Source organism: Cyanobium sp. NIVA-CYA 375 (genome assembly GCF_056108345.1).
Genome location: NZ_JBSYHW010000010.1, coordinates 1 through 55,023, shown reverse-complemented (window position 1 = coordinate 55,023; position 55,023 = coordinate 1). Strand labels below are relative to the sequence as shown.

Genomic DNA, 55,023 nt, shown 5'->3' with positions numbered 1-55,023 from the left:
AAAGCATTCACTTCGGCACTGCCCATCTCCCGCGGATGGCGAAGGGAATCGGCCATGGCCAGTGGTTGGGGCATTTGTTCATCAGGATTCCCAACCCGGCAACGGCCTAAACCAGGTCACCAAATCCCCGGTCCCCACACCGCGGTGGTTGACAGCCACCCAGCATCCGCCCAGCATCCGCAGCAATGCCCTGCCGATGACAACCTCCTCCCCGATCGAGCGCCGCCAGCGCGGAGCGCTGAGGCTCGCAGCCCTGCTACTGGCCGGCATCGGCGCCCTCGCCTGGCTGGGCCGCAGCGCTGATCCGGCCGCCAAGCCACTCCCCAGCGGGCCCCTCACCCTCGGAGCCGCCATCGCCTTCACCGGCAACGCCAATCTCTACGGCCAAGACCAACGCATGGGTCTGGCTGTGGCCGAACGCTGGGCCCAACAAAGCGCCCCAGGCGGCCGTCCCGTGCGCCTGCAAATGGAAGACGGCGCCTCCGATGAACCCAGCGCCATCGCCGCCTTCAACCTGCTGATCCGCCAGGGCGTAATCGCCCTGATCGGTCCCACCCTCTCCCAGCAGGCCTTTGCCGCCGATCCAATCGCCCAGCGCCAGGGGGTGCCGGTGGTGGCGCCTTCAAACACCGCCAAGGGCATTCCCGAGATCGGCCACTTCATCAGCCGCGTGTCAGCCCAGAGCTCGGTGATCGCGCCGCTCTCGATCGATGAGGCCCTACGCCGCGATCCAGCTATCAAGCGCGTGGCCGTGTTCTACGCCCAAGACGACGCCTACAGCACCGCCGAGGTGGCCATCTTCCAGAAGGTTCTCGCCGCCCGCGGCCTCACGCCCATAACGGTGCAGCGCACCCAGCTGGCCGACAACGACTTCCAGACGCCGATCACATCCGCCCTGCAGCTCAAGCCCCGACTGGTGGTGCTTTCGGTGCAGGCGGTGGCCGGCGGCAACCTGATTCGCCAGCTACGCGAGCTCGGCTACCAGGGCCAGATCGTGGTGGGCAACGGCCTCAACACACCAAACATCTACCCGATCTGCCAACGCTGGTGCGACGGCATCCTGATCGCCCAGGCCTACAGCCCCGATCTCAACACACCGATCAACCGCCGCTTCCTGCAACTCTTCCAACAAGCCCACGGCGACCGCCCGCCGCCGCAAATCACCGCCCAGGCCTTCACCGCCTACCAGGTGCTGTTTGAAGCCATCCAGCGTCTGCAGAGCATGGGTGGCCTCACGGGCGTCACCCTCGCCCAGGCCCGGGCCAACTTGATGACCGAACTGCTCAGCGGCACCTACGCCACACCACTCGGCCCAATCGCTTTCAGCCCCGAGGGCGAGGTGCTGCAGGATCGCTTCTATGTAGCCGAGGTGCGCATGGACCCCGGCGGCCGTGACGGCCGTTTTGCCCTGGTGCGTGAGCTGCAACTGCAGGAGCGCAAGCCGTGATCGAAGCCCTGCTGCAAGTGGTGCTCAACGGCGCCGCCAGCGGCGGCGTCTATGCCCTGGTGGCCCTGGGTTACACGCTTGTTTTCTCGGTGCTCGGCGTGATCAACTTCGCCCAGGGCGCCCTGTTTTCCGTTGGGGGCTACCTCACCTACCTATTAATGGGCGGCAAAATCGGCGGAAACGGCGCCTTGCCGGGCTGGGGCCTACCGGCCGGGCTGCCCTTCGCTCTGGCGCTACTGCTGGCGGCCGCTGGCTCGGGCCTGATCGGCCTGCTGGTGGAGCGGCTGGCCTTCGCGCCGCTACGGCGCCGCAACGCCGAGCCCCTACTGGCCCTGATCACCAGCCTCGGCGCCGGCGTGGTGCTGGTCAACCTGCTGCAACTGCTGATGGGGGCCGAGGGCTACGCCTTCCCCCCGAGCACAAATGCCCTGGCGGGGCTGCCCGCTGTGCTGGTGATCGGCGGCGCCCGCATCCGCACGATCCAGCTGCTGCTGCTAGTGATCTCCGCCGCCGCCGTGCTGGCCCTCAGCCTCTGGCTGGAGCGCAGCAAGGGCGGCCGGGCCCTGCGGGCCGTGGCGGAAGACGCCACCACCGCCCAGCTACTCGGCATCCACAGCGAGGCGATGGTGAGGCTGGCCTTTTTCCTCAGCGGTGCCCTAGCGGGTCTGGGCGGCGGGCTGATTGGCGTCAGCGTCAGCCTGCCAGGCCCCTACTTCGGCATCGGCTACGGCCTCAAGGGCCTGGCGGTGCTGGTGCTCGGCGGCCTGGGCAGCGTGCCAGGCGCGATCGCCGGTGGGCTGCTGATGGGTCTGGCAGAAGCGCTGGTGCCCAGCGCAGCCTCCGGTTGGCGCGATGCCCTGGCCTTCGCGATCCTGTTTGCCGTACTGCTGCTGCGTCCCAGTGGCCTGCTCGGCCGGCGCACGGTCGAAAAGGTATGAGTAGGTCCGCCCTGTGATCGACAACGGCCTGCTGGTGCAGATGCTGCTGGGCGCCCTGCTCGGCCTCTCGGTCTACCTGCCGTTGGCGGCGGGGCAGCTGTCGCTGGCCACGCCGGCCTTCTACGCCGTAGGTGGCACCCTCGCCGCCCTGCTCTCCACCCGCTGGAGCGCCCTGGGGGCCACCGCCACCGGCGGATTTCCGCTGCCCTCGCTGCTGCTGGAGCTGGTGCTGGGGGGCTTGCTGGCCGGGCTGCTGGCCCTGCTGGTAGGGCGCCTGGTGCTGCGGCTGCAGGGGATTTACCTGGCCATCGCCACCATCGCCCTGGTGGAGATCGTGCGGGTGGCAATCCTGAATCTGCCCTTCACCGGTGGGGCGGTGGGGATCTTTGCCATCCCCCAGCCCTTTGCCAGCGCCGCCGGCTACCTGCTGCCGGCCCTGGCGCTGCTGGCGCTGGCGGGCTGGCTCTGCCAGCGGCTGGAGGGGATGCCCCTCGGCCGCGCCATGGCCGCCATTCGCGACGACGAACTGGCCGCGAGCTGCATGGGCATCGACACCACCCGGGTGAAGCTCACCGCCTTCGTGCTCAGCGCCGTGCTGGCCGGCAGCACCGGCGCCCTGGCCGCCCACTTCCTCAACACCTGGAACGCCCGCCAGGGCTCCTTCGACGCCAGCATCACCACCTTGGCCTTTGTGATCCTGGGGGGCTCGCGCACCTGGCTGGGGCCTGTCGTGGGTGGCATGCTGCTCACGGTCCTGCCGGAACTGCTGCGCCCCGTGGGCGATGTGCGCCTGGTGCTGTTCGGTCTGGTGATCCTGCTGGGGCCGGTGCTGGCCCCCCAGGGTTTGATCACCCCGGGCCTGCTGGAGCGACTGGGGGGCAGGGGCAAGGAGGCAAAGCCATGAGCGCGCCCCTGCTGGAGGTGCGTGAGCTGAGCCGCCGCTTCGGCGGCCTGCTAGCCCTCGATCGAGTCAGCTTCGCCGTGCAACCTGGCGAGATCTTCGGCCTGATCGGCCCCAACGGCGCCGGCAAAACCACCCTGTTCAACCTGATCTCCGGCGTCACGCCCCCTACCGGTGGCGCGGTGCTCTGGCGCGGGGCCGCCATTACCGGCCAGGCACCCCATCGGCTCAACCGCCTCGGCCTGGCCCGCACCTTCCAGAACCTGCGCCTGTTCGATGGCCTCTCCGTGCTCGACAACCTGCTGGTGGCGCTGCAGCGCCACCCCCGCAGCAGCGCCCTCGCGGGTTTGCTGGGCACCGCGGGCCACCAACGGGCCGAGCGCCAGCGGCTGGACACCGCCTGGCAACTGCTTGAGGAGCTGGCTCTGGCAGCCATGGCCGAGCGCCCAGCCGGCACCCTGGCCTACGGCGATCGTCGCCGGCTGGAGATGGCCCGCGCCCTGGCTACGCGCCCGCAGCTGCTGCTACTGGATGAACCGGCCGCCGGCCTCAACCCAGCCGAGAAAGACCAGCTCTGCGAGCTGATCGGCGAGTTGCGCCAGCGCCACCAGCTCAGCGTGCTGATCATTGAGCACCATGTGCCCCTGCTGATGCGCCTATGCGACCGCCTGGCGGTGCTGGATTTCGGTGTACGCATCGCCCTCGGCACGCCCGACGCCGTGCGCCGCGACCCGAAGGTGATCGAGGCATATCTCGGCACCGGGAGTGGCACCTCATGAGCACGCCGCTGCTGCAACTACAGGGGTTGAGCGTGCGCTACGGCAGCGTGCAGGCCCTAAGTGGCATCGATCTCACCGTGCACCAGGGCGATCTTGTGGCCCTGCTGGGCTCCAACGGCGCCGGTAAGAGCACCACCCTGCGGGCCATCTCGGCCCTGGTGCCGGCAAGTGCCGGGCAGATCCTCTGGCGCGGCGGCTCTCTGGCGGCGGTACCCGCCCATCGCCTGCTGAAGCTGGGCATTGGCCACTGCCCCGAGGGCCGGCGGGTGCTCGGCCGTCAAAGTGTGGCCGACAACCTGCTCCTGGGTGCCTACCACCGCCGCGACACCGGTGGTATCGCCGCCGACCTGGAGCGCTTCTATGGGCTGTTCCCGCGGCTGGCCGAGCGCCGCCAGCAGCTGGCCGGGGCCCTCTCCGGCGGCGAGCAGCAGATGCTGGCGATCGCCCGGGCGCTGATGGGCCGGCCCGAGCTGCTGATGCTGGATGAGCCCAGCCTGGGGCTGGCCCCCAAGCTGGTAAGCGAGGTGATGCGGGCCCTGGCCCAGCTGCACGGCGAAGGCCTCACCCTGCTGCTGGTGGAGCAGAACGCCCAGGCCGCCCTGGAGATCGCCAACCGCGGCTACGTGCTCGAAGCCGGCCAGCTCACCCTGGAGGGGCCAGCCCAGGAGCTGCTAGCCAACCCCAGCCTCAGGGCTGCCTACCTGGGCGAGGCGTAGGGCTCAGTCGTTCTCGCTGGCACCGAAGCAGTGCATCAGCGCATCGCCCCAGCTGTTGATGCCGGCGAGCTCATGGTCCTTGGCGCTGCCCAAGGCCTTGGCATGCTCGCGCAGCAGCACTGTCTTATCGATGGCATGTCCATGAGCAGCCGCCATGGCCACGATGTCGTCTACCCCGGCAGCGGCATGCAGCTTGTCGCGGAGGGCGGCATCACCAGCAACGCGGGCCACAAAGGCCTGGATAGACGCAACAGACATGACTGACTCAGTAACCAGAGCCACTACTAGCAGGCCAAACCATGGCGGGCTCGATACGTTGAGGCGAGTGTCAAGGCACCAATGGCCCGCGAACGCTTCTTCCTTGAGCTCGATCCACCAGATAGCAGTCTCAAAGGCCTGCCCCACGTGGTGGTGGTTGGCGGGGGCTTCGCCGGACTCAAGGCCTGCCATGCCCTGATTGGCAAGCCGGTGCGCGTAACCCTGATCGATAAACGCAACTTCAGCCTGTTCCAACCCCTGCTTTATCAGGTAGCGACAGGGCTGGTTGCGGAGGGGGATGTGGCCTCACCCCTGCGTCAGCTAGTGGGCCAGGCACCCAATGTGCAGGTGCTGCTGGGTGAAGTAGAGGAGATCGACACCCAGGCGAAGCAGATCGTCTTCAACGAGCGCCAGCTGGCCTACGACCACCTGGTCCTGGCGGCCGGCTCCGGTAGCAGTTACTTCGGCCACGACGAATGGCGCGAAGCGGCGCCACCGATGAAGATTCTCGAGCACGCCGATGAGATCCGTCGCCGCGTGCTACTGGCCCTGGAAGAAGCAGAACAGACCCCCGATCCGGCTCGGCGGGCCTTTTTGCAATCGGTCGTCGTCGTGGGGGGCGGCCCCTCCGGCTGCGAACTCTCCGGCTCCCTGATGGAGCTGATGGCCCATGCCCTCGGCCGCGACTTCAAGCAGCTCGATCCACAGCAATGCAAGGTGACCCTGGTGGACCCGGGCGATCGGGTGCTGCGAGCCATGGACCCCAGCCTCTCGGCCGCCGCCGGCAGCTATCTGCAGTCCGCAGGGGTAGAGCTATTACTAGGTGGACGGGTTCAGACCATTGAAGCGGAGAAAGTGGTTGTTAACACCAGCGAAGGTGCCCGCACCCTGGAGGCCGCCACCATCTGCTGGACCGCTGGAGTGAAGGCCTCCCATCTGGGCCAGGTGCTGGCCGCTGCCAGCGGTTGTGCCGTCGACAGGGGCGGCCGGGTTGTGGTGGAGCCCGACTTCTCGATTCCAGGCCATCCGGAGATCCGCGTCATCGGCGACCTCTGCTCCTACAGCCACACCAGCGATGGCAAGCCCCTGGCCGGCATGGCCGGGCCCGCCGTGCAGATGGGTGGCTGGGTGGCGGCCGACATCGTGGCCAAGATCCAGGGGCAGGCCCACAAGGCTTTTACGTTCACCGATTTCGGCACCATGGCGGTGCTGGGCCCGCTCCATGCAGTCGCCGACCTGCGCGGCCTCAAGCTGAGTGGCCTACCGGGCTGGATCCTCTGGGGCCTGGCCCACCTGATGTTCATGCCCGCCAACGAAAATCGACTCACCCTGCTCACCAAATGGTTGTGGGCGATCGCAACCCGTCAGCGGGCCTCAATGCTGATCACCGGTCGTCCGAATCAACACCTGAATGTGGAGGTGGGCCTGGAGCGGCCGATGAACGCCCCTTGACCTGCTGCTCTGCCTGGAGGGTGTAACGACTGATCAGCAAGCCCATCACGATGGCCAGATACAGCGGCCCAGAGATGCTCAGGGCCACGCTCGCCATTTGGGAAGGAGGCAGGGCGGGGATTATGTCGCCGTAGCCCACGGTGGTGAGACTGACGAAGGCGAAGTAGTGGATACGGGTGAAATCGAGGTCCCAAATCCGTTGTGACTCTGAATCCGCTCCCAAACCAGCTAGCAGCAGTTCCCGACCTCCATCGGCCTGGTTGATGAAGCTGCCGGGAGCCAAGGTTTCCAGGGCTCCGAACAGCAAACCGCCGATGATTCCCAGCAGTAGATACCCAGCAACCGCACCGCCGAGCACGGCCATGCGGATCTGGGTTTCCTGAGCCAGGCAGATCAGGAGTCGCTTCAGGCTCCAGAAAATAAAGGCCGTTGTGGCCAGGAGAACGGCAAACCCCATAAAGGCGAAATCGTGGGGACTGGACATCCAGAGCAGCTGGCACAGCAGGGTCAACAAGCCAAGCCGGCGGTAGACGCTGTCAAACCAGCGGTGTCGGCTCTGATGGGCAGCAATTGGCCCGCCAAGCTCAACCGACAGCAAAATCATCAAAGCGACCGTGCCGAGGGCCCCGATTCGATGGAGCGGGAAGGGCACAGCCATGGAGGCAACCACCGCGATCGCAACCAAAAAGAGGTGCCGATAGAAGCGGTGTCGATAAAAAAGCAGATGTCGATTGATCATGTGCGCCAACGAAAACGGCCAAGAATCAGGGCGATCAAAATGGCCACATAGAGCTGGCCCACCACAGTGATCACCGTGGTCACCACCTGGCCGCCCACATGGCTGGTTTTGAGCACCGAGGTGCCGATGGTGGTGAGCATGGTGAAGGAGGCGGCCATCAGCGCAGGCGCCACCGACACATTGGGCAGCGCCGCCGTGGATCCCACCGCAGGTAGGGCCGTCAGGTCGAAGGCGGCGGGATCAAGCACCCAGAGGGCGGTGAGCAGCAACCCACCTGCCATGCCAACCAGCAGGGTAGCCCGAAGCGGCACCCATCACCACCGAAACGGTGACAAAGGGCTCCCGGGTGAGGGTCTTCACCTTGCGGAGCACACCAAGCGACAGAAACACCAGCCAGACGATCACATGGGGAATGGTGAGCGCCCGCCCCACCGCTGGCCAGAGGCTGAGTGCCATGTGCCAGATCAATTCAAGGGCGATCGCCAGCCCGCCCAGAGCAAAGATCAGCGGGCGGGTTTTGCGGAGGGGGGAATAGCGGCTGACGAACACCATCAGCACCAACGCCAGCAGGATCAGCAGAACCGACAACAGCCAGATCTGGGCCTGGGCCACGGGCAAAAGCAGCAGCAGGGCCACTTCAGTGGCCAAGGTCAGCCAATATCCGCGGTGGCGCCCGCGCAAACGAATGATCTCAGTAGGGGTGATGCGCATGCCGGCCCTCGCAGCCCCAAGGGGCCTAAAGCCCTGGGCTGCTCTGCATGATGCCGCCGTCGGCAAAAATAGTTGTGGCTGTGATGTAGCTAGCGGCATCGCTGGCCAGGAAGCCCACCACCCTGGCGATCTCTTCTGGTTGGGCCATGCGTCCCAGGGGGATGGCGGCGTTCAACTTGGCCAGCAACTCCGGGTTGTTCATGGTGGAGTCGTTGATCGGTGTGGCCACGGCGCCTGGGCCCACATTCACCATCGTGATGCCATGGGAGGCCAGCTCCAGCCCGGCGGTGCGAGTGAGCATGCGCACCCCTCCCTTGGCGCAGCAGTAGGGAGTGTTCTCCGGCATCGGCCAGTCTTCGTGGACCGAAGAGATATTGATGATCCGGCCACCGCCACCCTGGGCGATCATCTGCTTGGCGGCATACTGACAGGCAAAGAAAACACCCCGCAGATTTACATCCAATACTTTGTCAAAATCATCAGGAGTGGTGTTCAGAATCGAGGTGCGAGTCTCAACGCCGGCATTATTCACCATCACATCGAGGCGGCCGTATTTAGCCACAGCCTCCTGCACCAGCCGCTGCAGATCATCGAGATTTGAAACATCGGCATGAACGCCATAACTGCTGCCGCCATAGCTACCGATCTCCCGCTCCAACTCCTCGGTAGCCTCGGGATGGGAGCGGTAATCGATCACCACCTTAGCTCCAAGTTCAGCCAAGTTTTCAACAATCGCCTTACCTATACCACTGTTACCACCAGTAACAATTGCCACCTTGCCCTGCAGAAAGCTGGACAGGGATTTTCCGGCAAGGGGATTGGTGCTGGGCGCTGAAACGGATGGGAAACTTGTGGTCATGGGGGGGGCGAAGAAAGCCAACTGGGAGCAGGGTAAGCAGATGGGACCAATCTCGCTGCGATCTGCAACACCCCGTGCCGGCTGGTATTGGCTGGGCTGGGGGATGACAAGAGCGCCAACATCATTAGGTTGAGGAAAATTTCAACCATTGACCATGCCCCAGCTGGTGAGACGGGCGATTCACAGCGATCGATTCCCCACCCCCGTGGCCTCCTACAGCCAGGGCTTTCAGGCTGGGAACATGTTGTTCATTACCGGTCAGCTGCCGGTGGATCCGGTCACCAGCGAAAAAGTGGGCAATGGCGACATCACCCTGGAGGCCAGGCAGGTGATGGAAAACATGATGGCTGTGCTGGAAGAGGCGGGGTTCAGCGCCAAAGATGTGGTGAGCGCCGTGGTCTATCTCACCGACATCAACAGCCTCGATACCGTCGATGCCGTGTGGCAGGAATACTTCACCGATCCCCAGGCCTACCCGTCGCGGGCGGTGGTGGAAGTCTCCGCCCTGGTGCTTGGCATCCAGCTGGAGATCTCCGCCATCGCCATTAAAGATTGAGCCACCACAGTGGGAGCAAACGCCATGACTGACACCAATAGCCCCGCCGCCCTCTCCTACTGGCACCTCTGGACCGACGACGGGGGAGTCAGCCGCCAGACGCTCTGCACCATGGCCCCCTGGACCCTGGGAGTGCTGGGTCCAAACGACTCCCCCCAGTGGAATCTGGACCTAATCAAGGATGGAAATTCCTTCCTTACCCAACTGCCGGTGGGTTGGACAGCGGACTGGCACGAAAACCACATTCCTAAATGGATCTACGTGCTGCGAGGCAGCTGGTCGGTGGACAGCATGGATGGGCAGAAGCTGGTGTTTGGCCCTGGGGAGTTCAGCTTTGGCGGCGACCAGCAGTGCATCGCAACTGCGTCAGGAGCCAAGGGTCATCTCTCGGCCCAGGTGGGCGATGAACCCTGCCTGCAGCTGATCATCCAGCGCAACGACGACCTCTGGCGCGGCGTGCGGCCGGGGTTCTTCTCGTGAACCAGCCCTCCGAGTGCACGGTCAGCTTCGACCGTCGCTTTGACGAGCTCATCCTGTTCAACGCCGAACTGGAGCTGCTGGCCGAGGGGTTCCGCTGGGTTGAAGGACCGGTGTGGTTCGGCGACCACAACTGCTTGCTATTCAGCGACATCCCCAACAACCGCACGATGCGCTGGAGTCCCCAGCACGGAGTGAGCGTTTTCCGTGAACCCTCCGACTACGCCAATGGCCAAACCCGCGATCGCCAGGGTCGCCTGATCACCTGCCATCACGCCAGCCGCTGCCTCACCCGCCTGGAGCCCGACGGCACGCAGACAACGCTGGCCACTAGTGCCCATGGCAAGCGTCTCAATGCGCCCAACGACGTGGTGGTCAAAAGCGATGGCTCGATCTGGTTCAGCGATCCCCTCTACGGGCTGCTTAACGACTACGAGGGCGGCCGGCAGCTGTCAGAGCAGCCCCCCGCCCTATATCGGCTCGACCCTGACAGCGGCGAAGTGAGCGCAATGGCCAGCGACTTTGACGGCCCCAACGGCCTAGCTTTTTCGCCAGATGAGCGCAAGCTCTACGTGGCGGAATCCGGGGCCCCGGGGGTAGCGGAGCCACGCCAATACATCCGCGTTTTTGACGTGGCCGCTGACGGCCGCAGCATCTCCGGTGGGGAGATTTTTCATAAGATCAACCCCGGCTGGGCAGATGGTTTCCGCGTCGACGAGGCCGGCAATCTCTGGTGCGGTGCCGCCGATGGCGTGCACTGCATCGCTGCCGATGGCACCTTGCTGGGCAAGGTTTTAGTGCCGCAGCGAGTTTCAAACCTCTGCTTCGGCGATCGGCACCACAGCCGCCTATTTCTCTGTGCCTCCAAGGCGATCTACGCCCTGTTCACCAACACCCGCGGCGCCCAGGCGCCCTGACACCTGCTCCTGCCATGGCCCGCGAACAACTCGAAGCCTTCCTGAAAACTGTCAAAGGCGACCCTGCCCTGCTGGAGCGCTTCAGCGGTTGCCCCAACCTCAACGCCATCGCTGAGCTGGGGGCGACCATGGGCTACGCCTTCAGCGGCGTGGAGCTGGTCCAGCACCAGGCCGAAGCAACCCTGAAACTCTCGGACGCCGACCTGGAGGCAGCCGCCGCCGGGGTCGAACTTCAGGGGCATCTCTGGCTGGCCAAAATCGTCTGGGATTGAATCAGCCGAGCTCATGCGCCAACAACCCCTACTCGAGCTCGCCGACTGCCGGTCCATCGTTGCGGCCACTCACCAGGCAGCCGATCAGCTGCAGGCAAGCGTATCGATCGCCGTTGTCGACAGCGGCGGGCATCTGCTGCTGATGGAGCGCCGCGACGGTGCCAGTCCGGCCAGTGCCGAGGCTGCCATCGCCAAGGCCCGCATGGCCTCCCTCAATGGCAAACCCACCGCTGCCATGGAAGCGAGCATCAATAGCGATCGCCCTGCCCTGTTGCAGCTCGCCGGCCTGCTAGGCCAACCGGCAGCCGCCATGGCCGGTGGCTTACCGCTCCTGCAAGACGGGATCTGCATAGGAGCGATTGGCATCTCGGGCATGACGCCGGAGCTCGACAGCGCCATCGCCGCCGCAGGCGTCGCCGGCCTCTCCTGAGCGCCATGCCTCCCCCCAGCCCCCACATCAGCAGCATCGGCTTCACCACAGCCAATGCAGAAGCCACTGCCATTTTCTTCGAGCAAACCCTGGGCTTCAGCCACGGGGAGAGCCTGCTGGTGGAAGCAGGCCCCTACGCCGAATTGGTGGGCCTGGCCGGCTCCCGGCTGAAGCTGGTGCGGCTGCACCTGGGCGACGAAACCCTGGAGCTCACCGAGGCGCTGAGCCTGGGCGAGGGCCTGCGGCCTGGGCGTCCGATCCCGGCCAATTCCCGCAGCTGCGACCTCTGGTTTCAACACATCTGCATTGTGGTGAATGATCTGCAAGCCGCCAGCGCCAAGGCCCGCCAAGCCATCGCCCACGGCTCCCTGGTGGGGGTGTCCACCGCCCCCCAAACCCTGCCGGAGTGGAACACCGCCGCCGCCGGCATCCAGGCCTTCAAGTTTCGCGACCCGGAGGGCCACAACCTGGAGCTGCTCCAGTTCCCCGCAGGCAAGGGCGAAACCCGCTGGCACCGAACCGCACTGACCAGTGCCCCCTTCCTGGGTATCGACCACAGCGCTATCTCTGTGGCCGATACCCCGCGCAGCTGCCGCTTTTACGACGGGCTGCTGGGGTTGAAGCTGGGGGGCGATGGGGTCAACAGCGGCCCCACCCAGGATGGGCTCGACGGCCTCCAAGACACCCGGGTGCGCATCACCGGCCACCGCTGCCCCACGGGCGCCGGCGTGGAATGCCTCAACTACCAGCCCCCCAACGGCGGCCGGCCCAGGCCCGACGATCAGGGCGCCCAAGACCTGGCCCACTGGCAGATCCGTCTGCGGGTAGCCGACCTGGATCACATCGCCGCAACGGCGCAGGCCTGCGGCGGCCAGGTGCTCCATGGCGGCGTGATCGAGCTGGGCGAGCAGGCCTCCCTGGTGGGCAGCGAGCGGGCCCTGCAACTGGCAGACCCTGACGGCCACCAACTGCAACTGCTGCAGGGATAGGCGGACCTGGGTACGTTGAGCTGAGTTTTACTGCCCAGGCCAGATGGAGATCACCGTTGTGGAGCTGCTGGTGCCAGCGGCCCCCTCCACCCTGGCCCAGGCATCCCTGCTGGTGATGCGGCTGTTCCTGGGGATCTGCTTCATCCGCCACGGCTGGCCCAAGCTGCGCAACCTCAAGACGTGGGCCACGGCTATGCAGACGCCGGAGTGGCTTTGCTTTCTATCTGCCTTCTCAATGTGGGGTGCCGGCATCGCCCTGATCCCGGGCCTGCTCACCCCCCTGGCTGCCCTGGCAATCCTGGTATCGATGGCCTACGCGGTAGTGGTTGAGCTGAAGGCGGGCTTTCCCTTCATCGGCCCTGACCCCTACCAGATTTCCCCCGGCGATTACGCCGGCCCCATGGGGGTGGGGGACCCCCCCAGCTGGGAGAAGGCTGCCATGTATGTGGTGATGTGTGCGGTGCTGGCCAGCTGCGGTGGCGGCCTCTTTTCGCTCGACAACCTGCTGATCGCTGATCTGATCACCCAGGTGGCTGGCTGACGGACTGATCTCACTTGCTGGGGAGCGTGACAAAACTGGAGGCGGCAATGGGGGCCCTGGGGCACTGGCTGCTGCAGCTAGATGGCGGTTTCGAGATCCTGCTGCTGGTGGGTCTGTCGATGTCCCTGGCCCACCTCTTCGCCCTGGTGGCCAACCAGCTCACCCCGCGCCAGATCGTCTTCCAGCTGCTGCTCGATGCCCTGGTGCTGGCGGTGGCGCTGCTGCTAGCGACCCTGGTAGACATCGTGCTGCTCGCCCTTGTAGTTGACGGGCCGCTGCAGCCCTGGGCGCTGTTCGAGAGTCTCGGCGCCGCCTTACTTCCCGGGGTGTTCTATGTGCTGGTGGCGGCGCCCTACGTGAGCGACCTGATCGCCGTGACGATCTGGGCGCTGATTCACCTAAACGTGGTGGCCGTGCTGCAGGTGCGCTTCGCCCTGCCCGCTGCCCAGGCCCTGGCCCTGGCCACCCCCGGCTACTGCCTGGCCCTGTTGCTAGTGAGCGCTCTTTTCTACCAGGGCTGGCAGCGGGGTTACCGGCGGCTGGCCGACAGCCTGGGCCGATGAGGGGGCGGGCCGCCCGCTTCTTTGGCCTGGGAAGGCGCTGGCTGCGGATCGGCCTCAGCGGCTGCCTACTGATGGGCGGGGTGCTGGTGATCGCCGCCCTGCTCCGCGGCGGCCTGGAACGGTTTGGCCCGGGGCCAGCCAACGATCTTCAGGAGCTGGCCATCCTGCTGGCCTGGCTGGTGGGTCTGCTGGTGCCGATCGCAGGCATCTACTCGGTGGCAGGGCATTACGCCTTCTGGAACGGCTGGCTGGGGAAGCTGCCCGATCCGGCCAGCATGTTTGCTGAGCAGGCCAGCTCGGCCGCCAAGCCATCGGCACGGTGTTATGTGGTGTATCTCGACGGCATCCACCAGAGCACGGAGCAACACCCGCCGCGGGTGGCGGCCCTGCTGGCGGAGCTAGCGGCCCAGCTCCCCGCCGGGACGGTGCTGATCGAGGCGATCGAGACCTACACAATCAGCCCGGCGGAACTGGCCGCCGACGCCGGCAGTCGCTGGTTCTGGCGGCGCCTGTTCGCGCTGCAGGAGAGTCACCCCAATCCGCTGGTGAGCGGGATCTGCGCGGCGCTGGTACAGGCCAACAACGTGATCAAGGTGGGGATCTCCGCCGACCGCCGCTACGGGCCAATCCTCAACTACGAACTGGCCCTGAAGGTGGCGCAGCGGCTGGTGGAGGGCGGCCTGCGCCAGGGCAGCGACCAGCGGATCGTGCTGCTGGGCTACAGCGGCGGCGGCGAGATGGCGATGGGCATGGCCGATGTGCTGCAGGTGATCTGCCGCTGCCCGGTGCAGATCCTCACCTTCTGCGGCGTGTTCAGCGGCAACCAGCGCCTCAGCCAGGTGGCAGGCATCGCCATGGTGGTGGGCAGCCGCGATCCGGTGGCGGCCCTGGGCCAGCTGCTATTTCCTGGCCGCTCGCCGCTGCTGCCCCTTTCCAACTGGAACAAGGCACGCCTGGCCGGCGGGGTGAGGCGGCAGGTGGTGGCCGGCATGGGCCACAACGGCCGCAGCGGGCCCTTCTCCCCACGCCATCGACCGGCCGTGGTCAGACTGATCCTGCGGAGCCTGGCCTGGATGGATCGGGCTGTAGATCGGCCTGGATCCGCTGCACCAGGGCAAACGGACTGACCAGCGGCAGGGTGCTGCGCAGCCGGCCCCAGGCGTTGCTGCGCTCCGAACCATGGTGGGCCAGGTCGATCGGCAGATCCTCCAGGGCCTGCTGGTAGCTCCGATTGGCAGCCAGCAGGGCGGCCGACTCGGCCGCAAGCCGGGGCTCGATCGCCAGGCTCTCAGCCAGCAGGTTCTGGCGCCAGATGCCATGGAGCAGCAGCGGGTAGTGATCACAGCTGCCGCTGAGGGCCTTCTGCAGCAGCGCCACGCTGTCGATGCAGAGGCCGAGGGGGCCGTAACCACCCAGCAGCAGCTGGCGGCTGGAGGCCAACCGGTTGTGCACCAGCGCCACAACCTCAGTAAGCCGCGCCAAGCGGGCCAACTCAGGCTCCGATCGGGTGGCATCCACGTAGCGAACGGTGCCGTTGGCCCGATCGTTCTGCCAGGGGCGGGGCTGATCATTGAGGGGTTCCCAGCCACACAGTCCCTCGGTGCCCTGATACCACTGAACCAGCAACTGATCATCGCCGCGGCTGAGCTCCAGCTCCAGGGCGCAGTGGGGCAGCAGGGTCAGCCGCTCCTGGCCCTGGGCATCGAGAAAGCCCGTGCGCATGGGCAGCGCCAGGGCCACCTGGCACCAGCCACGCTCGGGCAGATGCAGGCTGGCACCCAACCCGAAGCTGGCGATGCTGCTGCGCCAGCGGGCCCTCAGCTGCCAGCCCCCCGCCTGAAAACGATCAAACAGCTCGGCGGTGGTGCCGCAGCCTTCGAAACGGTCAGCCAGCTCGGAGCTCGATGGGGCAGGGCCAGCCAGCCGGGCCCCCAGCCGGTTGAGCACCCGGGCCAGGAGCCGGTTGGCCTGGCACTGCCTGGGGCTGGGGCCTGCCGGCAGGCCTGTGTTGTGCCACACCAGGGTTGGGCCTGGGCCAGCCGAAGTGGCAGGTGGAGTAGGGGAGAGAGTGGGGGGTAGCGGCACCGATCGGCAGCTGGCCTGCCCTGCCTCGGCCAACAGGGCGGCGATCGTGGCAGGCAGGGCCTCCCGGCCACCCCGCCAGAGCTCCAGGGCAGAGGGCTGGGCCCGATCAGGTGGCGGCAGCAGATGGCCCAGCTCATCAAACAGGCTGGCCAGCAGCAGGGGGCTGAGCAATTGGTCGCGCAACACCACGCCCAGATCCCGCAGCGATTCGGGCAGCTCGGCCGGCGTCAGACGCCAGCGCCGCGGCAATAACCAGAGCAAGGGGATCAGGCTGGAGTGATGCACCCGGGCGAGCAGTCGCCGGATGAACTCCTGGCGGCTGAGGCCGGAGGCCAGCAGGTCATGGCTGAGGGCCTCCTCCAGGGCGATCAAGGGTGGGGCCCCAACCCAGGCAGGGTCGAGGCGGAGGGGATCCGCCGCCGGAAAATGGTTCAACGACCGAGGCGTTCGCGCAGGTGATCACCAACCCGCAGGGCATTGGCGATGGCCGTGAGTGAGGGGTTAACGGCTCCGATCGTCGGCATAAAGCTCGTATCAACTACATAAAGGTTGTCCAGTTCATGGGCCTTGCAGTTGAGATCGAGCACCGAGGTGGCCGGATCCTCGCCGAAGCGACAGGTGCCGGCCTGGTGCGCTACAGCCCCAACACCCATGGCGTTCTTGACATAAATCTGGCGCTCCACCAAATGCTTCTTGAGATAGAGCTGGTCCAGCATCCCGGTGAGCCGGCCGTAGAGCCGCTGGGCCGCGGTTGGGTTGTTGGGCGTGTAGTCCAGATGAATCTGCCCCTCGCCATCGATGGTCACGCGATTGTTGGGGTCCGGTAGATCTTCTGAAGAGATCCAGAAATCAATCGCGTGCTCAGCGATTTTGTCCATCGACCAACCGGGCATCAAGAAGGTTTCGAGCGGCGCATAGCCCTTCATGATCGTGCCGTTGGTCTTACCCGTCATCTGGATGTTGCCCATCGGATAGTCAAAGTCGGCGTCGCCCAGATACCAGTCGTTGATCGAGAGCGTCTTCTGGAACACGGTGGTGTTCGGCTCATGGGCCAGGGCCACCATCGCCTTGCTGTTGTGGAACATGTAGTTGCGGCCCACCTGGTCGGAGCTGTTGGCCAGCCCGCGGGGGTGCTGGTCATTGGCTGACATCAACAGCAGCCGGGCCGTATTGGCGGCACCACAACTCACCACCACCACATCACCCCGCACGGTCATCGGTTGACCATCCCTCTCCAGCAGCACGGCCTGCACGCTGCGGCCCGAGACATCGGTCTCCAGACGACGCACATGGGCCCGGGTCAGCAGCGACACATTCGGAGCAGCCAGGGCCGGCCGCATGCCGAGCACGTCCGCATCGGATTTGGCATGCACCAGACAGGGGAAGCCATCGCAGCAATTGCACCTGCGGCAACGGCTGAAGGCCATGTTGGCCTCATCCAGCATCACCCCGGTAGGGGCATGGAAGGGATGCAACCCGGCCAATCGCAGATCATCCACCAGCTTCTGGATGCGGGGCTCATGGGCCACCGGTGGATGGGGATAGGGGCCGCTGCAGGGGGGCTCGGTGGGATCTTCCCCCCGCTGGCCATGCACGTGGTACATCTCCTCGGCCCGCTGGTAATAGGGCTCGAAGTCGCTGTAACGCAGGGGCCAGGCCGGTGAGATGCCATCGAAGTGCTGTAGCTGCTCAAAATCCTGCTGGCGCAGGCGGAAGTGGGCCGCGCCATACATCTTCGTGGCCCCACCAACGAAGTAGTGGCTGCCGGGCTGAAACGGCTTGCCATGCTTGTCATGCCACACATCCTTTGAGATGTAACGGCCTTTCTGAAACACCTCCTCGGCATTCCAATTCTCAGGTTCCTGGGGCAGCCAGTCGCCACGCTCCAACACCAAAATCTTGAGGCCACTGGGGGCCAGATGGCGCGCCAGGGTGCCGCCACCGGCGCCACTGCCGATGATCACCACATCGAAATGAGCACCATCGGCCACCTCCAGCTGGGCGGCAGCCGGCATGGGCGAAATTGCCAGGGAAGGACCAGGAAGCTCGGTGCGGTTAGAAGGATGGGCCATGGCTGAATAGAGTGAGCAGTCGAAGAAAGAAGCAGGCACTCCCTTGCGTTAACCAGAGGGATAACGATTCAGTTGGTTGATCATTTTGGCGACCATGGCGCTCCAGCCAGTCTGGTGCGATGCGCCAACACCTCGGCCATTATCTCCGTGAAAATATTCGTTGAACAGGAAAAGATCGCGCCAGTGGGGGTCGCCCTGAAAAAGTTCGACATCACCATTGAAGGCACGACGTCCAGATCCATCCCGCCGGAAGATGCCAACCAGCCGCTTCTCAAGCTGCAGCGACACCTCCCAGAGATTTAACCAGTTGCCCGAGCGGGAGGGGAACTCAATCTTGAAGCTATCGCCGTAGTAATGGCCAAACTTCTGCAGCGACTCAATTAGCAAGAAATTAATAGGCATCCACACCGGCCCCCGCCAGTTGGAGTTACCCCCAAACATCGCCACCGGGCTATCGGCGGGGCTATAGGCCAGGGTCTGGCTATCAGCACCCTCAGTGAAGGTATATGGATGGTCGCCATAAACCTTGGAGAGAGAACGAATTCCATAAGGCGAGAGAAACTCCTCTTCGTCGAACAGGCGCTCACAGATCCGCCGCAAGCGATCTTCAGGCACCAGCGTATACAGAATACGATCATTATGCCACTGACCAAGATGATGCTCTAACCAGGTAGGAGTGGTGCGCTCGTGCACAAACCAAGCCATACTCTTGAGCAGGTCAAGCACTGGGAGGCGTTCCACCGTTTCACGATCAAAACTGGCCACCGCCAGCAGGGGAACTACGCCTGAAAGGGAGCGGGTGCGCAGGAAATCTGTACTGCCATCCGGCCGCTTGATCACGTCGTAATAGAAGCCGTCGTCGTCGTCCCAATTAAGGAATCCCCGGTCTGATGGTGCATTCAGGGTGAGGGCAAGCTGGGTAAAGTCGTAAACGAAACGCTCACAGGTATCGGCATATTCCGGCTCCTCACAGCTCAGTTCCACTGAAATGTTCAGCAAGTTGAGGCTCAGCGATGCCATCCAGGCCGTGCCATCACACTGCTCGATGCGGCTGCCGTCTTCGAGCGGGAAGCGGCGATCAAACACCGCAATGTTATCTAGACCAAGGAAACCACCCTCAAATACGTTGTCGCCGGAGCGATCATTGCGGTTAGCCCACCAGCCGTATTCGAGTAGGAGTTTGCGCAGGGCAGACCTTAGGAAAGGTTGATCAGCCTTACCGCTGTATTTGCGATCGATCTGATAGATGCGCATGGCAGCCCAGGCACCGATCGGCGGATTGGGATCAGATAAAGCCCATTCGTAGGCAGGTGTCTGGGCACTTGGGGCAGTGAAGTGGGGGCTACGCAATAACATGGCCTGCTGCTTGGCCATCTCAGGATCCACGATTGCAAACGCCACCGCATGGAACATCAAGTCCCACTGACAAAAGTAGGGATACTCCCAGGCATCCGGCATCGAGATGATGTTGTGGGCGTGCAGACGCTGCCACTGGGCCGTCTCGGTATGCCAGCGGTTTGCTGGTGGCGTCGGCTGGGTCGGATCTCCCTCAAGCCAGCGCAAAACACTCCAGCCGTAATACTTCTTGCACCAAAGCAGACCCGCCAAAGCCGAGGTATGAATTAGGCGATCTTCCCCATTGAGCCCGGGCAGGACAGCCTCAAAGAAGCGGTGGCACTCCTGTTCTCGAGCGCTAAAGAGCGCATCAAATGAGTGGCCAAATTCAGGCTCCTGCGACCCAGGTGAATCAGCCTGCGGCCTCTCTCGCAAGCGAAGCTCCACTACCCACTCTTCATCCGGGGCGAGGCTGCGCTGCACCAGTCGTGCTGCCTTGGTGCCGGTATGGGCAGGATTGATAGCCCCTACCTCCCCGTCTATTAGATAACGGTGAAATCCATCCTTCTGAAATGGGCTGGAATTAGGCTGACCGTAAAGATGCTGGTGATTGGTTTCATTATCGGTAAATAACCACTCGCCCTGCTCGCGGCAGAGCAGCTCATAGACACCGAGGTTGGCCAGATCAGAGGTGACAACACGATCATCCTGAAGAGTCATCGGTTGCCGATACTCATCGGGATAGCCCCAACCCCAGGTGTTGCGCATCCACAGGGTGGGCAATAGGGCCAGCGGTGCTGGATCGGGCCCGCGGTTGGTAACCCGAATGCGGATCAGCAGATCAGTAGCGGCAGCTTTGGCGTATTCAACGACAACATCGAAGTAGCGGCTGTCATTAAAGATGCCCGTATCGACCAGCTCGTATTCGGGCTCGCTGCGGCTGCGCCGCCCGTTCTCATCCACCAGGTGCTGGTATGGAAATTCAGCCTGCGGATACTTATAGAGCCCCCGCATGAAGCTATGGGTGGGGGTGTTGGCGAGGTGAAAGTAGTAGTCCTTGAGATCTTCACCGTGGTTGCCTTCAGGATTACCCAGGCCGAATGGCCGCTCCTTGAGGACAGGATCCACACCATTCCACATCGCCAGGGAGAAGCAGAGCCGGCACTCTTCGTCGCAGATTCCCAATAATCCGTCTTCGCCCCAGCGATAGACGCGGGACCTGGCCTGATCGTGAGGAAAGGAGCGCCAGGCATCGCCATCGTCGGAATAATCCTCGCGGACGGTGCCCCATTGACGATCGGGGAGGTAGCTGCCCCAGCGGCTCCAGGGCTGCATGCCCTCGTCCCGCTCGCTGATCCGCTCGACTTCTGGGTTGCTGGTCCCAGCTGGACTAGTGGTCATCTCAGTTCTGCCTTCAAACCCCCGGCAATCCGCAGGGCATTGGCGATCACGGTGAGGCCAAAGCCCATGGCCGGACAAGCCGGGAAGGCACTGGCATCGGCGATGGTGAGATTGGCCACCTCATGGCTACGGCCGTTTAGATCCACCACCGAAGTGGCCGGATTGACTCCCATGCGGCAGGTGCCGCAGGCGTAGCCGATGGCGGAAAGGGGCGCTTCACCACGGGGATGGGTGGGGGCCTCCTTGACCACGTGGCAGTCCTGATCAGCCTCCACTGCCTTAAGGGTGTCGATCCAGCGGTACACGAGGCGATCGTGGGCCTCGCGGTTATTGGCCTGATAAGTGACCTGAATGCGATCACCCCGCAGGCTGATGCGGTTGTGGGGGTCGGGCAGCACAGGACTCATCGCCCACCAGCTGATCGAACGGGAAGCCAGCTGCTCAAGGCCGAAGTTGGGCAGCAGCTTGGTCACCAGGGACAGCACCGGCGGCGACTCGGCAAACAGGGCATCCTGCAAAACACCGCCACCGTTCTGGATCGAACCAAGGGGGAAGGAGACATTCTTGTCGCCCCAGAGGTAGTCGTTAATGCCGTAACTACGCCCATAGCGGCCACTGTTGGCGTCAGTAGCCAACTGCAGAATCGAAGTGAGCTGCAGCTTCATCAGGTTGCGGCCCACCTGGTCGGAGCCATTTGCTAAGCCACGCGGATGGCGGTCGGTGGCTGAACGCAGCAGAATTGCGGCGCTGTTGATGGCACCGGCGGCTAGCACCACCTGATGACCAAAAAACAGCCAGCTCTGACCATCCAGTCGCGCTTCCACACCCCGAACCTCCGTTCCGCTGGGGTTGACGTGCAGACGTTGCACCTCAGCTCCAGTGCGCACCACCACCGTGGCGGAGGCCCGGGCCGGGTCCACCCCAAACAACTCGGCGTCACCACTGGGATCGGCGCTGGACTGGGACCAGCTCAGCGGCAGGGAATAGGGATTCAGCCCCTGGCGAACCAATGCCAGCCGCAACTCCTCAAAGAACGGCTCCACGGGCTTGGGGGCCATGGCGTAGTCGGCGCCCGCTCGCGGTTCGGTGGGATCCACACCCCGCTGACCATGCACCCGATACAGGGCCTCAGCTTGGTCGTACCAGGGTTCGAAATCTGCGTAGCTAAGCCCCCAGGCTGGAGCCTGCCCCCCCTGTAAATGAAGGCCAGCAAACTCCTGCTCCCTCAGCCGCTCGAGCACCCCACCCCAGATCTTGGTGTTGCCGCCGAGGGCGTAGATCGTCTGAGGAGAGAAGGGATCACCGTCGGTGCCAAACCATTGCTCCTTGGGGTGGTAGCGGTCCTTGCGGAACAAATCCACATCAGCGACGTTCTGATCAGCGAGGGGCATCTGTTCGCCCCGCTCCAGCACCAGCACTGCCAATCCTGATGAGGCAAGCGAATTGGCGAGGGTGCCGCCGCCAGCCCCACTGCCAATGACAATTACGTCGTAATGGTTGTCGTCGATGATCATGGATGGTTCATCAGCTGCGCTGCCAGACGTAAAGGAGAACGAAGAGGATGATCCAGATCACATCCACAAAGTGCCAGAACAGGGAGGTGGCCTGAACGCCCTGCTCCCCACCGGCATAGTTCTGGGGAATGAAAGATTTCACCAGCATCAATCCCATCAAAAACACCCCCGTGGCCACATGCAAGCCATGGAAGCCGGTAAGCAGATAAAAGGTGCCGCCGAAAACACCACTGGTGAAGCCAAACTGCAGACCACTCCACTCAACGGCTTGGCCGTAGAGGAAATAGGCGCCAAGGGCCATGGTGAGTAGCCAGAAAGCCCGAAAGCCCATCAGATTCCCCTTGCTCATGCAGCGCTCTGCCAGCCAGATCGTGCCCGAACTAGAAATCAATACCACCGTGTTGAGCAGGGGGGTACGCCACTCGAGGCCTTCCACACCGGGGGGGAGCCAATTGAGCGCAGCGGTTTTCAGCAGGACAAAGCCGCTGAAGAATGCCAAAAAGATGACACTCTCTGAGCAGAGAAAGATAATGAAGCCCGTGAGGTTGTGCTTCGGGTGCTCAGTATTCAAATGAGGTGTAGCAGTCATGCGCTGGCCTCCTGAAGGGTGAGCTGATTTTCAATGTCTGCCTGGTGCTCAACCAATGGCTCTCCAGTGCCGTAACCGTAGGGGCGTGCAATCACGGTCGGCACGTGCTCACCAAAGTTGTCTTCAGGTGGCGGTGATGGCAGCAGCCACTCAAGACCAATGGCATTCCAGGGGTTATGGGGGGCTTTCGGGCCCCGCACCCAGGCACTCACCATGTTGAGCAGGAAGGGAATAATCGAAACTCCCAGCAGGAAGGCGCCCAGGCTGGCTAGCACATTCCAGAAGGCAAATTCCGGGTCGTAGCTAGAAACCCGCCGGGGCATGCCCATCAAACCGAGGGGGTGCATGGGCAGAAAATTGAGGTTCGCACCGATGAAGGTGAGTAGGAAATGGACCTTGCCAAGGCCCTCGTAGGGCATGCGGCCAATGAATTTAGGAAACCAGTGATAGATAGCTGCAAAGATTCCCATCACCGCTGCCCCATAGATCACGTAGTGGAAATGACCCACCACGAAATAGGTGTTTGATACGTGAATATCGACCGGCACCGTGGCCAGCATGATGCCGGTGATGCCAGCAAATACAAAGTTGAACAGGCCACCCAGGCAAAAAAGCATTGGTGTAGTGAGTCGCAGCTTGCCGCGCCAAATGGTGCCTAGCCAGGCAAACACCTTTACCCCCGTGGGCACGGCAATCAGCATGGTGGAAAACATAAAGAAGTTGCGCATCCACTGCGCCACCCCACTAGGGAACATATGGTGCACCCACACAACTAAGCCCAGTGCCACGATGATGAAGGAGGCCAGACAAACGTAGACGTAGCCAAACAGTGGCTTACGTGAGTAAACCGGGAACAGCTCGGAGAAGATACCAAACACCGGCAGAATGATCACATACACGGCCGGGTGGGAATAAAACCAGAAAAAGTGCTGATACAGCACTGGGTCGCCCCCTCCCTCTGGCTGATAAAAGCTGGTGCCAAAGCTGAGGTCCATTAGCAACATCACCGCCCCACCGGTAAGGGCCGGCAGGCCGATCAACTGCAGGGTTTGTGCTGCTAAGGCTGTCCAGCAATACACGGGCATCCTGAATAAGCCCATGCCAGGAGCCCGCATCCGCAGAATCGTTGTCACAAAGTTGACCGCGCCCATGATCGAGGACACCCCCGAAAGGGCCACGGCTGTGATCCACAGGCCTTGGCCATTGATGAAATGGCCAAGCGGATTTTGGGTGCTCACCGGCGGATAGGACCACCAGCCGGAATAGGCCGGCCCGCCAGGCACGAAAAAGCTGCCGATCAACAGGGCGCCGAAAATGGGCACCAGCCAGAAGGCCACCGCATTTAGCCGCGGAAAGGCCATATCTGGAGCACCGATCATCGTGGGGATCAGCAAGTTATTGAGGCCATTTAGCACCGGAAAGATGAACAGGAACAGCATGATTGTTCCGTGCATCGTGTAGATGCTGTTGTAGACAGTGCGATCTACCAGATCAGAAGGAGGTGTGATCAGCTCTCCTCGGATGATCATGGCCAGCAGGCCACCGATCAGGAAGAAGAAAAAGGCCGTAACGATGTACTGAATGCCAATCACCTTGGCATCGGTGTTGAAGCCGAAGTAACGGCTCCAGGAGGTGTTTTCGGGAGGGCTGGGCGGGAAGGTAGCGGAGGTCATCGGGCTCAGGCGTCGTGCGGCAGGGTGTTGGATCCGGGAACGTTCACCTGGGGCGGTGGGGCTGGTGGCACGGTGGCCCAGCCTGGATTTTTCAGCTGCTTGCGCTCGCTGAATTCGATTACTGCGTCACTTATGCCGGGCTGCAGCGGCTGGCTAGCGGCATTCTTCAGCCAAGCCTGGTAGGCCTCGGAGCTCTCGACCACCACATCAGCCTGGTTGGCAGCAAACCAGGTGCCACTGAACTGGGAATCGCGCAGGCGGTAGCGCCCCTCCCGCGTTGGAGTGAGATTGAAGTTGATCGCCCGGCCAGGGATTACGTCCTGCTTGAGGCGGAAAGCTGGAATGTAAAAGCCATGAATAACGTCGTCTGACACCAAACGGAAGCTGACGGGCTGATCAACCGGCAGATGCAGCTCGGTGGTTGAAACATTGGCGCTTGGATAACGAAATTCCCAAGACCACTGGCGGGCAATCACCTCCACCTGCTCAGCCGGCAAGCGATCGGCGGCGTAGCCACCCTGGTCTTCCACCGGATTAGCCAAATGGATGTGCTCCATCGGCCCAAGAACTCCGAGTTTGGTGTTGACGCGCATGGCGTAAACCGCGATAGCCATCACCAGCAGTAAGGGAATGACCGTCCAGATCACCTCGAGCCGGGTATTTCCCTCAATCGGCTCCGCATCGCTCTCGTCGTATTTCTCGGCGCGGTGCTTGAGCAGCACCCAAGCCATCACCGAAATCACCCCCCCAAACACGAAGGTGCCGATGCCCGTTTCAAAGCTGAACAGCCCATCGACCAGTGGTGCCGCGGTAGAGGCTTGTACCGGCAACCAGCTGTAGGACAGCTTGGCCATCCACCAGCTCAAGGCCACCAACACCCCAATCCAAGCCAGCAAGCCCGCCAAGCCGGCGCTGCTGATTGGTGGGCGGGAGCGGTCAGAAGAATTACTCACGGCAGAGCCTCCTTGAGATCAGCGCCAGCGGCAAGAAGTTGGTCGGCGGTGATGTGAACACCGAATTCAGCTGCAAGCTCGGCGCCGAGGGTGCCGTGCAGCCCAATCACAAGAAATAAGCCCAGGCCGACCAGCAGGTAGAGCCACTGCACCTGACGACCCATGTCACGACGCCAGACAAAGCGCTGATAGCCGCGCCACACCGTCATGGCGACGATCACAAGCAGGATCACAACTCCACCGACGCCATGCACAAGCATCGTCTCCATGCTCTGCAGTCCGATGCTGCTTGTTACTCCAGGCAGGGGCACTGCCAGCAACATCTCGTAGAAGCCGGCAGCCACCGTGAAAAAGGTAACGATGGAGCAGGCCAGCAGGTTGTACCAGCCCACATCGTGGAAGCCCCCGCGGGTTACGGGCAGGGCTAAGAAGCGAAACACCCGCTTCTCCACCGGATATAGGGCGCCGGCAATATCGAAGGCGATGGCAATCACGAACAGACCGATCGTGAAATGCACCAGGTTTGGGTGAATTGGCAGGGCATAGGGAAGCCCATTGGGCCCAAGATCAGCTGCCAACTGCTGAATCGGTGAGCCCGCCGGAATGAAGGCGGCCATCACACCAGCCCTGAACGCATGGCTTGCACCACCGGCACCGTGTGCAGGCCGTACACCCAGATCAACTGATTACCAAGGGTGACCTGCAACACAATCAGGGCACTGAGCAGTCCACCGGCGCCAAGAAATGCCAAGGGCAACTGTTGGGGGTCCTTACTGCGAATTACATAACGCCAGCCCGACATCATCGACAACACCCCCGCCAACGACCAGCCAATCGTGCTGTGCAGATTGAGGATCTCGCGGGAAGCGCCGTAGGGATTGGCCAGCCCCGCCTCAATCTGGCCAAACATAATTGCCACAAAGATGGCGGCTGTGGCAAATAGGAGATTCCAAAAGCTGACCTCAAACAGAGCTGGCCGGCGGGTTACAACTCCGATGAGATCAAATACAAAGGTAATCAACCCCATGGCAATCACAAAGTGCACAACGATCGGATGGATGGTGTCCATCCATGGAAGGTTGTGATCGTTGAGCGGCGGTAGCAGCTCAAGCATGGTGCCCATACCAAACATGATTGATCTCCACGCTGGAGAGCGCGATCGGGCAACGCCGAAAGCTGTGATGCTTTGCTACATAGCCATGAGCATTTCCTGACAGCGAGCCCTTGTAGCGCGGCGATTAAAGTTGGTAGTTAATTGCTTTTATGTCGTTGACAGTTCCCGCTTCTCCCGCCCTGCGCTGGGTCACCGCAGCCCTGCTGTTTGCTGCGTCCGGGCTGTCGGTGGTGCTGCCATTTGTCTCGGCCACCTTGCTCACCATCGCCGTTGGGGCCGTATCGGTGATTGCCGGGGTGTCCCAAATACTGCGTCTCACTGGCGAAGCTGATATCAAAGGAAAAATCTTCCGCCTGTTCTCCGGTCTGCTTTATCTGGGCGGCGGCGTCTGGGTGCTGGCATTCCCAGTTGCCAGTGAGGTGAGCTTGACGTTGTTTGTCGGCTTCCTGCTTGCTTTTGAGGGCGTGATGGAGCTAGCCGCCGCGGCCACCGGCCAGGGAGCGGCTCGCGGCTTGGTGCTGATTGACGGCATCGTCACCGCCGTACTCGGCGGCATGCTGATTGCCGAGTGGCCCTCCGACAGCATCTGGGCGATCGGCATGTTGTTTGGCATTGGCATGGCGTTTTCCGCCATCAACCTGCTCACGGCCCCACCAAGCCAGCCGGCCAGTTAAGCGGCAGCTCGCCAATGGCCGCCGCGCCGAGGCGGCGGGGATCAGCCACCCCCAAGCTGCCGCCCTCCGGCAACACCTCAACGCTGTTTGCCGATCCCATGGCGGCCGTAACAACTACTCGGTGGCCTTTTGCCTCCAGTAGCTTCACGGTGTCAGGACTAAGTCCCTGCTCCACGCTGATCTGATCAGGCCAGAGCTGGGAGTGAATGCGGGGGGTGGCCACCGCCGCCGCCAAATTCAAATCGTGGACAAGGCGGTTGAGCAGCACCTGCAGGACTGTGGTGATGATGCGGCTGCCGCCAGGGCTGCCGGTAGCCAACCAGGGCTGGCCATCGGGCCGGAAAACCAGGGTGGGCGTCATCGAGCTCAGGGGACGCTTGCCCGGGGCGATGGCGTTAGCGCTGCCCTGCACAACCCCATAGGCATTGGCAACCCCTGGCTTGGCGGTGAAGTCGTCCATCTCGTTGTTGAGCAGGAAACCGGCACCAGGAACGCTGATGCCACTGCCGTAGGCGAAGTTGAGGGTGGTGGTGAGGGCCACCATCCCCCCCTGCTGGTCGGCCACTGAAAGGTGGGTGGTGTTGGTGCCGCCAACCTGGAAGCCCTGGGCCGCTAGCTCGCTGGCGGGGCGATGGCGCTCCAGCCTGATCTGGGCCCGCAGCCGCTCCGCATGGGCCGCACTCAGCAACCGCTCCAACGGCATCGCCACCTGGTCGGGATCGCCTAGCCAGTGGTTGCGATCGCGATAGGCGAGGTTCATGGCCTCCACCATCCGGTGCAGGCTGGCGGCACTGTTGAGACCCAGCTCAGCCAGGGGCATGGGCTCGAGCACCTGGAGCAGCTGCAGCAAAGTGACGCCACCACCACTGGGGGGCGGCATGGTGAGCACTGGATGGTTGCGGAACCTCCCCTGCAGGGGGCGCACCAGTTGGGCCCGGTAGCCCTTGAGATCGGCATGACGAATCAGACCGCCCCGTTGGCGCATCAAGGTCACCAATGCATCGGCGGTTGGGCCCTCGTAGAAGCCCGGCTCGCCCTGGGCGGCGATGCGCCGCAGGCTGGCAGCAAGCCGGGGCTGGCGCCACAGCTCTGCCGGCCGCATGGGGGGATTGAGGAACAGCTGGCTGGAGGTGGGGTCTGACTGCAGCAGGGGTGCGGCCTGGCGCAGGGAATCGGCCAGTTCCTTGCCCACCGGAAACCCGCGGCTGGCCAGGCGGATCGCCGGCGCCATCACCGCGGCCCGCGAGAGCCTGCCATAGCAGCGCTGGCTCAGCAACAGACCGGCGGGGCTGCCAGGCACGGCCACACTCAACAGGCTGCGGGTCGCCCGCTGACGATCCACCTCGCCTGCGGGGCCGAGGAACATCCCAGCGGTGGCTGCCAGGGGCGCCGTCTCGCGAAAGTTCACGGCCACCGCCGTGCCACGGCCGAGGCGCAGCTCTGGGGCGGTGGGGCAGCCCCGGCCCGCAGCCGGTGATGGCCCGGGCAGCCAGAGCACCAAAAAACCACCGCCGCCGAGGTTGCCCGCCTGGGGCAACGTGACAGCCAGGGCAAAGGCCGTGGCCACCGCCGCATCCACCGCATTGCCGCCGCTGGCCAGGATCTCAGCGCCCGCCAGCGATGCCCAGCGCTCCTGGCTGGCCACCATGCCGGCGGCAGACCACTGGGGGTGGAAGCGCTGGCTGCGCTCCTGCAGCACCTCTGCCTGGGCTGGTGCAGCCAGCAGCGTCGCCAGCGCCAACCACGACCAATTCAAGCGATTCGACCAACTAACAACTACAGCGCTCATGACTTACAGGGGGGGCCGTAGCCACCGCCACCCGGGGTCTCAATGCAGAGGGCTTCACCTGGCTGGATCTCCAGCTCGCAGCAGCCGTCGAGCTGCCGGCTCGTGCCATCAACCCCGATCCAGGTGTTGCGGCCGCAGGCGCCCGGCAGCCCACCGGCCAACCCCGCGGGAGCCACCCGCCGCGCACCGGAGATCAGGGCAACGGTCATCGGGGCCAAAAAACGCAGCTGCCGCACCGCCCCATCGCCGCCACGAAACCGCCCATCCCCGCCCGATCCGGCCCGGATCCCAAAGCGCTCGAGCCGCACCGGAAAGCGCGTTTCCAAAATTTCCGGGTCAGTGATGCGGGAGTTGGTCATGTGGCTCTGCACAGCGGCCGCCCCGTCAAAGCCGGCACCACCGGGGCGGATGCCAGCACCACTGCCCCCACCGATCGTTTCGTAGTACTGGCATTGGCCATTGCCAAAGCTGAGGTTGTTCATCGTGCCTTGGGCGGCGGCTTGCACCCCCAGCGCCGCAAAGAGAGCGTTGGCTGCCGCTTGGGAGATTTCCACATTGCCGGCAACCACCGCCGCCGGTGGCTTGGGATGCAGCAGGGAGCCCGGCGGCACGATCAGCTCGATCGGCTCGAAGCAGCCGGCATTAAGGGGGATTTGTTCGCCCACCAAGCAGCGAAACACGTAGAGCACCACCGCCTTGGTTACGGCTAAAGGGGCGTTGAGATTGCCGCTGTGCTGGGGCGAGGTGCCCCTGAAATCAACCTGAACCCGGCGAGCCGCAGCGTCGATGCGAACAGCTACCTGGATGAAGGCGCCGTGGTCGAGCTCCACCCGGGCAGACCCGTCGCTCAGGTGCGCCAGCGCCCGACCCACCGCCTCGGCAGCGTGAGCTTGCCCGTGGGCCATGTAGGCCCGCACCTCTGCGAGGCCATGGCGCTCAATCAAGCGCCCCAGCTCCTGAACACCCAGCCGGTTAGCCGCCGCCTGGGCCTGCAGATCGGCAAGCAACTGGTCGGGGTTGCGTACTGGATGGCTACCTGCAGCTAGTCGCTGCCGCCACAGCGACTCATCAAAGTTGCCATTGCTCAAAAAGGGCACGTTGTCGAGTAGCAGGCCCTCATCGTCGATGCTGCGACTGAAGGCCGGCATCGAACCAGGGGTGATGCCGCCCACATCGGCGTGGTGGCCGCGGCAGGCCACAAAAAACAAAGGGGCCCCAGCCTGGGAGTCGCCCAAGCCAGGGACAAAAACCGGCGTAATGGCGGTGATGTCTGGTAGGTGGGTGCCGCCGTTGTAGGGATTGTTTGACAGCACCACATCGCCAGAAGCCAATGGGGGGCGCTCGCCCCGGGCGATGGCCGCAAGCAGGCTGACCACGCTGTCGCCCATCGAACCGAGATGCACCGGGATATGGGGGGCATTGGCTACCAGCTGACCCGCAGCATCGAAGAGGGCGCAGGAGAAATCGAGCCGCTCGCGGATGTTCACCGAGCGGGCGCTCTGCTGCAGTCGCCCGCCCATCTGTTCGGCGATGGCCGCAAAGCGGTGGTTGTAGAGCTCAAGCAGGGTGGGATCGGGCCCCTGCTCCACAACTTCAACAGCCTGGCCAACCCCGCTGCTGGCCGCCGCCGCGCCGTCCCGCTCCAACAGCAGGGCTCCATCGGCTAGCACCAGGGCTTGCCAGCCAGGCTCCAGCACGGTGGTGCTGGTCGCATCCACAACCAGGGCTGGACCCTCGAGCCTTTGCTGGGGCTGCAGCTGGGAGCGCTGCCACAGCGGCACCGGCCGCCAGCCGGCCGCCTCGCCCAGCCACAGGGGAGTGGTTGGGGCAGCAAGCGGGGCTGCAGCAACAGCCTGTTCTGGAACCACCGCCAGCCCCCCAACCACCGCCGGGGGAGCCAGCTCCACCAGCAGGCGCTCCACGAACCAGTCTTCTCCCACCGGGCGATAACCGAAGCGCTGCAGATGGGCGGCGCTAAAAGCTCGCTGCAGGTCTTCCACCCCTTGCTCATCTGGCAACCACGCCACCTCCAGACCCCGCTCACTGCCGGCAGCCCGCAGCTCCAGCCGCACCCCAAGCCGGCCAGTGGCCCCCTCGGCCAAATCCCCCAGCCGGCGCAGATCGGCGAGACCCTGCTGCTCCAGCTCGGCGCAGCGCTTACGCAGCAGGGGCAGGCTGTCGGGGCGCAGCGGCAACCGCGGCGAGCACTCCAGCAGCAGCCTCTGCTCGGCCATGCCGAGGCCATAGGCGGAAAGCACCCCCGCCAAGGGGTGGAGCAACACTCGCGTCACAGCCAGCACCTCGGCCAGGCGGCAGGCATGCTGACCGCCAGCCCCGCCGTAGCTCACCAACAGGGCCTCGCGCAGGTCGTGGCCGCGTTCGATCGAGATGCGGCGCAGGGCTTCCGCCATCGTTTCAATGGCGATCTGCAGGGCCCCTACCGCCAGCCGCTCCGGGCTGATCCCAGGCGCCACCGCGGCCATCTCAAGCGCCAGCTCCGCAAACCCCCGCCGCACCGCTTCCCCATCAGCGGGTTGGTCGCCCTTGGGGCCAAACACCGCTGGCAGGGCGGCAAGCGGCAGGCGGCCCAGCAGCACGTTGGCATCGGTGATGGTGAGCGGCCCGCCGCGCCGGTAGGCCGCCGGACCGGGATCAGCGCCTGCAGAAACAGGCCCAACCTGCAGCCGCCTGCCGTCAAAGCGCAGCACCGAGCCGCCGCCAGCAGCCACGGTGTGAATCGGCAACATCGGAGCTTGCAATTCCAGCCCAGCGATCTCGGTGGCAGGGCTGCGCTCCCAGGCCAGATCACCGCCAGCGTTTGAGAGGCTGCGGTCATCGAAATGGAAGACATCGGTGGAGGTGCCGCCCATGTCGAAACCAACGATCGGCTGCGGCGGCAGTCCAGCGGCAGCAAGGGCCCTCCTGCCCACTGCCACGGCGCCCACCATGCCTCCGGCCGGCCCCGAGAGGATCGTGTCTTTAGCCAGCAGCTGCTCAGGCGCTGCCAAAGCCCCACTGGATCGCATCACCCGCAGCCGGGTTGCTGGCCCCAAGGCCCGCTGCACCTGGCGCAGGTAGCGGCCCAGCACCGGCGCCACCGCCGCCTCCACCAGGGCGGTCTGGCCGCGGGGCACCAGCCGGGGCTGGCCACTGAGCCGATGGGAAAGCACCACGGACTCAAAGCCCAGGGGCGCGAGCCACTGCTCCAGCTGCAACTCCTGGCTGGGATTGCGGGTGCTGTGCAGCAGGGCCACAGCACAACTGCTGTAGCCGTCGGCCTGGGCTTGCAGCAACTGCTGCTGCAAATCCTCTCCCCACTGCAGCGCCTCAAGCTCGAACCCCTGCGCATCCAGGCGCCCCTCCACCTCCAGAACCCGCACCCGCAGGGGGCTGGGCCGCTGAATGGCCAGGGCAAAGAGGTCGGGGCGGTGCTGATCGCGGATGCTGAGCAGGTCGGCAAAGCCGCGGTTGATCAGCAGCACCACCCCGGCGCCGCGCTGCTCGAGCAAGGCATTGGTGGCCACGGTGGTACCGAGCCTCACCTCCCGAACCAATCCCAGCGGCAGGGGGCTGCCGGCCAAAACGCCGGGCGCCAGGCCCAACACGTCCCAGATCGCCCGCACGGCCGGGTCACCCGGGCACTCCGGCTGCACCGACAGCACCTTGCGCACCACCAGCTTTCCGGCGGGGCTGCAGCCCACCACGTCTGTGAAAGTGCCACCCCGATCAACCCAGAACCGCCAGCCAGGGGCGAAACAGGCCGGCTGCACTGGCTCAGCGGTAATTCTCAAACTGCAAAGGCACCTCCACGTCCTGGGCCTTGAGCAGGTTGATGGCCTGCTGCAGGTCGTCCTTGTTCTTGCCGGTGATCCGCAGGCTGTCGCCCTGGATCGAAACGGTGACCTTCTTGAGCTCGTCCCGCACGGTTTTGCTTAGCTGCTTGGCCAGCTCCGAGCTGAGCCCCTTGCGCAGTTTCACCACCTGCTTGACCCGGTTGCCCCCCACGGGCTCGGGGGTCTGGAAGTCGAAGATCTTCAGCGAGAGGTTGCGCTTGGTTGCCTTCTGGCGCAACACGTCCTCCACGGCCTGGAGGGTCATGTCGCTGGCGGTGGTGATGGTGAGGCTCGTCTCCTCCACCTCGATTTCGGTGTTGGAATCCTTGAGGTCGTAGCGGGTGCCCACGTCGCGGCGCACCTGATCGATTGTGTTGACCAGCTCCTGGCGATCGAAATCGCTCACCACATCGAAGGAATAGGTGTCGGCCATGGGGCGCAGTCTGGAAGTCGGAAGCGTTCACGGATCGTAGGGGCGGCCTGTCAGCCTGACCAAGCACCGATTGCGCCTGTCGTTCATGACCTCCGCCCTCGCCCCTTTCGCCTGGTCGTTGCTGCTGGCAGCTGGCGTGGTGGTGTTCAGCACCGTGCCTCTGGGCGCCGCCCGCTCCAAGGCCAATTTCCAGCTGGCCGACCTGGCCGCCCCGCGGGCGATGTTTGAGCGGCTGCCGGCCTGGGGAAAGCGGGCCGCCTGGGCGCACCAAAACTGCTTTGAAGCCTTCACCCTGCACGCCCCCGCTGCCCTGCTGTGCCTGGTGGCTGGTGTCAGCAGCCCGGTAGCGATCGCCGCGGCCTGGATCCATCCCTTTCTGCGCCTGGCCTACATCGGCATGTATGTGGGCAACGTGCCAGCGCTGCGCGGCCTGTGCTGGGCCGGTGGCCTCACCTGCAGCGGCATCCTCTACGTGGAGGGGCTGCGGGCCCTGATCGGATGACAACAGCATCCCCCTGACCTAAACCGGGGGCTGGATTGCAGCCACCACCGATGAGCCGAGGGGTTGGACGGAGCGGAAGGACTTCAGGGCGCTGGAGGAGCAGCAGCATGACCCTGGTCACAACAGCCTTGCTGACAGTGGCCACAACGCCCCTGCTGACGCTCTCCGCGGCGGCCAATCCGTCCGACGGGGGCAGCAACCATGGCACCAAGAACCCTGATTACTGGAAGCGCGATTCCAACCGCTGGCACAGCAGCCGCTGGAATCCCAGCGAGCAGCACAACCACTGGAACCGTCCGGTGGACTATCGCCGGCAGCATCCCGGCTGGGCTCGCCACGACTGGCAGCGGCACAGGCCCTGGAAGCACGGCTGGTATGGACGGGGCTGGTACGGGGGAGCTCCCTCCTGGGGATGGTGGGGACCCAGGGCCACGGTCTGGGGCATCACCGGCCTGGCCACCGCCGCCACGATCGTGGTGCCGGACAGCACCTACCGGCTGGATTACGGATCCCTGAAGGCACCGAACGACCACGTGGTGACCTTCGTGGTCGACCGTGAGGGCCGCAGCTACAGCATGGATGCAGACTGCGCCGATGGCGAGCTGAACGGCTACGCTCCCACGATCGCTGCCGAAGCCCAGTTGCTCAATGCGGCCTGCCAGGTGGCCTTCGGCGGCCCCTGAATTGCCTCGACTGAGCTTCTCAGCTGAGAAGTTCAGTCAAAAAACATCACGCTGACAACCTTGCCCATGTCCTCCGCGACCCGGCAGCTGGCTAGCAAGGTTTCACTGTCGTGGAAGGCGTAACAAATCAGCTGATCGCAACGACTGATGATGTCTTGGTTGCAGAGGCTGCTTGCCATCGGCAGCGGCAGCTCATCGTGCTCGGGCTTCTCGACCAGATGCAGCACTCGCTCCAGTTGATCGCGAGACTCTCCGGGTTGGCGATCAAGGCTTTGGGGCAACAACACAGTGAGCCGAGCCGGATCAATCTCCAGCACGCTACGGATTACCGCCGCATTGACTCCCTGCGATCCGGAGGTGACCAGATTGTGGCCCTCCTGGGCCAGGGAACGGGCAACCAACTCGACCAGATGAATCGAAACCACGGGCACATGGCGACTGCCCAAAATTGCAATGCGACGCTTGCTGCGGTCCTGGAGCATCGCCAGTTCCTGGGCCAAGGTGTCGATCCGAGCGAGCGACGGAAGATCAAGAGATCGCGACACCTGTAGTTTCTTGCCAGTCCAATGAAACTAGCAGCGTTATTTCGTTAACGCGGGCAACTGCAACCGAGCAAACAGGCGTTCGAAATTGCAATGCTCTTCCACCAGCCGGAAGGCAAAGCTGGCCTTCACCACCTCATGCAGACGTACATGGCCAAAGGCCTGCTCAATCACTTCGACTGTGGTAAGGGTGTCATGCTCCACCTTGAGCAACGGCACTTCCAGCTCCTCGGCCCGGTTGAGCAGCTGGGGCAGGGGTTCTCCAGCCCCAGTGAGAATCAGGCACTGGGTTGAGGCCTCCAGGGCAGCCAGCTGAATATCGGTGCGATCGGCGCCAGTCACCACCGCCATGTTGCGGCGGCGGCGGAAAAACTCCATCGCCGAGTTGACGTTCATGGCGCCAATCGAGAGGGTTTCCACCAACAGATCAAGCCGTTCCGGGCAGCACAGCACCTGGGCATCGAGCCGCAGGGCCAGCTCCTCCACGGTGACGCTGCGCAGCAGCGGGCTTTGGGGCATCACACCCAGCACCGGCAGACCGAGCCGCTCGAGGGCAGGTACAACCTCGGTGGACAGCTTTGACACCAGCTCGGGCTTGACGGCATTGAGCACCACTCCCGCCAGATGCTCACCCAACTCGGCCTGAGCCGCAAGTAGCGGGTCGACGCTGCAGCTATCGATCCAGGGGTGCACCAGCAATACCGATGCCTCCAGGCCCTTTGCCAGTTGAGCCAGGCTGAGGCCGTAAAGCAGACCCTCATTCAAGCTGCCGGCGGCTTCCAGCAGGGTGAGTCCGTCGCTGGCGGCGGCAAGCTGCAGATGCAGCTGCTCAAAACCAGAGCCAGGATCCAAATCACCCTGCAGCAGCCGCCGCTCTGCCGTAGCCGGATCCAGCACATGCAGGGAGGGAATCAGGTTGCTTTCCGGTAGCCGCAGGGTGGCGCCGATGAAACGCACATCAGCATCCAGCAAAGGCGACTGGCTGGCTGGATCCGCCGGGCTATCGAGGCTGGTGGCTAAGGGCTTGCCAAAACGCACCGGCACACCCTGGCGAGCCAGCAGGCGGGCCAAGCCAAGGACCACCGCCGATTTGCCACTGAATGATTCGCAGGAGCCGATCAGCAAGGTGGGGGCCATTTGTCAACCTCGCTGGGTGATGTCTTGGCGCAAAATTTAGGCGGCGCTGTCCACCACTTCGGTAGCAAGGGGCGGCTGACCCAGCAGCAGCCATTGCCAGAAACTTACTGGCAACTGCTCCCCCTCCCGATCCATCAACCACTGGACCAGCTGGTGGCAGGGCAGCTCAAAGCTGTACTTCACCGCAGGTAAGCCAGGAAAAATTAATTCACAGTGGAGATTTTCCTGGGGTGCCGTCTCACCACTCCAGCTCAACCGCAACATGTGGCTACGCCCCCCCTGCAGCCGGCGCTTACCGGTCCAACCACCCGCCAGCAGGATCGCCAAGGCACCCTCCAAAGACATAAACCTCCCCAACCCCCCGCAGTAGGGAGCAAATAGGGGCACTAGGGGGGCAACAGAATCGGGGATCATGCCAGTGGGCATTAAGGCGGCGAATCCGTCAACTATCTCCGACCATGCTGACGCGTCAGCCGCAGTTTGTGCGAGGCAGATGACCAATTTTGATGGATGCCGGGTCGCGATTACCGGTGCGAGCGGCAGCCTGGGCCGGGCCCTGCTCCAGGCCCTAGCCCAGCAGGGCGGCTCGCTGGTAGCCCTTACCAGCAGCAGCGAACCCCTGCTGCTGGTGGATCCTGCTGGCACAGCGATTCCCTTAGAGCAGGTCTGCTGGCATTGCGGCCAGGAGCAGGAGCTGCGTGGGCTGCTGGAGCGTGTTGACATTTTGATCTTGAACCACGGCATCAACCAGCAACAGCTCCGCAGCCGCTCTGCCACGGCGCTTGCCCTGGAAGTGAATGCCCTGAGCAGCTGGCGGCTGCTGGAGCTGTTTGCCGAGGTGGTGCAACAAAGCCCCCGCCCAGAGCGACCCAAGCCTGAGGTATGGATCAACACCTCAGAAGCGGAAATCCAGCCCGCCCTCAGCCCTCTCTATGAATTAAGCAAACGGCTGCTGGGCACTTTGGTGAGCCTGCGGGCCCTGGATCTCTCTAGCGCCAGCGGGCCGCTGCGCATTCGCAGGTTGGTGTTGGGGCCATTTCGCTCAAGCCTCAACCCAATCGGGGTGATGGGGCCGGGATTCGTGGCAAATCAGATACTCGCCCAGGCCCGATTAGGGCTCAGCCTGATCATCGTTACCCCAAACCCCCTCACCTACGTGTTGATGCCGCTAACCACCCTGGCGCGTTGGGGCTACTTCAAGCTATTGACGCGGCCAAGCCCGGGCCAGCCCTAGAAATCGCGGTCGGTGAGGATTTCGCAACCGTCACTGGTTACGGCGATGGTGTGCTCCCACTGAGCCGACCAGCTGCCATCAAGGGTCACTACCGTCCAGCGGTCCTTGAGGGTGCGACAGGCCTTGCTGCCGGCGTTGAGGATCGGCTCCACCGCCAGGGTCATGCCGGGGCGCAGCTTCATGTTGGGCAGGTCTCGGGTGCGGAAATTGAACACCGAGGGCTCCTCGTGCAGATTGCGGCCCACTCCATGGCCCGTGTAGTCCTCCACCACCGCAAAACCGTGGGCCTCGACGTGGTCTTGGACCGCTCCGGCGATATCGAGCAGGGTATTGCCAGCCTTGATCTGGCGCAGCCCTTGCAGCAGCGATTCCTGGGCAACCCGGCAGAGAGTCTGGGCCTCGTCGGTGGCGCCTTCACCTACGCAGAGGCTGACGCAGCTATCGCCGTGATAGCCGTCGAAGTAAGCACCAGTATCGATTTTGACTAGGTCGCCAGCCTGAATAATCCGTTTGCTGTTCGGAATGCCGTGCACTACTTCATTGTTGATTGAGGCACAGATGCTGGCCGGGAAACCGTGATACCCCTTGAAGCTGGGGGTTGCACCCATCTCGCGGATGCGCTTCTCGGCATGGCGATCGAGGTCGCCGGTGCTCATGCCAGGAGCCGCCAGCTCCAAGATTTCGCGTAACACCGTGGCCACGATCCGGCTGGCTTGGCGCATGGTGTCGATCTCGCGGGCCGACTTGATCTCAACGCCGCGGCGTCCCTTCTGGATGCGTGGACCGGTTTCCAGGGTGGGGGAGGCAACCGCCGCTGCCTTGGTGCTGGCTAGTAGGTCGGCAAACAGATTCATGCAGTGACCCACCGGCAGCTATCCGGCAGCGATGTAGGGCAGAACTGAAAGCTACCAATGGGACTGGACCGCTGTGGCTAAGAGGGAATAGCAATCCGGGCACCACGAGCCGGTACACTGCTTCTTTGGCAAGGCGTAACGGAGCTGAGATGGCAACGGAGTCGACAGAAATTCAAGCGGCAGATCAGGTGGTGAGCGCCACCGTGACCGCTGCGGCTCCCGCGGCCACCGCGGTGCAAGAAAAACCCGCCGCCGCGAAGGTCAAAACCGGCAAACTCAGCGCCCAAGAGCTGATTCATGCCTTTGAATCCGAACAATTAAAAGATGAGCTGCCCGACATTTATGTCGGCGACACCGTGAAGGTCGGTGTGCGCATCCGAGAAGGCAATAAAGAGCGTGTGCAGCCCTATGAGGGAGTTGTGATCGCCAAGCGCCATGGTGGCCTCAACGAGACCATCACGGTTCGCCGGATTTTCCAAGGTATTGGCGTGGAGCGGGTCTTCATGCTTCACAGTCCTCAAGTCGCTTCCGTGAATGTGGAGCGCCGCGGTAAGGTGCGTAGGGCGAAGCTCTTTTACCTGCGCGACCGGGTGGGTAAAGCCACACGCGTCAAGCAACGCTTCGACCGCTGAGGTTGCCAACGCAACGTCAGCTTGCTGTCTTGGGTTTTCTCTAGATAGCTGGCTGGTTAGCCGCGGCCACCTGATTACGGGGCATCGGCCCTGCGCCGTTAGTTCAGTTGGTAGAACGCAGGTCTCCAAAACCTGATGTCGGGGGTTCAAGTCCTCCACGGCGCGTTCGATGCCCCAATTTGCAGTTTGCTGGTTTGAGCATGGAGTTGGATTTACAACCCGGAGATGTGGTCAAGGTGCTCGAATCAGCCGCTCTGGGCTGGGTTCGAGCTCGGGTGATTCGGGTGAAATCCGGTGGCAGGGTGGTTGTTCAGAGCGACCAAGGCCGTGAATTCACAGCCCGAGGCAATCAGGTTCGTTTGATTGAGCCAGCAGGGTTCAGGCCCTGAGACTCATGAGGCTTTAATGCCGATCCGTAATGTCGGTCTGCCCTAAACCAATTGGTTGACGAGCGGACCGGCCATCACGGATACTTTAAAAGTCATCACGATGACACAGTTAGCTCAAAAAGCTGCCTGGGACTGTAGTTCAACCGGTTAGAGCACCGCCCTGTCACGGCGGAAGTTGCGGGTTCGAATCCCGTCAGTCCCGTTCCATTTCAATTAGGAGTTGTCCCTATGGATGCTGCGCAGTCCGTAGCAGGGCAACTACTGTCAGATCGCCAGGTTCGGGTTCGACTGGCCCCGAGCCCAACTGGCACCCTGCACATAGGCACGGCTCGCACTGCAGTCTTCAATTGGCTTTACGCCCGCCGTCTGGGCGGTCAGTTTTTGCTACGTATTGAAGACACCGACAAAGAGCGCAGCAAGCCCGAATACACCGCCAACATCCTCGAGGGGCTTCAGTGGCTTGGGCTGCAATGGGACGGAGAACCCGTGATTCAGAGCGCTCGCATCAGCGAGCACCGGGCCGCCATCGAGCAACTGCTTGCCTCCGGCCACGCCTACCGCTGCTACGCCAGCGAGGCGGAACTCACCGCCATGCGGGAGCAGCAGGCAGCCAGCAAGCAGGCCCCCCGCTACGACAACCGCCACCGCGACTTAACGGCAAAGCAGCAACAGTCCTTCATCGCCGAGGGGCGCCAAGCCACCATCCGCTTCCGCATCGACGACGACGCCACGATCACCTGGAGCGACCTAGTGCGGGGCGAAATGCGCTGGGCCGGCGCCGACCTAGGCGGCGACATGGTGATCGCCCGCCGAGCCCCCGCCGACCAGATAGGCAACCCCCTCTACAACCTGGTGGTGGTGGTGGACGATGCCGCCATGGCGATCAGCCATGTCATCCGCGGCGAAGACCACATCGCCAACACCGCCAAACAGCTGCTGCTTTATCAGGCCCTTGGCGCCGAGCCACCGGTGTTTGCCCACACCCCCCTGATCCTCAACAAGGAGGGCAAGAAGCTCTCCAAACGCGACGGCGTCACCTCGGTGAGCGACTTTCGGCAGATGGGCTACACCGCTGAAGCCCTGGCCAACTACATGACCCTGCTGGGCTGGTCGCCGCCGGAGGGGATGGGCGAGCGCTTCAGCCTGGCTGAGGCTGCGGCAGCGTTTTCCTTCGAGCGGGTCAACCGCGCCGGCGCTCGCTTCGACTGGGACAAGCTCAACTGGTTAAACGGCCAGGTGCTGCACGAGCTGGGCCCCGAGGCCCTGCGGCAGCAGCTACTGCCCCTCTGGGCCGCCGCGGGCTGGCCGGCTAATTCCAGCGGCATCAGCGCAGATCCCGCCTGGCAGCTACAGCTATGTGAGCTGCTCGGCCCCTCCCTCACCCTGCTGGCCGACGGTGTCGACCAGGCCCGGCCATTCTTCGCAACCCCAGACCTCAACGAAGCTGCCAGCGCCCAGCTCGAACTCGAGGGTGCGCGCCCAGCCCTGGCAGCCCTACTGGAGCAGTTGCCGCCGGGTGCCATGGAGCCCGATCAGGCCCAGGGGCTGCTTAGCGAGGCCGCAGCTGCCGCCGGCGTCAAGAAGGGCGTAATCATGAAGAGCCTGCGGGCAGCGCTGCTCGGCAGCCTCCAAGGCCCCGACCTACTGGCCACCTGGCTGCTGCTGCACCGATGCGGCGCCGACCGCCCCCGCATCGCCCGCTGCCTCTGAGAGGCCGAGCCAGCGGGCCAGGGGGCCGGCGCTTAGGCCCTGCAGCCCCACGGTGAGCAGGATCGTCAGAAACACCAACCCCTGAAGACGTCCGGCCCCCACCACTCCCGCCTGCTCAAGGCGAATCGCAAACAGACTGGCCACCGCCGCGGTAACGATGCCGCGGGGCGCCAACCAGCTCATCAGGGCCCGTTGGGGCAAGCTGTAGGCGAGGCCCCAGGTGGCCAGGCCGATTGCCACGGGGCGCACCAGCAGCATCAAACTCAGCACGCAGGCCACCCCTCCCCAGCCCAAGGGGCTGAGTTCGGCCCAGCTCACATCTGCGGCCAGCAGAGGAAAAAGCATCGTGATCGCCAGCTGGGCCAACTGACGAATCAACTCATCGAGCTCGGCGGCATCGGTATCGGGCCGGCGACCCACCACCACCCCGGCCGCCACGGCCGCGGGCAGCCCCGATTCGGGCAGCAGCAACTCACAGACACTAAACATCAGAAACAAGGTGCCCAAGGCGAGCTGGAGCCGCAGTGCTCCAGCCGGCTGGGCGGGGATGCGGCGCAGGGCTTCGGCCAGCAGCCAGCCGCAAAGGGCACCGATCGCCACACCACCACCGAGCCGTTGCAGCAGCCCCAGGGCCAGCTCCCGCCAGCCATGGAGGTCGCCCAGGGCCAGCTCCAAAAGCAGTAGCGCCAGCACAGCACCAATCGGCTCCAGGATCAGTCCCTCCCCCTCCAGCACCTCGCCAAGGGGCGGCGCCAAGCGGATCTGCCGCACCAGCGGAGTCACCACGGTTGGGCCAGTGGCCAGCACGATGGCGCTGAACACCGCCGCCAGCGACCAGTTCAGCCCCGCCAACCAGTGGGCGGCCAGCAGGCCAGCTGCGAGGCCGAGCAACAGGCGCACCAGCACGATGCGCAGCACCGCCTGCTTAGTGGCATCACCGGGCAGGCGCAGGTTGATGCCACCGTCAAACAGCACCAGGCTCACCAGCAGGCCGACCACCGTGCCCAGACCAGCACCCAGGTCGAGGGGTTCTACAAGGCCAAAACCGGAGCGGCCGATCACCAGGCCGGCGCTGAGCAGCAAAACCACCCCCGGCAGACCGGTGAACCAGGCCAGGGCCTGAGCAGTGGCCCCGGCAAAAACCGTGACCCCCCAGAGCAGGCCAAGCCGCTCAGGTGTCATTCATCTAAGGCATTGAACTTGGGCTCCACATGGATGCCAATCACGCCGTTGGGTCGCACCACCAGATACTCGCCCTCCAAGTCCCCAATCGGCACATTCACGAAGGTATCCGGGGCGGAGGCGGTGAGCACCCCGCCATACCACTGTTGAAAGGCCTCCAGGGTAGGAAAATTGACTGTTTCGGTCTGGCCGCCGCTCATGTGCAGGTGCACGGCGTAGCGGCGGGGGATGCGGGACATGGAATCGCGCCGGGCAGCGATACGGAGGTGCCCACAGGATGCCCCAGGGACTGTTGGTTGGGGCAGGTGAGTAGCTGCAGCGCAACATCGCTGGCCACATAGAGGGGATGGCGGGGCTGGCCGGCGGCGGTGAGGCCCAGGGCCCAGAGACCACGCCCCTGCAACAAGGCCAGCACCCCCTGATCGCGCCCCCGCCAAGCACCCTGGTTGCCCCAGCCCAGCCACACCGGCGCCTGGGGCTGGGCCGCCAGCCGGTGCTGCAGCCAGAAATCAGCCTCCACGCCCACAGGATCAGCAGCGCGGCGCAACACCGCAGGCGATGGGCTGATAAGAGCAAACAGGTTGAGCACATCGAGGCTGCCGCTGGCCATCGGCCCGCGAAGGATTGAGGCCGATGAACAGCAGCCGTGGCGCCGCCGGCTGCCACACCCGCTCCAGCCACAAGCGGTAACGGCCGCAGGGGCTGAAGGCGGCGCTGCCGCTGAGGATGGCCTCCTGCACCATCGGCCTAGCATTAACCAATGCCCAGCCTGGCCGCCATTCGCGAACAGCGCCACAGCGCCCGCCTAAGGGCGTTGCGCGCAAGCGCCGCAGAGGTCGCCGCCAGCCAGCCGGGCGGCGAGGTGTGGCTATTTGGCTCGCTGGCCCGCGGCGACTGGGATGGCTGCTCCGACGTTGACCTCTTGGCCATCGCCCCCAGCAAGCAGCAGGCTGATGCCCTGGCCGATGCTCTTCTGGACGCCCGCCTCGGAGACGACGTGCTGGCGCTGAGCCAGGAGCGCTGGCAGCAGCTGAAAGGGGGCGACGATCCCTACTGGCGGGCCATCGGCCGCGACGCCCTGCGCCTGGATCAGCCGTGACTCCCAGGGTTGAGGCCTGGATCCGCCAGGCCCAAAACGATCTGGAGGCAGCGGGCTTCACGGCCCGCCAGGGGTTCCATGCCCAGGCCTGCTACCTGGCGGGTCAGGCCGCCGAAAAAGCCCTCAAGGCCTTGCTGCTGGCGGCCGGGATCACTCCGCCATACAGCCACTCCCTCGAGAAACTGGTGGAGCTGCTGCAACAGCAGGGACTGGATCTTCCAGCCCTGGCTGAGCTGCATCTCAAGGCGCTTACGCGCATGAATAGCGCCAGCCGCTACCCCCAAGGCGATGAGGCGCCGGCTGATCTCTTCGATGCCAACGACAGCACCACTGCCCTGGGCACCGCGGAGGCCGTGGTGCGGATCGCCATGGCCCAACTGCAAGCCTGAGCTCTGGCAGGCTGACCCGACCCATCACCCCTTGCAGCAACGTGGCCCTTGGCACCAAGCCCCTGCTGCTTCTGATCGACGGCCACTCCCTGGCTTTCCGCAGTTTTTACGCCTTTGCCAAGGGGGGCGACGGGGGGCTGAGCACCAAGGCGGGGGTGCCCACCAGCGTCACCTACGGCTTCTTAAAGGCCCTGCTCGACAACTGCAAGGGGCTCAAGCCCAACGGCCTGGTGGTGGCCTTCGACACGGCCGAGCCCACCTTCCGCCACGAGGCAGATGCGGCCTATAAGGCCCACCGGGATGTGGCGCCGGAGCACTTTTTCGCCGATCTGGCCAACCTGCAGCAGATCCTGGCCGAGAGCCTCGACATCCCCCTAGCGATGGCGCCGGGCTATGAGGCCGACGACGTGCTCGGCACCCTGGCCAACCGGGCGGCGGCGGAGGGCTGGCGGGTGCGGATCCTCTCGGGCGACCGCGACCTGTTCCAGCTGGTCGACGACGAGCGCGACATCGCCGTGCTCTACATGGGCGGCGGCCCCTATGCCAAAAACAGCGGGCCGCTGGAGATCCGCCACGACGGCGTGATCGCCAAGCTCGGCGTGACACCAGACGAAGTCGTTGACCTCAAGGCGCTCACGGGCGACAGCTCAGACAACATCCCCGGCGTTAAGGGAGTGGGGCCAAAAACCGCCATCAATTTGCTGAAGGAGTTTGAGCATGTCGATGGCATCTATGCCGCCCTCGACCAGCTGGCGGCCGCGGGAGCCAAGGCCACCCAGGGCAGCCTCAAGGGTGCCCTGATCGAGAAGCTGCGCGCCGACCGTGAAAGCGCCTATCGCTCGCGGATGCTGGCCGAGATCCTGATCGACATCCCCCTGCCGAGCGAGCCACGGCTGGAGCTGGGGGCAGTCAAGGCCGAGGCCCTGGCCAGCAGCCTGGAGGAGCTGGAGCTTTACAGCCTGGTGAAACAGGTGCCCAACTTCGCCCAGCTGTTCTCGGCCGTGCCGCCGGAGCCCAGGGAGGAATCCAGCCCCGCGGGCGGCAAGGCCGTCACAGCCACCATTCGGGCGGTTTCGGCTGGTGAAACAGAAAGTTCAACAAACGGTGCAACAGCTCCCGATCAGCCGGACAGCAAGGGGCTGCCTGCCCTCGAGCCCCAGCTGATCAGCAGCCCCGAGGCCCTGGACGCCCTGGTGCAGCTCCTCAACGGCTGCACAGATCCGGGCCGCCCCGTGGCCTTAGACACCGAAACCACCAGCCTCAACCCCTTCCAGGCCGAACTGGTGGGTGTGGGTGTGGCCTGGGGAGATGGCCCGGCGGAGCTCGCTTACATCCCGATCGGCCACCACCCGCCCGCGGCGGCCGACCTGCTCAGCGCCCCCCCAGACGCCCCGCCCCAGCTGCCCCTCGCTGCGGTGCTCACCGCTCTGGCGCCCTGGCTTGCCAGTGCCTCCCACCCCAAGGCCCTGCAGAACGCCAAGTACGACCGGCTAATCCTGCTGCGCCACGGCCTGCCCCTGGGCGGGGTGGTGATGGACACGATGCTGGCCGATTACCTGCGCGATGCCGGCGACAAACACGGCCTCGACGCCATGGCCGAGCGCAACTTCGGGTTCAGCCCCACCAGCTACGTCGAGCTGGTGCCAAAGGGAGCCAATTTCGCGTCCGTGGAGATCGCCGCGGCCGCCCTCTACTGCGGCATGGATGTGCACCTCACCTGGCGCCTGGCCCAGCTGCTGCGCCGCGAGCTCACCGCCATGGGCGATGCCCTGCCCCAACTGCTTGACCAACTCGAACTCCCCTTGGAGCCCGTGCTGGCCCTGATGGAGGCCACCGGCATCCGCATAGACACCGCCTACCTGGGTGAGCTCAGCACCGAGCTCAAAATCACCCTGGATCGCCTTGAGGGCGAGGCCAAGTCGGCTGCCGGTGTCGACTTCAACCTCGCCTCGCCGAAGCAGCTGGGCGAACTGCTGTTCGACACCCTTGGGCTGGATCGCAAGAAATCGCGCAAGACCAAAACCGGCTGGAGCACCGATGCCACCGTGCTCGAGAAGCTCGAAACCGATCACCCAGTGGTACCCCTGGTGCTGGAGCACCGCACCCTCAGCAAGCTCAAGAGCACCTACGTGGATGCCCTGCCGGCCCTGATGGAGCCGGAGACAGGCCGGGTGCATACCGATTTCAACCAGGCCGTAACTGCCACCGGGCGCCTGAGCAGCAGCAACCCCAACCTGCAGAACATCCCGATCCGCACCGAGTTCTCGCGGCGCATCCGCAAGGCCTTCCTGCCCCAGGAGGGCTGGTCGCTGATCAGCGCCGACTACTCCCAAATTGAGCTGCGCATCCTGGCCCACCTCAGTGGCGAAGCGGTGCTGGTGGAGGCTTACCGCACTGGCGACGACGTGCACGCCCTCACCGCCCGGCTGCTGCTCGACAAAGACACGGTGACACCGGATGAACGCCGCCTGGGCAAGACGATCAACTTCGGCGTGATCTACGGCATGGGCGCCCAGCGCTTCGCCCGGGAAACGGGCGTGAGCCAGGCCGAGGCCAAGGAGTTTCTAAGCAAATACAAGCAGCGCTACCCGAAGGTCTTCGCCTTCCTGGAGCTGCAGGAGCGGCTGGCCCTGAGCCGGGGCTACGTGGAAACGATCCTGGGCCGGCGCCGGCCCTTCCACTTCGATCCCAACGGCCTGGGCCGGCTGCGCGGCAAGGATCCCCTCGAGATCGACCTGGAGGTGGCCCGCCGCGGCGGCATGGAGGCCCAGCAGTTGCGGGCTGCCGCCAATGCGCCGATCCAGGGCTCCAGCGCCGACATCATCAAGCTGGCCATGGTGCAGCTGCACCGCGAGCTGCAGGCCGCCCAGCTGCCGGCAAGACTTTTGCTGCAGGTGCACGACGAACTGGTGCTCGAAGCAGCGCCTGAGGCCCTCGAAGCGGTGCTCACCTTGACGCGTGAAACCATGGAGCGAGCCGTGACCCTGTCGGTGCCCTTGGTGGTGGAGACGGGCGTCGGCCCCAACTGGATGGAAGCCAAGTAATCAGCAGCTCAATGACCCTGCGCCTCACCAACACCCTCACGCGCCGCATTGAACTGTTCGAGCCGCTGGTGCCCGGCCAGGTGAGCATCTACTGCTGCGGCGTGACGGTCTACGACCTATGCCATCTGGGCCATGCCCGCAGCTACATCGCCTGGGATGTGTTGCGCCGGTATCTGATTTGGAGCGGCTACCAGGTCACCTTCGTGCAGAACTACACGGACATCGACGACAAGATCCTGGGTCGGGCCGCTGAGGAGGGCAGCTCGATGCAGGCGGTGAGTGAGCGCAACATCGAGGCCTTCGTGACCGACATGGCCCGGCTAAACATCCTGCCGCCGGATCGCATGCCGAGGGCTACCCAAAGCCTGGACGCCATTCGCAGCCTGATCACCGAGCTGGAAGCCAAGGGGGCGGCCTACAGCGCTGATGGCGATGTCTATTTCGCCGTGATGAAGCATGCCGGCTACGGCAAGTTGAGTGGCCGCGACCTGGCAGAGCAGCAGGACAACGCCGCCGGCCGGGTGGCCACTGCAGAGGAGGCCCGCAAGCAGCACCCCTTCGACTTTGCCCTCTGGAAGGGCACCAAAGTGGGCGAGCCCAGCTGGGAATCCCCCTGGGGCCCAGGCCGGCCCGGCTGGCACATCGAGTGCTCCGCCATGGTGCGCGAGGAGCTCGGCGACACGATCGACATCCACCTCGGTGGCGCCGACCTGATCTTTCCCCACCACGAAAACGAAATTGCCCAGTCGGAGGCGGCCAGCGGCCACGAGCTGGCTCGCTACTGGCTGCACAACGGCATGGTCAATGTGGGCGGCCAGAAGATGTCCAAATCCCTGGGCAACTTCACCACCATCCGTGCCCTGCTGGATTCGGGCATCTCGCCGATGACCCTGCGCCTGTTCACCCTCCAAGCCCACTACCGCAAGCCGCTCGACTTCAGCGCCGAAGCCCTGGAGGCCGCCGCCACCGGCTGGAAGGGCCTCAACGCGGCCTTGGGCCTAGCAAGCACGTTGACGCTTGGCGCCGCCCCCGCCTGCCCCCCGGCTCTTGCCACATCCCGCCAGCGCTTCGCCGCCGCCATGGACGACGACCTCAACACCTCCGCAGCCCTGGCGGTGCTGTTCGAGCTGGCCAAGCCCCTGCGCGCCCTCGCCAATCGGCTGGAGCGAGGTGATACTAGCGCCGCCGCTGAGGCCCGGGCACCAGAGCTGGTGGATCAGGGGCAGCTGCTGCTGGAACTGGCCGGAGTGCTCGGCCTCCAGAGCGAAACCGAGGCCAAAACCAGCACCACCAGCTCCGGCCCCAGCGACGCCGAGATCCAAGCCCAAATCGAACAGCGTCAGGCCGCTAAGGCCGCCAAGGATTTCCCTGCCGCCGATGGGATCCGCGATGGCCTGAGGGCCCAGGGCATCGAGCTGATCGACAGGCCTGGCGGCATCACCGAATGGCTGCGTAGCTCCTGAGGGCAAGCCCCTGTTCAGTCCTCGCTCGGCGCGGGTGCCTGCCGGCCCTGCATCATCCGCTCGATCTTGCGAATCCGCTCCAGGGTGGTGGTCCATACCTCTTTTTGAAAGCCCGGCTCACAGCCATCCACTAGGGCCTGCAAATCCTCCTGTCGCTCGAAGGCATCCCAGAGCTGGCGCTCGAGCTTGGCCCGATCGATGAAGTTCCAGCGCTGCAGCCATACGGGCAGTACCGCCATAGGAATAGGTCCAACTCGGTTTAGTTAAGGGGATCCAGCCTCAACTGGTGAGAGCAGCCGGGATCACTGCGGGGCATCCGGCAGGGTCAATGGGAGACTTAAGGCCACTTGAGCTGCTGCCGTGAAAGCCCTCTCCGTGCTCGGCTCCACCGGCTCGATCGGCACCCAAACCCTAGAACTGGCCGAAGAATTCCCAGACCGCTTCCGGGTGGTGGCCCTCACGGCCGGCAACAACCTCGATCTATTGGTGAGTCAGATCCAGCGCCATGCACCGGAGGTGGTGGCCCTGGCCAATGTCGAGCGCGTCAGGGAGCTGCGTGAGCGGCTGCACGCCCTGGAGCCCGCCGCCCGGCCCGCCCGCATGCCCGAACTGCTGGGGGGCCCTGAGGGCCTCTGCGCCGCCGCCGCCTGGTCCACGGCCGATCTGGTGGTGACCGGGATCGTGGGCTGCGCAGGACTACTGCCCACCCTGGCCGCCATCCGCGCCGGCAAGGACCTGGCCCTGGCCAATAAGGAAACCCTGATCGCAGCTGGGCCCGTGGTGCTGCCGGAGCTGGAGAAGAGCGGCTCGCGCCTGCTGCCGGCCGATTCCGAGCACTCGGCGATCTTCCAGTGCCTGCAGGGCACCCCCTACGCCGAGACGGCGCGCCTCTCCACCGGCAGCCCCACCCCGGGCCTGCGCCGCATCCAGCTCACCGCCAGCGGCGGCGCCTTCCGCGACTGGCCGGCGGCAGACCTCCACAAGGCCACTGTGGCCGATGCCACCAGCCATCCCAACTGGAGCATGGGCCGCAAAATCACCGTGGATTCGGCCTCCTTAATGAACAAGGGCCTGGAAGTGATCGAGGCCCACTATCTGTTTGGTCTCGATTACGACGCCATCGAGATCGTGATCCACCCCCAATCGATCATCCATTCGATGGTGGAACTGGCCGATTCCTCGGTGCTGGCCCAGTTGGGATGGCCCGATATGAAACTGCCCATTCTTTATTGCCTCAGCTGGCCCGAGCGCCTGAGCACCCCCTGGCGCCGGCTCAATCTCACCGAGGTGGGCCAGCTCAACTTCCGCGCCCCCGACCCGGCCAAGTACCCCTGCATGCAGCTGGCCTACGCGGCCGGCCGCGCCGGCGGCACGATGCCTGCGGTGATGAACGCCGCCAACGAACAGGCCGTGGCCCTCTTCCTCGAGGAAAGGGTCCACTTCCTCGATATCCCCAAATTGATCGACCGGGTTTGTGATCGCCACCAAGTCGACCTCATGGCCAATCCCTCCCTAGACGATGTGCTGGCCGTAGATGCTTGGGCCCGTCAGGCGGTGCATGAGGCTGCAGAACGGCTTACTGCCAAGGCTCCGGCAGCGCTAGCGGTGTGATGGTGAACCAGTGATCAGTCACCACCTGCTGCTCTGCGCCACACCCACCAAGGCGCTTTGCTGCCCGGATCCATCTATCGGCGCCGCTAGCTGGAACACCCTGAAGCGCCGAGTGCGCGAACTGGGCTTAGAAGATCCGGCCCGGCCCGAGGGGATAGTGCTGCGCACCAAGGCCGACTGCCTGCGCATTTGCGCCGAGGGCCCCTTGCTGCTGCTCTGGCCTGAAGGGATTATCTACGGAGGCGTTAGCCCCGAACGGATCGAGAGGATCCTGCGGGACCACGTAATCGACGGTCAAATCATTAGGGAGTGGGTAGTGCAGAGATATCAGTTAAAGATGGAATCAACGGTTTAAAAAACCCAAGCCGCTGCTGTATAGCTGAGCAGCTCAAGCCGATCAAAACAATCCTCAAGAGGCCTGAGGATATCTAAAAAATACGATAAGGCCTTGCACGAAAGCGCCAATAGCTTTTTAGGGACTCCTAAAAAAGTCAGATCGACATTCCCTAAGAACTGATCGTTCGCCTGAATCGCGTGAAGATTGACTAACCCGAGGCGGAGCCAATTTTAAAAGTTCCGTTGAGTTAGTAGATCAAAAGATTCCATCGATTCAAGATCAAATCTATTTTTGACTGACCTAAATGGAGCAACATCATTCAAACCAACCGAGATCTAGCGACGCCACCTCAACAGCCACTCCAAAACGCGGCGATCTGCCCAGCTCCCACTGGGAGAATCACCCACACCGTGAAAGCCGTTATGCCCCCCAGTTCCAGGCAGGCAAATCTCTACATCGGGCAGCTGCAGGCTTGCCATTGCAATCAACGAAGCCGTGGGAACTAAAGGATCATCAAGGGCCTGGATCAACAGCAGAGGCGGCAGGTAGATCCCAGAACAAAGCATCTCCAGCGGAGAGGCCTCGCTGTAGTAACGGTCTATATCGGCATAGCCCCAGCGGGGCGCTGTGATCAGTGCGTCAAAGTCCCGAATCCTGCCTACCCGATCAAGTGCGGCCAGGGTGCCTGGCGGGATTGCCTGGGGATCGGCGAGGGTCTGGCGGACCATTCCCCTCAACATATAGCGATGGTAAAGAAAATTGCGGGTTCGCTCAATCTCACGTGAGGACGCGGCAAGATTTAGGGGACTACTAACGCAGGCCAGACCGTCGAGGCCATCCGGTAAAGCCAATAGAGCATTAAGCAGCACGGTGCCTCCAAGCGAAAGGCCCACTCCCAGCAAAGGCCGGTCAAGTGCCTGTTGCCTGACTGTCGCCAAAACCGGAAACAGATCACGGTTGCAAGCGGCCGCATAGGTGCCTGATGCCATGGCACGCCCTTCGCCAGCGCCCCGCAGATTCAAACGCCCGACAGCAAAACCATTTTCAACCAGCAGGCCTGCCAGTCGTTGTACGCCTGGGCGCTCGCTACTGCCGGCAAGGCCGTGCACCAACAGCACCCAGGCACAAGGATCCTGCCACTGCGGCAGATCCAGCTTGAGCAGAAGCGCGCCCCCATCTGGCAGTCGAATCGGGAGTCGCTGACTTGAATCGACAGACCAGGGATGCAAGGCAAAGGTATCCCGCAAAGTCTGCAGATCCGGGCCAATCCAGGGCCAGCGCTGACGGAAGCTCATTGGCAATCGATTTTGCTGAGTCACCAGCGATACAACACCGCCCCTTCATAGATCAGGAAGACAAAACAGGCTTTGGCATCAAGACCAAGGATGTTAATATGAAGCCAATTTCAAAAAAGAATTTTGTTGCCGCCAAAGTGGTTAAGTATTCCATTCTGCATTGCTGTTACATTCTGCCTGCCTATTTCAGCAAAAGCTTCTAGACCTGCCATCAGCAATTCTATCGAAAGCAAAGGATCAGACCGCACCAAAAACTCTAAGACAGCGGCACGCGGCAACCAGGTTTCAGGCCAATCTCCCAGATGGGGATTAGTGCAATCCACCGTTCTTGCACCTCGGCCAATTTGGGAATTAGTACCGTCCGATCAAGCGAGCTCATCACTAAATTTGCAAGCAGGTGCAACCTCTGAGCAACCAACCGCCACGCCAGCGCCCAAAGTTGATACAGATTCAAGCAATACCCAGCCCTCCAACCTACTCCCCTCCAATCCCTGGATTATTGGACTGGGAGGAGGCTTACGCTTTGGCATTAGTGATCCTAATTATGGCATGGCCTACGGGCGCATTGGCAGAATGATTGGCAAAGATACGTCAATTTCATTACGCCCAGCATATGTTTTTGGCAACATCGATCCTGCTGGAGATAAAAACAATGAAGGGGCATTTCAAATGCCGTTAACTCTTGATCTCTATCCCAATAGTCGCTTCAGCCCTTACATTGGTGGCGGTATTGCAACTAACACTAATAGCGAGGGCAGTACAGACGCAATGGCAACGGTCGGGCTAGACATCAACCTCTCCAAACGGCTGAGCCTAGGAGCTGGGCTTAATTATATATTTTATGCCCCGGATGAAAACAATAGAGACATACAAGGCTTCACAGTTCTTTACTTTAAATTTTAAAGGTGCATATCTTTCTAATCAATCATTTTTTGCCGATTCCCATGCTGCGCAGCTCGGTGAGCAGTCCATTGAGTACGGCCTTGGCATCACCAAATACCATGGCGGTCTGGGGAAGTTCAAACAGGGCGTTTTTAATGCCCGCATAGCCAGCACCAAGGCTGCGCTTCACCACAAACACTTGGCGGGCTTGATCCACCTCAAGCACGGGCATGCCATACAGAGGGCTGGTGGAATCGGTCTTGGCGTCTGGGTTAACCACGTCGTTGGCTCCCAACACAATCACCACATCGGTGCGGGGGAATTCAGGGTTAACAATGTCCATCTCCAGCAGTTGCTCATAGGGCACATCTGCCTCTGCCAAAAGCACATTCATATGACCAGGCATGCGCCCAGCTACCGGATGGATTGCATACGTAACTTCTACCCCATGGTTTTCAAGCAACTTTGAAAGTTCACGCAAGGCATGCTGGGCCTGGGCCACTGCCAGGCCGTAGCCGGGCACAAACACAACGCGCTCAGCGGCCTCGAGGGCAAGGGCGCATTCCTCAGCGCTGCAGCTGGTGATGCGGGTATAGCCGGCCTCCTCGCCGCCACCGCCCACCGGTGCCGCCCCACCAAGGGCTCCTCCAAACAGCACACTCACAAGGGAGCGGTTCATGGCGGTGCACATCACCTGGGTGAGGATCAGGCCCGCGGCACCCACCATGGCGCCGGCCACGATTAGAAGTTGGCTGCCAACGACGAAACCGGCTGCAGCTGCGGCCACTCCGGAATAGGAGTTGAGCAGCGAGATCACCACAGGCATGTCGGCACCGCCGATCGGCAGGGTGACACCGATACCGAGCAGGGAAGAGGCCACCACCAGCAACCAAAGAGGTGATCCCGCCATATCGCCAGGCAGGGCAATCGCACCGACCAGGCAGGCCACCGCCAGGGAAATATTCACGGCGTGGCGCATGGTGCTCTGGGTCCAGCTGGGGGTATCAATCCAGCCCTGCAACTTGCCCATCGCCACGATCGAGCCGCTGAAGGTGATCGCGCCAACGAACACCGAAATCACGATCGAGATCTGCTCCACCAGGCCGGAGGAGCCGCCGGGGCTAAACAACGCCACCCCAAGAGCTACTAGCAATGACGCCATACCGCCACAGCCGTTGAACAGCGCCACGGTTTCGGGCATGGCAGTCATCGGCACCCGCTGGGCCGTAATCAGCCCGAGCACGCCGCCCAGGCCAGTGCCGATCGCTACCCAGAGCCAGGCTTGGGGGGATAGGGGCTGCTGAATCAGCAGGCCAAGCACGGCCAGCCCCATGGCCAGGGCCGCCAAACCATTGGCGGAGCGAGCGGTGCTCACCTTGGAGAGGCCCTTGATACCGAGGGCCAGCAACAGCACGGCGCCCAGGTCGATCAGGGCGGGCAAAAGTTCAATTCCAGCCATCAGCGGGTCCCTCCGGTGCGGGGTGATTTACGCGAAAACATGGCCAGCATGCGGTCGGTGACCAGGAAGCCGCCAACGACGTTGAACAGGGCAAAACCCAGCGAAAGCGAGCCGAGCACCAGCAGGGGCAGCTGGTCATTGGCCTGGCCGATCAAGGTGAGTGAAGCCAGCACGGTGATGCCGCTGATCGCATTGGCACCACTCATCAGCGGGGTGTGCAGGGTGGGAGGCACCTTGCCGATCAGTTCGAGTCCCAACAGGCTGCCCAGCAGGAGCACCCAGAGGGCTTGGGTCAAGGCACTCATCAGTTAGCTCCGGAAACGAGGTCAGGGAAACGGCAGGCGCCGTCGTGAGTGAACAGGCAGCCGGCCACGATCGGGTCCTCCTGGTCGAGCTGGAAGCCGTCTTCGCCCAGCACGTGCTCCACCAGGGCCGCCAGGTTGCGGGCGTAGAGGGCGCTGGCGTGGTTGGCAACGGAGCTGGGCAGGCCATCGCCACCAATCAGCCGCACGCCATGGCGCTCGACCGTTTGGCCGCAGACCGTGCCGGCGCAGTTGCCGCCCTGGGCCACGGCCAAATCCACCACTACTGAGCCGGGGCGCATGCCCGTGAGCATCTCATCGGAAATCAGCAAGGGAGCTCGCCGGCCCGGCACCTGGGCGGTGCAGATCACCATGTCGGCCAGGGCCAGCTGATCGGCCAATTGCTGACGCTGAGCAGCCAGAAAGGCTTCGCTAGCCGCCTTGGCATAGCCGCCGGCTTCAGCGGGGCGCTCCTCCTGCTCGGGTGGGGAAAGGAACCTGCCACCTAGAGATTCGACCTGCTCCTTCGCCGCGGGCCGCACATCACTGACATAAACCACCGCGCCAAGACGCCGGGCCGTTGCCAAAGCCTGCAGCCCCGCCACCCCTGCGCCCAGGATCAGGGCCCGAGCCGGCTGAATTGTGCCCGCCGCTGTCATCAACATCGGCACGTAGCGATCTAAGGCTGCAGCCGCCAGCAGCACCGCCTTGTAACCGGCGATGTTGGCCTGGGACGACAGCACGTCCATGGTCTGGGCCCGGCTGATCCGGGGCAGCAGCTCCAAGGCCAAGGCCGACACCCGCCGGGACTGAAGCTGCTCCACTAGGGCAGTGGCGCCATAGGGGGAGAGCAGACCCGCCAGCAGGGCTCCAGGCCGCAGCTGATCCAGCACTTCGGCAGCGGGGGGATTGACGCAGAGCACCGCATCGACGCCAGCGCCGAGCTCGGGGCCTGGGGCAACAAGGCGGGCTCCAGCCGCTTCAAATTCATGGTCGGCATAGCCGGCCGCCAAACCAGCGCTTTGCTCAACTTGCAGCGTCAGCCCTCGGGCCAATAGCCGGCGAACGGTTTCAGGAGTTGCGGCAACGCGACACTCCCCCGGGATGCGTTCCCGCAGGATTAATACTTCAGCCAAGAGGGTTCCCGGAGGCCATCTGTCTATTAGGGGGTGTCTCCCCTCGCCTGAGCAGGTAGCGCCCCTCCGAGTGGTGTAACTCAGGAGGTCCTGTGACCCTTTCCGGAGGGTGAACAGGAGCAGTCAGAGGA

The 55,023-nt window shown here is 63.7% G+C and carries 57 protein-coding genes, 2 tRNA genes and 1 pseudogene (1 of these 60 only partly in view); 30 read left to right on the top strand and 30 right to left on the bottom strand.

All coding sequences use genetic code 11. From position 1 onward, the window contains the following. Positions 1 to 56: the beginning of an integron integrase gene (locus AC01FP_RS04695; protein ID WP_474478475.1), read on the bottom strand. It extends 799 nt beyond the left edge of the window; the window shows 56 of its 855 coding nt (coding positions 1–56); its start codon is at positions 54 to 56; the stop codon falls past the left edge of the window. Between the two features lie 140 nt (positions 57 to 196). Between AC01FP_RS04695 and AC01FP_RS04690 the strand changes: the two genes are divergently transcribed. Genes AC01FP_RS04690 through AC01FP_RS04670 form a run of 5 tightly spaced genes read left to right on the top strand, consistent with a single transcriptional unit; the run spans position 197 to position 4,781 of the window. Beyond that, positions 197 to 1,447, top strand: coding sequence for an ABC transporter substrate-binding protein (locus AC01FP_RS04690; protein WP_474478472.1), 1,251 nt, complete (start codon positions 197 to 199; stop codon positions 1,445 to 1,447). Next, on the top strand, positions 1,444 to 2,385 hold the full coding sequence (locus AC01FP_RS04685; protein ID WP_474478470.1) for a branched-chain amino acid ABC transporter permease: 942 nt from the start codon (positions 1,444 to 1,446) through the stop codon (positions 2,383 to 2,385). The genes AC01FP_RS04690 and AC01FP_RS04685 overlap by 4 nt, the downstream gene beginning before the upstream one ends. A 13-nt stretch (positions 2,386 to 2,398) precedes the next feature. Continuing rightward, a complete protein-coding gene (locus tag AC01FP_RS04680) occupies positions 2,399 to 3,289 on the top strand; it encodes a branched-chain amino acid ABC transporter permease (protein WP_474478468.1) in 891 nt (296 codons plus the stop codon). Further along, positions 3,286 to 4,065, top strand: coding sequence for an ABC transporter ATP-binding protein (locus AC01FP_RS04675; protein WP_474478466.1), 780 nt, complete (start codon positions 3,286 to 3,288; stop codon positions 4,063 to 4,065). Before AC01FP_RS04680 ends, AC01FP_RS04675 begins: the two co-directional genes overlap by 4 nt. After that, a complete protein-coding gene (locus AC01FP_RS04670; protein WP_474478465.1) occupies positions 4,062 to 4,781 on the top strand; it encodes an ABC transporter ATP-binding protein in 720 nt (239 codons plus the stop codon). The genes AC01FP_RS04675 and AC01FP_RS04670 overlap by 4 nt, the downstream gene beginning before the upstream one ends. A 3-nt stretch (positions 4,782 to 4,784) precedes the next feature. Here AC01FP_RS04670 and AC01FP_RS04665 read toward each other — a convergent pair whose 3' ends face one another. After that, the gene (locus AC01FP_RS04665) at positions 4,785 to 5,039 is read right to left on the bottom strand and encodes a Nif11-like leader peptide family natural product precursor (protein ID WP_474478463.1); all 255 of its coding nucleotides are present in this window, start codon (positions 5,037 to 5,039) and stop codon (positions 4,785 to 4,787) included. A gap of 81 nt (positions 5,040 to 5,120) precedes the next feature. On the opposite strand from AC01FP_RS04665, the gene AC01FP_RS04660 reads away from it, so the two are divergent. Next, positions 5,121 to 6,491, top strand: a complete 1,371-nt coding sequence (locus tag AC01FP_RS04660) for an NAD(P)/FAD-dependent oxidoreductase (RefSeq protein WP_474478460.1) — start codon at positions 5,121 to 5,123, stop codon at positions 6,489 to 6,491. Here AC01FP_RS04660 and AC01FP_RS04655 read toward each other — a convergent pair. The 4 genes from AC01FP_RS04655 to AC01FP_RS04640 all read right to left on the bottom strand — a co-directional run bounded on the left by AC01FP_RS04655 (position 6,424) and on the right by AC01FP_RS04640 (position 8,800). After that, complete coding sequence (locus tag AC01FP_RS04655) at positions 6,424 to 7,149, bottom strand: potassium channel family protein (RefSeq protein ID WP_474478459.1); 726 nt, start codon at positions 7,147 to 7,149, stop codon at positions 6,424 to 6,426. The genes AC01FP_RS04660 and AC01FP_RS04655 overlap by 68 nt on opposite strands. 77 nt (positions 7,150 to 7,226) lie before the next feature. After that, positions 7,227 to 7,511, bottom strand: coding sequence for a hypothetical protein (locus AC01FP_RS04650; RefSeq protein ID WP_474478456.1), 285 nt, complete (start codon positions 7,509 to 7,511; stop codon positions 7,227 to 7,229). Then, positions 7,471 to 7,878: a hypothetical protein gene (locus tag AC01FP_RS04645; protein ID WP_474478455.1), complete on the bottom strand. Its 408-nt coding sequence runs from the start codon at positions 7,876 to 7,878 to the stop codon at positions 7,471 to 7,473. Before AC01FP_RS04645 ends, AC01FP_RS04650 begins: the two co-directional genes overlap by 41 nt. 88 nt (positions 7,879 to 7,966) lie before the next feature. Beyond that, complete coding sequence (locus tag AC01FP_RS04640) at positions 7,967 to 8,800, bottom strand: SDR family NAD(P)-dependent oxidoreductase (protein WP_474478454.1); 834 nt, start codon at positions 8,798 to 8,800, stop codon at positions 7,967 to 7,969. Positions 8,801 to 8,954: 154 nt separating this feature from the next. Between AC01FP_RS04640 and AC01FP_RS04635 the strand changes: the two genes are divergently transcribed. From AC01FP_RS04635 to AC01FP_RS04595, 9 genes are read left to right on the top strand one after another with little or no spacing between them, the layout of a single operon-like run. Beyond that, positions 8,955 to 9,356 (top strand): Rid family detoxifying hydrolase, encoded by a 402-nt coding sequence (locus tag AC01FP_RS04635; protein WP_474478452.1) that lies wholly within the window; start codon positions 8,955 to 8,957, stop codon positions 9,354 to 9,356. A gap of 24 nt (positions 9,357 to 9,380) precedes the next feature. Then, positions 9,381 to 9,836, top strand: coding sequence for a cupin domain-containing protein (locus AC01FP_RS04630; protein ID WP_474478451.1), 456 nt, complete (start codon positions 9,381 to 9,383; stop codon positions 9,834 to 9,836). Next, positions 9,833 to 10,750: an SMP-30/gluconolactonase/LRE family protein gene (locus AC01FP_RS04625; protein WP_474478449.1), complete on the top strand. Its 918-nt coding sequence runs from the start codon at positions 9,833 to 9,835 to the stop codon at positions 10,748 to 10,750. The genes AC01FP_RS04630 and AC01FP_RS04625 overlap by 4 nt, the downstream gene beginning before the upstream one ends. 14 nt (positions 10,751 to 10,764) lie before the next feature. Further along, positions 10,765 to 11,022 carry a Nif11-like leader peptide family RiPP precursor gene (locus tag AC01FP_RS04620; protein WP_474478448.1) on the top strand — a complete coding sequence of 86 codons (258 nt, stop codon included), beginning with the start codon at positions 10,765 to 10,767 and terminating at the stop codon, positions 11,020 to 11,022. A 13-nt stretch (positions 11,023 to 11,035) separates the two neighbouring features. Next, a complete protein-coding gene (locus AC01FP_RS04615) occupies positions 11,036 to 11,452 on the top strand; it encodes a GlcG/HbpS family heme-binding protein (RefSeq protein ID WP_474478446.1) in 417 nt (138 codons plus the stop codon). Positions 11,453 to 11,457: 5 nt separating this feature from the next. Then, entirely contained in the window at positions 11,458 to 12,441 is a 984-nt protein-coding gene (locus AC01FP_RS04610; RefSeq protein ID WP_474478445.1) for a VOC family protein, read from the top strand. Between the two features lie 43 nt (positions 12,442 to 12,484). Continuing rightward, on the top strand, positions 12,485 to 12,982 hold the full coding sequence (locus AC01FP_RS04605) for a DoxX family protein (RefSeq protein ID WP_474478444.1): 498 nt from the start codon (positions 12,485 to 12,487) through the stop codon (positions 12,980 to 12,982). 26 nt (positions 12,983 to 13,008) lie between these two features. Continuing rightward, positions 13,009 to 13,545 carry a hypothetical protein gene (locus AC01FP_RS04600; protein ID WP_474478442.1) on the top strand — a complete coding sequence of 179 codons (537 nt, stop codon included), beginning with the start codon at positions 13,009 to 13,011 and terminating at the stop codon, positions 13,543 to 13,545. Then, entirely contained in the window at positions 13,542 to 14,672 is a 1,131-nt protein-coding gene (locus AC01FP_RS04595) for an alpha/beta hydrolase (protein ID WP_474478441.1), read from the top strand. Before AC01FP_RS04600 ends, AC01FP_RS04595 begins: the two co-directional genes overlap by 4 nt. On the opposite strand, the gene AC01FP_RS04590 is transcribed toward AC01FP_RS04595, so the two are convergent. The 9 genes from AC01FP_RS04590 to AC01FP_RS04550 form a co-directional block, all read right to left on the bottom strand. Next, positions 14,590 to 16,065 carry a hypothetical protein gene (locus AC01FP_RS04590; protein WP_474478440.1) on the bottom strand — a complete coding sequence of 492 codons (1,476 nt, stop codon included), beginning with the start codon at positions 16,063 to 16,065 and terminating at the stop codon, positions 14,590 to 14,592. The two genes, AC01FP_RS04595 and AC01FP_RS04590, sit on opposite strands and share 83 nt — an antisense overlap. Further along, positions 16,062 to 17,645 carry a GMC family oxidoreductase gene (locus AC01FP_RS04585; protein WP_474478480.1) on the bottom strand — a complete coding sequence of 528 codons (1,584 nt, stop codon included), beginning with the start codon at positions 17,643 to 17,645 and terminating at the stop codon, positions 16,062 to 16,064. The genes AC01FP_RS04590 and AC01FP_RS04585 overlap by 4 nt, the downstream gene beginning before the upstream one ends. Before the next feature lie 105 nt (positions 17,646 to 17,750). Continuing rightward, positions 17,751 to 20,438: an MGH1-like glycoside hydrolase domain-containing protein gene (locus AC01FP_RS04580; RefSeq protein WP_474478439.1), complete on the bottom strand. Its 2,688-nt coding sequence runs from the start codon at positions 20,436 to 20,438 to the stop codon at positions 17,751 to 17,753. Further along, on the bottom strand, positions 20,435 to 21,952 hold the full coding sequence (locus AC01FP_RS04575) for a GMC oxidoreductase (RefSeq protein WP_474478438.1): 1,518 nt from the start codon (positions 21,950 to 21,952) through the stop codon (positions 20,435 to 20,437). The genes AC01FP_RS04580 and AC01FP_RS04575 overlap by 4 nt, the downstream gene beginning before the upstream one ends. A gap of 10 nt (positions 21,953 to 21,962) precedes the next feature. Further along, positions 21,963 to 22,541 (bottom strand): cytochrome c oxidase subunit 3, encoded by a 579-nt coding sequence (locus tag AC01FP_RS04570; RefSeq protein WP_474478437.1) that lies wholly within the window; start codon positions 22,539 to 22,541, stop codon positions 21,963 to 21,965. After that, positions 22,538 to 24,214: a cytochrome c oxidase subunit I gene (locus AC01FP_RS04565; RefSeq protein WP_474478436.1), complete on the bottom strand. Its 1,677-nt coding sequence runs from the start codon at positions 24,212 to 24,214 to the stop codon at positions 22,538 to 22,540. Before AC01FP_RS04565 ends, AC01FP_RS04570 begins: the two co-directional genes overlap by 4 nt. A 5-nt stretch (positions 24,215 to 24,219) precedes the next feature. Further along, entirely contained in the window at positions 24,220 to 25,167 is a 948-nt protein-coding gene (locus AC01FP_RS04560; protein WP_474478435.1) for a cytochrome c oxidase subunit II, read from the bottom strand. Next, on the bottom strand, positions 25,164 to 25,784 hold the full coding sequence (locus AC01FP_RS04555; RefSeq protein ID WP_474478434.1) for a DUF2231 domain-containing protein: 621 nt from the start codon (positions 25,782 to 25,784) through the stop codon (positions 25,164 to 25,166). Before AC01FP_RS04555 ends, AC01FP_RS04560 begins: the two co-directional genes overlap by 4 nt. Continuing rightward, positions 25,784 to 26,281 (bottom strand): DUF2231 domain-containing protein, encoded by a 498-nt coding sequence (locus AC01FP_RS04550; RefSeq protein ID WP_474478478.1) that lies wholly within the window; start codon positions 26,279 to 26,281, stop codon positions 25,784 to 25,786. The genes AC01FP_RS04555 and AC01FP_RS04550 overlap by 1 nt, the downstream gene beginning before the upstream one ends. A 149-nt stretch (positions 26,282 to 26,430) precedes the next feature. Between AC01FP_RS04550 and AC01FP_RS04545 the strand changes: the two genes are divergently transcribed. Next, a complete protein-coding gene (locus AC01FP_RS04545; RefSeq protein ID WP_474478433.1) occupies positions 26,431 to 26,955 on the top strand; it encodes an HdeD family acid-resistance protein in 525 nt (174 codons plus the stop codon). On the opposite strand, the gene ggt is transcribed toward AC01FP_RS04545, so the two are convergent. Genes ggt through AC01FP_RS04530 form a run of 3 tightly spaced genes read right to left on the bottom strand, consistent with a single transcriptional unit; the run spans position 26,924 to position 33,010 of the window. After that, positions 26,924 to 28,744 (bottom strand): gamma-glutamyltransferase, encoded by a 1,821-nt coding sequence (ggt, locus tag AC01FP_RS04540; RefSeq protein WP_474478432.1) that lies wholly within the window; start codon positions 28,742 to 28,744, stop codon positions 26,924 to 26,926. The two genes, AC01FP_RS04545 and ggt, sit on opposite strands and share 32 nt — an antisense overlap. Next, the gene (locus AC01FP_RS04535; RefSeq protein WP_474478431.1) at positions 28,741 to 32,514 is read right to left on the bottom strand and encodes a hydantoinase B/oxoprolinase family protein; all 3,774 of its coding nucleotides are present in this window, start codon (positions 32,512 to 32,514) and stop codon (positions 28,741 to 28,743) included. Before AC01FP_RS04535 ends, ggt begins: the two co-directional genes overlap by 4 nt. A gap of 4 nt (positions 32,515 to 32,518) precedes the next feature. Next, a complete protein-coding gene (locus AC01FP_RS04530) occupies positions 32,519 to 33,010 on the bottom strand; it encodes a YajQ family cyclic di-GMP-binding protein (RefSeq protein ID WP_474478430.1) in 492 nt (163 codons plus the stop codon). 85 nt (positions 33,011 to 33,095) lie between these two features. Here AC01FP_RS04530 and AC01FP_RS04525 point away from each other — a divergent pair, with 85 nt between their 5' ends. Then, the gene (locus AC01FP_RS04525) at positions 33,096 to 33,512 is read left to right on the top strand and encodes an MAPEG family protein (RefSeq protein ID WP_474478429.1); all 417 of its coding nucleotides are present in this window, start codon (positions 33,096 to 33,098) and stop codon (positions 33,510 to 33,512) included. Between the two features lie 107 nt (positions 33,513 to 33,619). Then, positions 33,620 to 34,195 (top strand): hypothetical protein, encoded by a 576-nt coding sequence (locus tag AC01FP_RS04520; protein ID WP_474478428.1) that lies wholly within the window; start codon positions 33,620 to 33,622, stop codon positions 34,193 to 34,195. A gap of 32 nt (positions 34,196 to 34,227) precedes the next feature. Here the strand turns inward: AC01FP_RS04520 and AC01FP_RS04515 are convergent, their stop codons facing one another. Genes AC01FP_RS04515 through ebsA form a run of 3 tightly spaced genes read right to left on the bottom strand, consistent with a single transcriptional unit; the run spans position 34,228 to position 36,288 of the window. Then, positions 34,228 to 34,740, bottom strand: coding sequence for an LOG family protein (locus tag AC01FP_RS04515; protein ID WP_474478427.1), 513 nt, complete (start codon positions 34,738 to 34,740; stop codon positions 34,228 to 34,230). Positions 34,741 to 34,776: 36 nt separating this feature from the next. Further along, the gene (locus AC01FP_RS04510) at positions 34,777 to 35,874 is read right to left on the bottom strand and encodes a phosphotransacetylase family protein (protein WP_474478425.1); all 1,098 of its coding nucleotides are present in this window, start codon (positions 35,872 to 35,874) and stop codon (positions 34,777 to 34,779) included. Between the two features lie 36 nt (positions 35,875 to 35,910). Continuing rightward, on the bottom strand, positions 35,911 to 36,288 hold the full coding sequence (ebsA, locus tag AC01FP_RS04505) for a type IV pilus biogenesis protein EbsA (RefSeq protein WP_474478424.1): 378 nt from the start codon (positions 36,286 to 36,288) through the stop codon (positions 35,911 to 35,913). A gap of 79 nt (positions 36,289 to 36,367) precedes the next feature. On the opposite strand from ebsA, the gene AC01FP_RS04500 reads away from it, so the two are divergent. Then, complete coding sequence (locus tag AC01FP_RS04500) at positions 36,368 to 37,108, top strand: NAD-dependent epimerase/dehydratase family protein (RefSeq protein ID WP_474478423.1); 741 nt, start codon at positions 36,368 to 36,370, stop codon at positions 37,106 to 37,108. On the opposite strand, the gene map is transcribed toward AC01FP_RS04500, so the two are convergent. Further along, the gene (map, locus tag AC01FP_RS04495) at positions 37,105 to 37,962 is read right to left on the bottom strand and encodes a type I methionyl aminopeptidase (protein WP_474478421.1); all 858 of its coding nucleotides are present in this window, start codon (positions 37,960 to 37,962) and stop codon (positions 37,105 to 37,107) included. The genes AC01FP_RS04500 and map overlap by 4 nt on opposite strands. A gap of 149 nt (positions 37,963 to 38,111) precedes the next feature. On the opposite strand from map, the gene rplS reads away from it, so the two are divergent. The 4 genes from rplS to gltX all read left to right on the top strand — a co-directional run bounded on the left by rplS (position 38,112) and on the right by gltX (position 40,693). Beyond that, a complete protein-coding gene (rplS, locus tag AC01FP_RS04490; RefSeq protein WP_474478420.1) occupies positions 38,112 to 38,594 on the top strand; it encodes a 50S ribosomal protein L19 in 483 nt (160 codons plus the stop codon). Between the two features lie 92 nt (positions 38,595 to 38,686). Beyond that, a tRNA-Trp gene (locus AC01FP_RS04485) sits at positions 38,687 to 38,759 on the top strand. Between the two features lie 352 nt (positions 38,760 to 39,111). Further along, positions 39,112 to 39,185, top strand: a tRNA-Asp gene (locus AC01FP_RS04480). A 26-nt stretch (positions 39,186 to 39,211) separates the two neighbouring features. Further along, a complete protein-coding gene (gene gltX, locus AC01FP_RS04475) occupies positions 39,212 to 40,693 on the top strand; it encodes a glutamate--tRNA ligase (RefSeq protein WP_474478419.1) in 1,482 nt (493 codons plus the stop codon). Here the strand turns inward: gltX and AC01FP_RS04470 are convergent. The 3 genes and pseudogenes from AC01FP_RS04470 to AC01FP_RS04460 form a co-directional block, all read right to left on the bottom strand. Then, positions 40,625 to 41,875, bottom strand: coding sequence for a cation:proton antiporter (locus AC01FP_RS04470; RefSeq protein WP_474478418.1), 1,251 nt, complete (start codon positions 41,873 to 41,875; stop codon positions 40,625 to 40,627). The genes gltX and AC01FP_RS04470 overlap by 69 nt on opposite strands. Next, positions 41,872 to 42,114 (bottom strand): hypothetical protein, encoded by a 243-nt coding sequence (locus AC01FP_RS04465; RefSeq protein ID WP_474478417.1) that lies wholly within the window; start codon positions 42,112 to 42,114, stop codon positions 41,872 to 41,874. The genes AC01FP_RS04470 and AC01FP_RS04465 overlap by 4 nt, the downstream gene beginning before the upstream one ends. After that, a pseudogene (locus AC01FP_RS04460) lies at positions 42,072 to 42,618 on the bottom strand (DUF1643 domain-containing protein). Before AC01FP_RS04460 ends, AC01FP_RS04465 begins: the two are co-directional and overlap by 43 nt. A gap of 17 nt (positions 42,619 to 42,635) precedes the next feature. On the opposite strand from AC01FP_RS04460, the gene AC01FP_RS04455 reads away from it, so the two are divergent. Genes AC01FP_RS04455 through cysS form a run of 4 tightly spaced genes read left to right on the top strand, consistent with a single transcriptional unit; the run spans position 42,636 to position 47,870 of the window. Next, positions 42,636 to 42,974: a nucleotidyltransferase domain-containing protein gene (locus AC01FP_RS04455; RefSeq protein WP_474478416.1), complete on the top strand. Its 339-nt coding sequence runs from the start codon at positions 42,636 to 42,638 to the stop codon at positions 42,972 to 42,974. After that, positions 42,971 to 43,363: a HEPN domain-containing protein gene (locus AC01FP_RS04450; RefSeq protein ID WP_474478415.1), complete on the top strand. Its 393-nt coding sequence runs from the start codon at positions 42,971 to 42,973 to the stop codon at positions 43,361 to 43,363. Before AC01FP_RS04455 ends, AC01FP_RS04450 begins: the two co-directional genes overlap by 4 nt. Before the next feature lie 41 nt (positions 43,364 to 43,404). Continuing rightward, the gene (gene polA / locus AC01FP_RS04445) at positions 43,405 to 46,407 is read left to right on the top strand and encodes a DNA polymerase I (RefSeq protein WP_474478414.1); all 3,003 of its coding nucleotides are present in this window, start codon (positions 43,405 to 43,407) and stop codon (positions 46,405 to 46,407) included. A gap of 11 nt (positions 46,408 to 46,418) precedes the next feature. Then, positions 46,419 to 47,870 carry a cysteine--tRNA ligase gene (gene cysS, locus AC01FP_RS04440; protein ID WP_474478413.1) on the top strand — a complete coding sequence of 484 codons (1,452 nt, stop codon included), beginning with the start codon at positions 46,419 to 46,421 and terminating at the stop codon, positions 47,868 to 47,870. A gap of 14 nt (positions 47,871 to 47,884) precedes the next feature. Here the strand turns inward: cysS and AC01FP_RS04435 are convergent, their stop codons facing one another. Further along, positions 47,885 to 48,109 carry a hypothetical protein gene (locus AC01FP_RS04435; RefSeq protein WP_474478412.1) on the bottom strand — a complete coding sequence of 75 codons (225 nt, stop codon included), beginning with the start codon at positions 48,107 to 48,109 and terminating at the stop codon, positions 47,885 to 47,887. Between the two features lie 121 nt (positions 48,110 to 48,230). Here AC01FP_RS04435 and AC01FP_RS04430 point away from each other — a divergent pair, with 121 nt between their 5' ends. Together AC01FP_RS04430 and AC01FP_RS04425 are read left to right on the top strand one after the other, a co-directional pair. Continuing rightward, complete coding sequence (locus AC01FP_RS04430; RefSeq protein ID WP_474478411.1) at positions 48,231 to 49,481, top strand: 1-deoxy-D-xylulose-5-phosphate reductoisomerase; 1,251 nt, start codon at positions 48,231 to 48,233, stop codon at positions 49,479 to 49,481. 10 nt (positions 49,482 to 49,491) lie between these two features. After that, on the top strand, positions 49,492 to 49,836 hold the full coding sequence (locus AC01FP_RS04425; RefSeq protein ID WP_474478410.1) for a (2Fe-2S) ferredoxin domain-containing protein: 345 nt from the start codon (positions 49,492 to 49,494) through the stop codon (positions 49,834 to 49,836). Between the two features lie 317 nt (positions 49,837 to 50,153). Here AC01FP_RS04425 and AC01FP_RS04420 read toward each other — a convergent pair whose 3' ends face one another. Continuing rightward, on the bottom strand, positions 50,154 to 51,113 hold the full coding sequence (locus AC01FP_RS04420; protein WP_474478409.1) for a YheT family hydrolase: 960 nt from the start codon (positions 51,111 to 51,113) through the stop codon (positions 50,154 to 50,156). A 126-nt stretch (positions 51,114 to 51,239) separates the two neighbouring features. Between AC01FP_RS04420 and AC01FP_RS04415 the strand changes: the two genes are divergently transcribed. Beyond that, the gene (locus AC01FP_RS04415; RefSeq protein ID WP_474478408.1) at positions 51,240 to 52,016 is read left to right on the top strand and encodes a hypothetical protein; all 777 of its coding nucleotides are present in this window, start codon (positions 51,240 to 51,242) and stop codon (positions 52,014 to 52,016) included. A gap of 22 nt (positions 52,017 to 52,038) precedes the next feature. Here the strand turns inward: AC01FP_RS04415 and AC01FP_RS04410 are convergent, their stop codons facing one another. From AC01FP_RS04410 to AC01FP_RS04400, 3 genes are read right to left on the bottom strand one after another with little or no spacing between them, the layout of a single operon-like run. Continuing rightward, complete coding sequence (locus AC01FP_RS04410; RefSeq protein WP_474478407.1) at positions 52,039 to 53,454, bottom strand: NAD(P)(+) transhydrogenase (Re/Si-specific) subunit beta; 1,416 nt, start codon at positions 53,452 to 53,454, stop codon at positions 52,039 to 52,041. Further along, the gene (locus AC01FP_RS04405; protein ID WP_474478406.1) at positions 53,454 to 53,759 is read right to left on the bottom strand and encodes an NAD(P) transhydrogenase subunit alpha part 2; all 306 of its coding nucleotides are present in this window, start codon (positions 53,757 to 53,759) and stop codon (positions 53,454 to 53,456) included. Before AC01FP_RS04405 ends, AC01FP_RS04410 begins: the two co-directional genes overlap by 1 nt. After that, the gene (locus tag AC01FP_RS04400; RefSeq protein WP_474478404.1) at positions 53,759 to 54,892 is read right to left on the bottom strand and encodes an NAD(P) transhydrogenase subunit alpha; all 1,134 of its coding nucleotides are present in this window, start codon (positions 54,890 to 54,892) and stop codon (positions 53,759 to 53,761) included. The genes AC01FP_RS04405 and AC01FP_RS04400 overlap by 1 nt, the downstream gene beginning before the upstream one ends. Positions 54,893 to 55,023: the final 131 nt, after the last annotated feature.

Coding starts and splice junctions, on each gene's coding strand:
- AC01FP_RS04690 (WP_474478472.1), top strand. CDS start 197: ATGACAACCTCCTCCCCGATCGAGCGCCGCCAGCGCGGAGCGCTGAGG.
- AC01FP_RS04675 (WP_474478466.1), top strand. CDS start 3,286: ATGAGCGCGCCCCTGCTGGAGGTGCGTGAGCTGAGCCGCCGCTTCGGC.
- AC01FP_RS04670 (WP_474478465.1), top strand. CDS start 4,062: ATGAGCACGCCGCTGCTGCAACTACAGGGGTTGAGCGTGCGCTACGGC.
- AC01FP_RS04665 (WP_474478463.1), bottom strand. CDS start 5,039: ATGTCTGTTGCGTCTATCCAGGCCTTTGTGGCCCGCGTTGCTGGTGAT.
- AC01FP_RS04660 (WP_474478460.1), top strand. CDS start 5,121: ATGGCCCGCGAACGCTTCTTCCTTGAGCTCGATCCACCAGATAGCAGT.
- AC01FP_RS04655 (WP_474478459.1), bottom strand. CDS start 7,149: ATGGCTGTGCCCTTCCCGCTCCATCGAATCGGGGCCCTCGGCACGGTC.
- AC01FP_RS04650 (WP_474478456.1), bottom strand. CDS start 7,511: ATGGCAGGTGGGTTGCTGCTCACCGCCCTCTGGGTGCTTGATCCCGCC.
- AC01FP_RS04640 (WP_474478454.1), bottom strand. CDS start 8,800: ATGACCACAAGTTTCCCATCCGTTTCAGCGCCCAGCACCAATCCCCTT.
- AC01FP_RS04635 (WP_474478452.1), top strand. CDS start 8,955: ATGCCCCAGCTGGTGAGACGGGCGATTCACAGCGATCGATTCCCCACC.
- AC01FP_RS04630 (WP_474478451.1), top strand. CDS start 9,381: ATGACTGACACCAATAGCCCCGCCGCCCTCTCCTACTGGCACCTCTGG.
- AC01FP_RS04620 (WP_474478448.1), top strand. CDS start 10,765: ATGGCCCGCGAACAACTCGAAGCCTTCCTGAAAACTGTCAAAGGCGAC.
- AC01FP_RS04615 (WP_474478446.1), top strand. CDS start 11,036: ATGCGCCAACAACCCCTACTCGAGCTCGCCGACTGCCGGTCCATCGTT.
- AC01FP_RS04610 (WP_474478445.1), top strand. CDS start 11,458: ATGCCTCCCCCCAGCCCCCACATCAGCAGCATCGGCTTCACCACAGCC.
- AC01FP_RS04605 (WP_474478444.1), top strand. CDS start 12,485: ATGGAGATCACCGTTGTGGAGCTGCTGGTGCCAGCGGCCCCCTCCACC.
- AC01FP_RS04595 (WP_474478441.1), top strand. CDS start 13,542: ATGAGGGGGCGGGCCGCCCGCTTCTTTGGCCTGGGAAGGCGCTGGCTG.
- AC01FP_RS04585 (WP_474478480.1), bottom strand. CDS start 17,645: ATGCCGGCTGCCGCCCAGCTGGAGGTGGCCGATGGTGCTCATTTCGAT.
- AC01FP_RS04580 (WP_474478439.1), bottom strand. CDS start 20,438: ATGACCACTAGTCCAGCTGGGACCAGCAACCCAGAAGTCGAGCGGATC.
- AC01FP_RS04575 (WP_474478438.1), bottom strand. CDS start 21,952: ATGATCATCGACGACAACCATTACGACGTAATTGTCATTGGCAGTGGG.
- AC01FP_RS04570 (WP_474478437.1), bottom strand. CDS start 22,541: ATGACTGCTACACCTCATTTGAATACTGAGCACCCGAAGCACAACCTC.
- AC01FP_RS04565 (WP_474478436.1), bottom strand. CDS start 24,214: ATGACCTCCGCTACCTTCCCGCCCAGCCCTCCCGAAAACACCTCCTGG.
- AC01FP_RS04555 (WP_474478434.1), bottom strand. CDS start 25,784: ATGGCCGCCTTCATTCCGGCGGGCTCACCGATTCAGCAGTTGGCAGCT.
- AC01FP_RS04550 (WP_474478478.1), bottom strand. CDS start 26,281: ATGCTTGAGCTGCTACCGCCGCTCAACGATCACAACCTTCCATGGATG.
- AC01FP_RS04545 (WP_474478433.1), top strand. CDS start 26,431: ATGTCGTTGACAGTTCCCGCTTCTCCCGCCCTGCGCTGGGTCACCGCA.
- ggt (WP_474478432.1), bottom strand. CDS start 28,744: ATGAGCGCTGTAGTTGTTAGTTGGTCGAATCGCTTGAATTGGTCGTGG.
- AC01FP_RS04530 (WP_474478430.1), bottom strand. CDS start 33,010: ATGGCCGACACCTATTCCTTCGATGTGGTGAGCGATTTCGATCGCCAG.
- AC01FP_RS04525 (WP_474478429.1), top strand. CDS start 33,096: ATGACCTCCGCCCTCGCCCCTTTCGCCTGGTCGTTGCTGCTGGCAGCT.
- AC01FP_RS04520 (WP_474478428.1), top strand. CDS start 33,620: ATGACCCTGGTCACAACAGCCTTGCTGACAGTGGCCACAACGCCCCTG.
- AC01FP_RS04510 (WP_474478425.1), bottom strand. CDS start 35,874: ATGGCCCCCACCTTGCTGATCGGCTCCTGCGAATCATTCAGTGGCAAA.
- ebsA (WP_474478424.1), bottom strand. CDS start 36,288: ATGATCCCCGATTCTGTTGCCCCCCTAGTGCCCCTATTTGCTCCCTAC.
- AC01FP_RS04500 (WP_474478423.1), top strand. CDS start 36,368: ATGACCAATTTTGATGGATGCCGGGTCGCGATTACCGGTGCGAGCGGC.
- map (WP_474478421.1), bottom strand. CDS start 37,962: ATGAATCTGTTTGCCGACCTACTAGCCAGCACCAAGGCAGCGGCGGTT.
- rplS (WP_474478420.1), top strand. CDS start 38,112: ATGGCAACGGAGTCGACAGAAATTCAAGCGGCAGATCAGGTGGTGAGC.
- gltX (WP_474478419.1), top strand. CDS start 39,212: ATGGATGCTGCGCAGTCCGTAGCAGGGCAACTACTGTCAGATCGCCAG.
- AC01FP_RS04470 (WP_474478418.1), bottom strand. CDS start 41,875: ATGACACCTGAGCGGCTTGGCCTGCTCTGGGGGGTCACGGTTTTTGCC.
- AC01FP_RS04465 (WP_474478417.1), bottom strand. CDS start 42,114: ATGTCCCGCATCCCCCGCCGCTACGCCGTGCACCTGCACATGAGCGGC.
- AC01FP_RS04455 (WP_474478416.1), top strand. CDS start 42,636: ATGCCCAGCCTGGCCGCCATTCGCGAACAGCGCCACAGCGCCCGCCTA.
- cysS (WP_474478413.1), top strand. CDS start 46,419: ATGACCCTGCGCCTCACCAACACCCTCACGCGCCGCATTGAACTGTTC.
- AC01FP_RS04435 (WP_474478412.1), bottom strand. CDS start 48,109: ATGGCGGTACTGCCCGTATGGCTGCAGCGCTGGAACTTCATCGATCGG.
- AC01FP_RS04420 (WP_474478409.1), bottom strand. CDS start 51,113: ATGAGCTTCCGTCAGCGCTGGCCCTGGATTGGCCCGGATCTGCAGACT.
- AC01FP_RS04410 (WP_474478407.1), bottom strand. CDS start 53,454: ATGGCTGGAATTGAACTTTTGCCCGCCCTGATCGACCTGGGCGCCGTG.
- AC01FP_RS04405 (WP_474478406.1), bottom strand. CDS start 53,759: ATGAGTGCCTTGACCCAAGCCCTCTGGGTGCTCCTGCTGGGCAGCCTG.